The sequence below is a fragment of the Flavobacterium humidisoli genome (assembly GCF_023272795.1).
Lineage (GTDB): Bacteria > Bacteroidota > Bacteroidia > Flavobacteriales > Flavobacteriaceae > Flavobacterium > Flavobacterium humidisoli.
On the sequence record NZ_CP096829.1, the window covers coordinates 2,364,007 to 2,421,677 of the forward strand.

Sequence of the window (57,671 nt, forward strand, 5' to 3'; positions counted from 1 at the left end):
CGCTCACAATTAATAAATCCATGACAATAGTTACAAACCATTTAAAATTATAGTTAAGTCCTTTGCTCATTAAAGCTAAAGCTGTTGGTATAAGTAAAACGGCTAATTTAGATACAAATCCTAAAGCTAATTTTTTAAAACTAAAGGGATTGTTTAATACTATGGTTTTGATTATGCCCAAAAAAGTATCCATCACCATTAAGTAAAAAAGTATTTTAACAATTTCTACATCCATTTCTAAGTACATAAAAATTCCATAAAGGAATAATTTTAGTTCATTTGAATATTCTGAGATTTTAGGCATCATAGTTTTTGTTTTTTGGTCTTTTATTAAAGAATTTTAAGTAGGATCAAAATCAATGCTTTTATTGATAATGCATTGTTTTTCTCGTTTTTTCATAAGTTGTTGATTGTGGTTTTTCTAACGATGCCAAATTGATTTGTAGAGCAGGGCATTATTAAATTGTTATTTGTTAATCTAAATTTTCTCAGATATTTAGAGACCTGCTCTATTTTAAATTGGGATATATAGAACAAAGAAGGGAAAATCCTAAAGAACAAATCGATGCAAGTAAAAGTTGGGTCCATTTTGTATAATTTTTTTTGTAGAAATAATCATTTGGGGTTTTGAGCCCCAAATGATTTACATTTTGTTATTAAGATTATGGATTTGTTGGCGGATCTAACGGTTTATTGTTGTGAGCGACAATTCCTGAAATAACATAATTATCTACAGTTTCTACATCTAAAAGTGCAACTTCTAAAGGTTCTTCTCTGTATGTAATTGATTTGATACTTTTTGTTTTTCCTACTTTATCAATTAATAGCATGTTTTGCACTATGTTTTTAGTGCATACCCATTTCAAGTTCTCGCCATCTTCAGTAACTAATAAAGGATGTTGTCCTGTAACTTTAAAAGTATTGTCTTCAGTTTCAATTTCGTAATACGCTGGTTGTACACTAGTTCTTTTGTTTACTACAGTCACTTCTGCTTTCGAAGCTTCACTTAAAAGCCCATTCCATAACATGTAATCTCCATACGATTCATCTATTTCATTTGGGAAAGCTAATCCATGAAGTTTATCGCCAACGACAACATTTTTCAGTTTCTTAGACTGGCCTGAAGCCATTGTTACCAAAGATTCAACATCAAAACATGAAGTAGTTTCTGTAGTTTCTGAAGTATAATCCGACATATCAGATCGATTGCCGGCTAGATCTTTGGCGATGATATAATATGTATACATTGTATTGTATATTAGACCAGTATCACTATAATAGTTATTGGTAACCGAAGTAGGAAGTTTGGTAAAGGTTCCATAATTAATTCTTCTCCATACCTCATAATAAATAGTAGACCCTCCATTGTTAAAAGAACTATCCCATTGAACCATTATTGCATTTGTATCCTGCAAATAGCATCTTACATTTTGTGGTGTAGTTGGTGCAACTATTACTGATGTAGTGATAGTTACTGTGTTGCTTTCTGGTGATGTATTTCCTGCATCATCTTTTGCTACAACATAAAAGGTATATTGTGTCCCAGGATTTAATCCATAAATAGTTCGAGTAAAGACATTACCTACTGAAATTGGAGAAATAGCATCTCCGTATATAACATAATCAGTAACGCCATATTCATCACTTGATGCTGTCCAGTTTAAAGTTATCTCCGTAACACCAACTGTTGACGCACTCAAAATTGGTGCTGTTGGTGGAGTTTGATCGCTAGGACGTCCTGTATATTGAATAAAATAAACTACTGTGTATGGGTTAAGAATAGGGAAAGACAGACCTCCACCTGCAGGTCCAGATGCAACAGATTCATATCCTAAATGTCCATCATCACCAACAGCTTCAAAATTGATTAAAGTACCCGCTCCTTCTTTTACCCTAGTTTCTGTATGAGTATGCGCAGGAATCTCATTAATTCCTAGTTTTTTACTCATTCTTCCTCCAGAGCTTGTCAATGTCTCAAAAGGAAAAACTGCAGAACCATAGATGTCTCTATAATAACTAATACCATTACCACCATCTCCATCTAGTGCATCACTTTTTTCTTCGGGAGTTAAAATCTGTTGACCTACAGGCATTTTACCTCTCAAAGGAACATATTCTTCCCAACCTTCTGGAAAAGGTTTAGGTTTATCCCAAATAGCAATCATTCCGATTGGTACAGCAGTTGATTTTTGATTTTCAAGTTTAGTAATTCTATCGAGCAATGAACTTAATAAGTTATTGCTTTTAATGACTTGATCGGTTTTATCGATTAGTAATAAAGAATTTTCAGTACTATCGGGACCCTTATAATCTTCTGTGACTGCCTTTAAATTATCTAAATATACTTTTCCGCCAATAGAAGTATTCTCCCAATCAGAAGCATAATTTAAATTAATAGTAGTGGCCACAGATGTGTTATCGTCTACTAAAGCTCTTCCTAAATAATCACCAGAATAAAATCGTCCTCTTCCATCGTTTGAACCAAATCTAAAATCTCTAGCTCTCACATTTGCTTGCGAGTTTTGTTTGGTATCTAATTTTACTAATTGATGAGGTCCTAAATCCAAATCCCCCGTCATAGCTTTTGAACCATTCAATGGAAGATAAGATTCATAGATTTCATTGATGTTTTCTTGCATTGCATCAATATTGTTTTTGATAATATTGATATTTCCTTCTACATTGTAAATGTTGTCTCTAATTGATTGAAAAATTTCTTGAATTGTTTTAAGATCCAAAACAGTTTCAAAAGTTCTCAAATCATAATAATAGATTGTTAGTTCGTCATTATTTTGTGCAGACTCGGCATTAGTGCTATATTCTTCTGGACTAACGTATGCAGCTTCATAATCAAAATATGCTGTTTTAGATGCGCTAGTTCCATAAATTAAGTTGGTTCCTGTTCTAGTTGTTTTTAAAAAATCAGTAGGAGTTCCATCTAAAATTGGGTATAAAATTCCCTGCAGTATTCTTGATCCTTCAGGATCTTTTTGATCATTTTCGTACTGATGGATAATCGCCCAGCCATTAGCCTCACTTGTCGGAGTAGCTAGAATATAATTTGTACCTGGCTCAATACTTAAATGTCTTTTTAAGGCATCATACAACTCTGATCTAAAGGCTGTTTGAAGTCTTTCTAAAGTCTCTTGCTCAAGTGGAAATCCTCCTGAATGATTAAAATTTATTTGTTTCATTTTTATTAATTTAAGTGTCTCTTGTTTTATTAAATTAGATCTGGCGAATAGGCATAGCTTTCATAGCTTTTACCAGCGAGTTTATAGAAGTTTAGAAGATTATGATACTCAATGTTTGCAATTTTGATTGCTGTTGAAGTTAGTTGAGCATCATCTGAATTGGATTGAATAATGATATCTCCATTTTTTATTAAACTTTCAGGTATAAAAACTCTGAAATTGGCATAGGCTATCGTTGTATAATCTTTTCGATGCGCTAGGTAAACAGGTCTATTATCTCTGTTATTATATTCATTTCGTTTGTAAACTTTTAATTGAGGAATCAGTAACTCGCCTTTTACTAAAGAGCCATCAGGTAAAGTGAAATCAGGTTCATAGTATTCTTTATGGAGATATACATATTGCAAAGTAGGTTTTACAGATTCGTCGATATAGATTAGCTCGTTTAATCGCTTTTGTTCTGTACTCAAATTAGGATCGTAATATTTAGAAGGATTGAAGGCATCATTCAAAACTTTTTCTAGATAAATTACTTGTCCCGTGTGCTGCATTTTATAAAGTGTTTCTTCGTAAATTGAACGAATAGGGGTAAGTAAAACATGGAGCCATTGTGCGTGTGTACGCTTTCTAAGAATAGGAGGGATGAGCCACAATAATAGCTTTTCCCATTTCAAAATGGTGTATTTATTCATTGTATATAAATTAGACTATTGTTTATCTCGATAAAATGTATAAGGGATATAGTTTACCTCAATCTCAAGAGTATCCATATCAAAATAGCCTGCTTTTGGAATGAAATACTCGATTCTTGTAACATCAGGAAGTGATGGGTCTGGCTGGTCACTTGGATTTGTTGCTGGACCAGTTTGAACTTTTGTCAAAATCGGAATTTTAACTCCTTGTGCTTTTTGAACCGCATCAACCAGATAGGTTTTAACAAACGCACCATTAAACTCAATGTTTTTTAAGTGGTCTTTAATGGCATCTAATACAGGAAATGCATCATTATTTGATATTAACGAACCGTTTAAAGGATCAAGCTGATAAGTAGCAAATGGAGAAACAATATTCTGGTTTGTACTGTCATTTGAAATTCGAGATTGATAATATTCAATATCCTTTGGATTGATGTAAATGCTTAAAGGGTCGATGTAAACATTTAAACTTAGTTTTAAAATATCACCTTGGTCAGAACTTATATAAACCTGATTTCCTGCATCTTTTATCTTAGCAATGTATTCCTTAAATGCAAAAAGTTCATTTGGCACATCAATTCTCGAAATTTTTTTATCTTTTACAGTGGCCACTTTAATAAAAACAACTCCAACTTTATTATGAAAATAATCAGAGAATATTTCTTCTATTTTTGATCCAGGTTTAAGAACTGTTTCAAGATCAATTTCGCTTACAGCACAATGTTTTATAATTTTAGATTCTTCAATTTCTGATTCTGTTAGACCTGTCGTGTCAAATTGATAAGAACCATTTTCCCAAATCAGAGAAATTTCATTACTAGAATCTGGATCTAGGGGAATGCCATAATGAAAATTTAAAGCCTGTTCTCTGTACCAGTTTAACGTATGAGGCCTTGAGACCAAAGCATTTTTTTCTACTATTTTTTCATGAATCCAAATGGCAGTAGCCATTATATTGATCCAAAGTCTCCAAATAGCAGTTTTCGATTCTGTTAATTTGGCCAAAGATGAATAGTTTTCTTTTTCATACAGAATTTCTTTCTGTATTTCAGCAATTGTACGTGCCATATTTTAATTTTTAGATATAGTTTAGCCTGTAAGACATGTTTAGTATGCTTATAGTTAATTGTTTATGTGTTTGTTTATATGGTACTACCGAGTTGTAGTTTTCTTTTCAGAGATTTCTAAAAAGCAGATAAAATTGTAGATTTCAGTCGGTTTGATCATTTACGGACCATGCTTCCGATAGTATTTTAGAAGGTTAATTTATTAATAAATAATAAAATCATCTTCAATTATCATATAATCAATTCCGGAGAAATTATCTAGTAGAAATTGTTCTTCTTCAGTAAGTTCGGTTGCGGGTTTTAAGTTTCGAGAATTGTAATATTCTACAATATCTTTTTTAAAAGCTTCTCTACCGACTTTTAAATCCTCATATACCGAAATATCTTCAGTAAGATTAAACTGATCATTGTCTTCTAAAAGATCAAATACTGTTTCTATGCTTCCATACTCTTGCAAAGAGATGTCTAAAATGTTCTGATTTTGCTGTGGTCTAATAGTTTCCATCGATTTTAATGTTTTGTAAATCGTTGACATCTAATGTTTTTACATAAAAGTTATCATACGATAATTGTTTATCTATTTCGTTTTCTAGTCTTAGTCTAGATGTCGCATCTGGACTGTTAATGTATTTTTCAATTCCTACTCCAAGTATCGGAAACTCTTTATAACTTCCTTTTTGACTTAACAGTAAATGCTCGATGTTTTGCTGATCTGCTACATTAATGGCAAAATCACCATTACCTAAAGCATCTGTTACAATTAACAAGTCGTCATCCATGATAAAATCTTTCATATGTTGTAATTTTGTTATTATTTAAATTGTTATTTTCTTTTGAATTTGCGCGCCATACCCAAAAGATTTCCTTTTATTTGATACTGTAAAAATACGCTATGCTTACTCTTTAAACAAGATTTTAAAGCTTAGGAATCAGTAGTTTCAGTAAGTTAAAATGGTTGTTAATTTGTTTTAAATCAATCGGTTGATTGTGTTTTTGTTTTAAGGATTAATTCGGTTCATCTCATTGGAATAATGAGCTCGATAATCACATTAAAAATGATTTTGAGAATGTTATTTTTAATTGTATTCAATTTTATTTTTGATATTCCAGCAGTTTGAAGTCTTTGTAAAGACATCAAATCCAATTGACTTTTTAAGAGCCATTCTAACTCCTCTTCGGTCAAATCTCCAGAAGAAAAAAGAAAGAGCCAACGTTCCAATTTTGTCTTAGATTTTTCTAAAAATGTATTTAAATATTTCTCCAATTGAGGTTTAATCTCTTTGTAATTTTCGGTTATGAGGGTTTTTAATTTGCTTTCTAACTCTTTTAATAATTTGTCGTTGTCCATAATTTTTTAGCTGTTATTGGTTAATTAAGTCTAAAAGAGCATCTTTAGATTCTTTGTCTTTTTTAATTTCATATTGGATTAATAAATCAAAAGCCTCTAAAACTTGTTTTTTTGATTCTTCAAGAAAAACAGGAGATAGTGTTTCTTTGGTTTCCCAACGTTTAAAGAATGTTGCTAAAAAATTTTTTTCTTTATCAGTCACCATCTTCCACATTGCTAAAGTGATTTCGTTATTGAGCTTGCTTTTTTCATATTCCACCAGTTTGTCAATATTTAAAAACAATGCGTCAACTTCTTTTTTATGAGAAACATAAGGTGTGGTTGCCTCATTCATTAAATTAGAAGCTTCAACTTTTATCTCAATAGTTTTTTGGTAAGAGTATTGATCGTAAAGAGCCGTTTTTGTTGAAGAACATGAAGTAAATAGAAATGAAAGAAGTGCTACAAATAATGTAAGGTTTAATTTTAAATGATTCATAGGTTTATTTGTATAAGATTACATAATTCTTTCTGTCTCGTTTGAGTTTGCTAAGCACTTTCCAATCGCTATATCCCTTTTTATCAAAATGAGGAAGATCTTTAAAGGTTTTCCAATCTCCGCCCCAATTCCAGCCATTTTTTTTGAAGATTTCTACACATTCTTGCCAGTCAGAAATTTGATCGTTGTCCCAATCTTTTGCCGTGTCCCATGAAACCGTTTTATTGTCTATAATCAAACAGATATCTACGGCAAAACCATAATTATGAATAGATTGTCCGCCTTTGGCATTGGTTACTTTTTTCCCGGGCTTGGTTCTGCCAAAAGCATACAGATCTTCCTGTTCTTGAAACGTTCTAAGACCTTGCGTAATGCGGACTTTTGCTCTTCCGCTCAAAGCGATATCGCATTGTTCAATAATTTTAGTAACTTCTTCTCTGACTGAGGGATGAAGCAAATCAATGTGTTTTTTTGTTGTTTGATCCATATTGTATGTATTAATGATTAAAGAATAGAAGGCTCTTTCTCGGTTATTAAAAAACACCAAGGAAATTGATAATGAGATAAGGTAAATTTGTGTTTTGAAATTATTTTGGAAACCGAAATTAGTTCCAAAACAAAATCGTGAAGTTCTTTTTTTGAGCTTGTAATTTTAGCTAAAACGGATGCTTTTAAGAACAATGTAAAGGTACGTTCAAATGATGATTTTGAAAAACAATAAGGCTTTGTAAGTCAGTAGTTTCAGTTGAAAATGAATGGTGTTTTTTACTTTGTTTTTTTATTTTTAAAATGCTATAAATGCAAAAAAAAAACACCCATTTCTATGAAAGAAAAACGAGTGTTTTAGTGCACTAATAACAATTGTCAAATTATAAATCAATTATTGTATTCATTCTAGAAAATTGTCAAAGTACAAAAACATTTTACTTAAAAATATTAAATTGATCATCAATAAAACCAGCGAAAAAATCAGATAGACTCTATTTTTAAAAGTTCTAAGAAATAAATAAGATAACCATCCAAAAATAAGGCTAGTGATAGCATAAAGCAATTTTAGAAATCCGACAACATCTGCATCAATTACGATGTCGTCTCCATCATGGACAGTATAAGGATCAATAAAATAACTGAATAGAAAGAGAAAAAGTCCAACAAAAAATAATATTCGTATTAAGATTTTCATAGTATTGGTTAATAATTGTAATTAAAGTAAAATGCAAGTTATTTTTTAAGTTGTTAAGTAAAACAGACTATGCCAAATATAAAATAATATTGAATAAGATTTTTAATAGTTTTAGACTTTTGAATTTTAGTAAAAAAGACGGTGATTTGGAATAATTAATTCGGATTTCGTTAATGTATTATTAGTTCAAAGCATTATTAATTTCTTTTTTATGTTTGTAAATTGATCTTCCGTATGAAGTATTCTTCTTAATATTTTCTTTTGACAATTCTAATCCTCTATTATATCTGCTTGCAATAATTTCTATATCTGCTTGTGTTAATTTATCTATTGGAGTGTTTTTAAAATCTACATCCTTTAGTCTTTTTATGTGCATAGCAGCAATATAGATTCCAATTACAGGATCTAATAAAGACTCTTGTATGGCATCTCTATCTGTTTTATTTATGTTTTCGTAACCTAACTCTTTACCAGCTCTGCCTAATTGAATGGCCATATCTCCAAAAGATGTTTTGTCTGGATGATTTGTTGTTGTTAGATTTCTATCTATGATATCAGGTCCGCTCCAATCCAACTCTCTAAGAGATCGAACTCCTTTTTTTAGCCAATCAGGTTTTCCTCCAAATTCTGTAAACGCAATACCTGCTAACAAAAAAGGTGGTATTCCATTCATTTTAGCAGCATGTTTTATTACTGCACTGTAATACTTAACAAATTCTGCCTTTCTTTTAAATAAATAATCATTGTTTCCCGATTTTTTCCATTCTATTATATCGCTGTTTGTCCAGGCAACGGTGTCACGGTCGTATCTCCACAATTTAGAAAGATTATTAGTTTGAGCATGTAAAGCTGTAATTGATTCTTTTGTGTCAGAATCACTAGTATATAAATTTAGTTGACTCAAATCTTTGGGATTTATTTGAGAATTTTCAACATACTTCAGCATTTCTGTGCTATTTTTGTCATCTTCAATCTGCTGACGCCAAATGCCCAGCATAATTTGTCTAAACCGAGCCATTTCTGAAGCACTGGTGTCTTTTAATTCTATATTATGGTTTTTAACAATCATGATGCTTGATGTTTTTAAAAGAAAAGTTTTGTTTTTTTAAAGTATTTCTACCTTAACAGGTTTTGGCTGAATATGATCTGAGAAAGCGGTTGTGATATTAAGGCGTAAATCATCTTCTTGTTCGATTTTGCCATCGCCTCCCAAATAGCAATTTTTGAATAAGACTTCTAAAGCCTTGAATTCATCCATTTTAGAAGCTTGCAAAACAGCAGCGCGAATGCTCATATCTGGTTTTTTGAAATAAGCAAAAAGAGTAGTGTTGTCATCATCTTTAATGGTAAGCTTTATTACTTTTTCATGCTTATATTTCCATTGGTTTAATTGTGCCTGTGTAATATTTCCGTTTAGAACTTCGGTAGTTTCTGGTGTTGCTGTTGTCATGTTGAAAATCTTTTTTGTTTAAAAAAAAAAGAGACTGCTCGAGCTTTATTTCAGAACGAAAATACTCAGAGCAGCCTTCTGAAGTAAATAAGCTGTTTAAAACGGACTCCTAAAGAGCGGTTAAAATAGTTTGCTTGCAAAAATCATGTTTCTCACAACTTCTTTTTTGCGTAATGCATGATAAAATTGGTTTTCTCTTCGGAGTCGGTTTTTAAACAGTTTATAGTTTAGGTAAGTTGGTTTTTGAATAGATTAGTTCCACTCGATATGTGAACAGATCAGATCGAAAGAAACAGCAATTTTAGTATCTCCTTGACTGATTCCTCTACTGTTTGAATTGAATTCACAGTTTCGTACGGTATGTGTGATAACTTCATTGCTGTCATCTAAATAACTTACAATGATGCTGAAAGGATTAATATCTTGCAGTCTTTGCCCTTTTGGTAAAGCAGCCAAAATCGCTTCTACTTCGTAGTTATATAAAGTAAGAGAAGCTTTAGCCTCATATTTTCCTCTTCCTCTGTGTACTGGCATGTCTCCAGCTCCATAATGATTTTCTTTAGATACTGAATCACTGTAATTTACAGCTGTAATACCAGTTACGATATTTCCTGCAATGCTTACTTCAATTGATGACCAGCTGTGTTGTTGTCCGTTAATTAATGGCAATTTATTCATAGTGTAGCTTTGTTTGTTTTTTTAATAATCCCGATAACGTTCAGGAGCTATCATCTATTTGTGTTTGCTTTTCTAATAAAAAGTTAGGATGATAGCATTTTGTGAATTTTTATTGTCTGTGAATTTTAAATTACGCTTTGTCGATTCCAAAAGGATTTTTGAACCCTAAATCAACCGTAATTTTGCGAGCAGTTCCAATTGGAGTAATTTCTGCTTTAATTTTTAATTCAGAAGTTGCTAAAATGTTTTGTTTTGGGTCTACATAAACATCAAAAACAGAAACCTCTTGGTTGGCAATCATTCCTTCTAAAGCTGATCTGCATAATCCTTCAAAACTTTTTGATACAGATTGTGGTAATTTACCATCAATATCAACTAAAACAGGAGAAGCCAATTTTGGCAATAGAGCAGTACGCAATAAACGAGTTGCTTTGTTGATGGTACGGTTATTTTCGATATAAGCAAAGTCTGACGTTCCTGTAGTGCAAGTAGAACTATCATTAAAATAAACACCAGCTAAACCAGTATGAGTTCTTGCAAAAATGTATCTATTTTCATTCAGTTCTCTTAATTTGCTAAGGGTTTTAATTTCTTCTCCACCAACAAATCCAGCTTTTGAAAAACCTTCACCTGTTAAGTTAAACTTTTCAACCCAAGCAATATTTTCTGATACTTTTGCTTTTGAAACGGCACCTAATGCGAGTCCAACCGCTGCTGAATTAGGGTATTTTGCAGCTTTTTCAACATCCATTGCTACAACAACAGATACATTTGCTGATTTTCCAGCTAAAGATTGCACATCTGTGCTATCAAAACCTTTTCCTTCAAGAATTACTTCAAATGGCATATAATCAGCAAAGGCAAGTTCTGCTTGAGTTTGCGCTACAGCTACTGCATCCAGAGTATCCTCAAAAGTAGTTGCTCCAGAATAGATAATTGCCATTTGACGAATATTTCCATTTGCTTTTTGCTGCATATCAAAAGCTTTTCCTGCAATATCTTCATAAGAATTGGCAGCTGTTTTCATGATATACAAATCTCCAGAAGGATTTAATCTGAAAAATTGCTGAATTTGATAATAAACAGATTGACCATTTAGATCATTATCTTCTGTAATGCCAAAGTCCTTGGCATCTTCTAATGAAGCCAGACGTTCAACCTTGTCCGCTTCAAATTCTCCCGTAGTTTCTCCATCAAAAAGTAATCCCGAAACCATGTCTTGTTCTGGAGTTCTTCTTCCTAATCCGCCAGATAGTTTGTTAATTACTACATCGTTTAATGTACTCATAATATAAAATGTTTAAATGTTTAAAAATTTGTTTTTGGTTTTTGCTTGAAAAAAGGCAAAATAGGGGCTGTAGCAAGTAGTTAAACTTGTTATAGTCAATGGTTTATTTTTTTAAAATGATATTTGTAATCAGGAATCCAAAAAGGGAGAATTACTATTTTTGGACGATTTACAAAACTGGTTTTTTATTGAACTTTGCTCTTGGCCAAGAGATAAATTTGCTTTTGATATCGAGTACAAATTTAAAGTTTAATATTATTTTTTACAATTTTTATGATTGGTAAAACCAGTAGTTTCAGTAGGTTAAGCTTTAGCTTCTGTTGCTAGTCCTTCGTTTATAATGGTATAAATAGTGCGCTCTGTTAAGAACAAAGTGTCAGAAAGTTCGGCAACAACAACTTTCATTTGTTTAGCTTGATTGTTGTTAAGATAATTAATAACGTAATCTCTTCTTTTGTCTAGTAATGTTCTGCTTCTTTTCATGTGTGGTATTTATAGGTAGGAGTTAATTTTGCTTAGGTTTGTTTTTGGCTTGTAATTTTTTAATTTTTTATGAGATCTGGGCAATACTCATATTTTGAAGGTTACGAATTTGAGTTTAAATCGATATCTCCTCGAACTTGATTAGGGTTTATTTCGATTATTCCAGATGTTAAATCGTATCCTAATTCTTCTAGATCTTCATTGCTTAATCCGTTATTAAAAAGAATATATTTCTTTTTCAATGTATTTTCAACCAATGTTGTTTTATAAGTGATCTCCCAGATAAAGTAATCGTTTATATTCCAGTAAGTATGTTCATTGGTATATTGCTTTTCTTTTACCTTAAAGATCGAATTGCTATCTATAAGTGTATTATTATTGCTTCTGGACAATACAGCTTTATCAACTCTTTGCGCAATATCGAATGCATTTGCATAACTTGTTGAAGAAATCATGTCAACAGGCAGAACGATGTATAAACAAAAAGCAACATCTGCTTTGTAATTTTTCTCTGAAGAGGTCTCCCAAGAAATATTATTGTATTTAAACATCACAATTGGTTCTTGTATTGAAGATTTAAAAATGGCATCACTGTAAAGATGAACATCTGGCGCATTAGAAGAAAACTCTGTTTCAATTGCGCTCTTTTTTTCGGTATAGAATTCTTTTAAAATCATATGTTGGATTATTTTTAAGCAAATATAAAACATATGTTTTGTTTTTGCAAACATATTACATATAAATATGCAGTAATTTCAGTAATATGATTTAACTGTTTAATTATTAATATGCACGGTAATTTATATTTTTGTTAAAATTTAAATACTGATAATCAGTATTTTATGAAATTTTTATTTAAAATAGCGATTATTAGCCATATATTGTGTAGTTTTGCAACATATACTTGAAGTTTTGCTTTAAGTAAAACATATTACATAATAAAACAAACGATTTGCAACATGGAAATACATGATAAAATAAAACGTATTATAGATGAAATGAAGTTAAATAATAACTCATTTGCAAAATTGATAGGAGTTACTAGCACAACTATAGATAGTATTACGATTGGAAGATTACAAGCTGATGGAGAAAGAAAAAGAACCAAACCTGGTTTTGATCTGCTCCAAAGTATTATTACACATTGTCATGTAATCCCTGAATATTTTTTTGGAGATAGCGAAGATATTTTTGCGAGTAAATCTAGTAATGCGGTTAGTTTGCATGTGCCAAAAATTATAACAGTAAATGAAGAGGGCGATGAAAATATCAATTTTGTGGGAGTAAAGGCTCGAGCAGGATATTTAGACGGATATTCCGATCCTGAATATATGGAAAGTCTTCCTTCTTTTAGCATGCCGATGCTTAAAAACGGCACTTACAGATGTTTTGAAATTAAAGGAAATTCGATGTCTACCACAATACATGATGGAGATTATCTTTTTGGAAAGTATGTGGATAATTTTGATGATATACTAGACGGAAGAATTTATGTAATTGTGAGTAAAAATGATGGAGTAGTAGTAAAAAGGGTTTTGAATAGAATTAGAGAAAGCGGAAAATTGATATTAAAATCAGATAATCGAGACGGAAATTATCCAATGTATTCTATTTATGCCGAAGATATTCTGGAAGTTTGGTATGCGAGTATGTACGCTTCGAGACAAATGCCTGATCCAATTAATATTTATGAAAAGCTGCATGCGCTAGAAAGTAAATATTTTGAATTGGAGGAAACTCTCAAAAAGAAACTGAATTAATATCATTTTTTTTTTAAGTTTTAAAATCAAAAAATGCCTCTTGTAATTTTTAACAAGAGGCATTTTAATTTTAGATTACATGGATTTAAGAAATATATCCTGTTCCTGTTCCTGTTTGTGCCGATGCTGAACCTGTTGTGGCTACTGTTGTAGTTACAAGCCCAGATCTAACGAAGATATCAATGGCTTCGGCTAATTTTGACGCAATATTATCTATAGAGGTACTGCCATCATCTGTTTTTGCTTTTTCCTTAATTAATAGATCTTTTATAGCTAGCTCTAAAGCTGATTTATTTAAAGGCATAATTTATTATTTTAAGATTTCGTTTAAATTTTGTTTTGTCTCTAAAAATTTAGCTGCATTTATAGGTATTCCTGATGGACCGACCGGTGTAGTAACTGTTATTTTAGCAATTTCTTCAAGGAAATTCTCTAATTCGGTCCATAAATTTTTTCCTCCAGCACTCATTTTAAATTTATCATCCATTTCAAAAGTTAATTTGTCTTTTACCAATGAAACTTTTGTATCTGCAATTGTGGCTTCAAAACCATCTTTGATGATTACTTTTACTTCTTTGTCTTTTAAATTGAAAATAGTACTTCCTTCGTTAATGCTGATTTTTTGCTCATCGATGCTAAAACTATTTTTAGAAATTTCCTTTCCATTTTCATCATAAAAAGTAGTGCTGATGTTAGCAGATTCTTTGCTGTTAAAATCTAATTGAGCAATATTTTTATAGGAAGGCGCTGAAGCAGCAGAAGAATCATTACTGTTTTTTTCTTTAAATAGCATTTTAAATTTATCTACATCAGTATCAATTTCCAGATAACGATTTTGTTCATTTTTAAAGCGGATAAAAGTACGTTCGACTTCAGATAATTGCGAAATAAATGCTCTTGTTTCAACTCCATCAATAACTGTAGCCAAAACCCAACTGTCTTTTTTAGGAACAGAAATAATTCCTTCTTCCAAATCTTGAATTGAAGCTTTTAATCGTACATTTTTAATAATTGCACCATCAGCGCGCATTATATTTACGGTATAAGCATCTTCGGGATCATGGAGCGAAGTTTTTTCAGTATTGATTTCGATGACTTTTGCAGCAAAGGTTTCAATGATTCGATTTTTACTGGCGACATCTTTTATTAGGTTTGTTATATTCCCCATTTGTTTTCTTTTTAGATTTCTACTCTTCTTCCAATATAAATTCTTTGTCTGTAGCCATTTTCACCATAACTGCGTTCTACTTTCTCTACCTGAAAAGTGCCATTTTTTTCCTTATCCTTTGCATTTTCAAGTATTACTTTGTCTGTTGGTCTTACAAATGGTTCTCCAAAAGTGAGAAAAGAACCTTCAAATCCGCTTGGCTTACATTCCATGGCTCTTAAAGCACCATATTGATACAATTCTGAAGCAGTTTTTGTCACTGCATTTTTGAAAGCTTCGGGATTATTTGGTAAATCTTCACTATCATCATGTAAAACATGCGTTTTGATTAATTGACCATTTGGATCTCCTAATTCCACATACACGGGAGTATTGGAGTTCTTAAAATACTTTTCAATTCGAATACGTGTATTTTTTGTTGACTCTTTAACAACAATTAGTTTGTCTTCTATAATGTTATAGCGAAATCTAAAATGAACCTGTCCTAAAAAACGGTCAGAAACAGATTTGCTTAATTTATTAAGCTGAGAACCTAAAAGACTTAAACCTTGATTGATTAGTTTTTTGACTAATGTTCCTGCGAGCGGACTTTTAATAAAATTTCTATCTATAAAACTGCTTAGTTCACTTACAGTGTGTTGCTGCGGGTTATTGGTAATGGTTAATACCGGACCAGCTTCTTCGGTTTTAAAATACGTATAGATTCCTTTGTCTTTTAGCATCTCAAAAACTTGTGCCAAACTGTGACTTCGATTGATCATTATGTTTCCTAATTCTTCGTCGAGAGCATTTATTTTAAAAGGAAATTTCAATTCTTTCATTCTTTTTTCAAAAAAAGTTTTAGGATTAAAACTGTCAACATTTGTGGTCGGATTTGTAGCGACGGCATTAAGGGTGTCTTTTGAATTTTGAACATTGTCATCTTTTACCGCTTTTACTTTTTTGAAGGCATACATGGCATCTTCACACGAAATAGTTGCAGTTACATCAGATTGGACTCCTGTGATATAACCTCTAAAAGCCGGTTTGTAATCTCCATCATATCCTAAAAATATCTCGATGTAATTTTCTATTTTAAAGAAATCATGAATAGTTTTTTCTTCTCCATTTGCATTTTGAAATAAGCTTTGATCAAATCCTTTCGTATCAGTATATACTTTTTTGGGCATCACAATAGTTGCTGTATCAGTCAACGATTTATATGAACTGTTTATTTCTACATTTTTTACATAAGTAAATTCATAAAATTTAGGACTTGGTATAAGGCTTACTGTTTCGTATACCTTAATTTTAGCATTTAGTTTAAGCATTGTCTCTAATTATTAGTTCTACAGTTTCATCTGATGTGGCGCTGGCCGTAAACTTTTGGATGTTTTTTGTTCCAGAAATTGAGGGTATAGAATATGAATCGATAACGAGTTCATAAATTCCAAATCGATTTAGAATGGCATGGGTAACTCTTAAAGAATAAGGCGCATTTAAGAATTGTTTCAATAAAAAAAGCTTTTCTTTTGGATATTCATCTCCTGCTTCATTCGCAATTAATCCTTCTATGGAAATGCTAAAATCGCCATTTGTAATATGTTCTTTGATTGTTGAATCTCTTCCTTCGATTCCTTCTTTTTTGATAATTTTTGAACGATTTAGATTTACAGTAACCGCATCTATTCGTAAACTGGGCAAATTAAGATCATTTTTTAGAAGAGGTTCAAAAACTAAAGGAGCAAAAACTCTAAGATTAAATTCGCCCCCAGTTTTATCTATAATAAAATCTTTTGATTCAGATTCGTTATAGTTTAGGCCACTATATTGAATGTCTTTGTTTTCTAAAATTTCATTTACATTAAAATTGAATTTCATAATAATTTATTTTTTTGTTTTAATTTGAAAATGTTTGTGCGAAAGCTGTCATGAATGTGTTTTCCATTCTTTTCTCATTGTGTTTTTGCAGCCAGAGAGCTTCTTCCAGAAGTTTATAAAACTCATCTGTTGGTAATTGGTAAGGATCTACCTGAAACGCATATCTGATTAGAGCTGCCGATTTTTTGAATTCATCTTTCTGCGGAGTTACGTCTATGGTAAACTCGCTATCTTTTTTAATCATTTCTACAATCGAATTTCCAGCAGAAAGCATAAATTCATCTTCGTAAATTTCGTTTTCTAAGGCACATTCTTTAAACAAAAACAAGATCGCCTCATGGGGATTATCTTTGTAAATATTTTGATAATTTAGAAATGTATTAAAAGAAGGTTTTTTACAATAAACCGTAACCATTTGATCATCAGAAGTAAGTTTGAGCAAGGAGCCGTATTTTTCTTTTAGGTTTTGAATTGTCATTTCGTCAAGCATTTTTTTATGTTTTCGATAAGAATTAAATATTGGTGTCTCTGAATTCTTTTTTGACTGCTTCTTCCAGGCTTTCGTTTTTTGGAGAAACGTTTAATGGAGTGATTGTAAACTGTTCGATAAAAATGTTTCCTTCAGAAGTCTGAGCCAAAGGATTTTTAAAATTGCTCATGTCTGGTGCAGGAGGTGTTTCTCCTAAATCTTTTGATGTAAAATCCATGATTGGTTCTCGTTTTAATAGTTAAATAAGAATAGATGAGTTAAGTGTATAGCTGAGGTGTCTGCTTTCTAAAATGTTTTGAATGCAGAATTTTTTTTATGCTGTTTAAGTAAACTAATAGCCGGAATTAGAGTATGTAAAAATAGGGCTTAAAGAGGTGAAAAGCGAAAATTATGGAGCTCGTTTTCAGTAGTTTCAGTAAAAAATAAGATTACTTATGAATGTTTAGATATTCATTTCAATAACTAAATGTTTTATTTTTTAGGAACATAAAAAACAGAATTAAAGATTCTTAATCTTTTTGATTCTGGTTTTGGATTATATCAAATATTAGAGCAGATACATTTTTAATGTTTGGTTTTTATTCTCACTAAGGTTTCCCATTCTCCCAACCAGTTACTTTCTAAATCAGTTTCTTTATAAGTGCCATTATTGCTATATTCTATTAATCTGTAAGATGATTCGAAGGCATCAAATTGATTGGTTAAGCTACCTCCTAAATATAATCTTGGCCTTAAAGTGGCAGGTGATTCTCCAGTAGTAACATTCATTGTGAGTTGAAATAATAAAGATGGATTTTCAGATAATATGCTATTTACAGTATTTGAATTCATTATCATAAATTCAGCTAATTTCAAACCGCTTTTTCTACGAGTAACGGAATTATATGGAGAAGGTAATGCACCTTGAAAGATTGGATCTAAGTAACCATAATCTGGATTAAGATATCGGACTGTATTTTCAATTATACCATTTCGATTCTCAATATTGTTATAAAATAAGTTAGTGCCATTATAACTGTTTATATCTGATAAGGTTATATTTTCTATAATTGCTTCTGTAAGTGGTTCGAAACTGCTTATTAAATTCGTATCCCCACCATAATAGGTTGCTTCTGCTAGGAAATTTCCTTCGCAATAGCCAATTACACTGTCGCCAATTTCTAATTTATCTGTTGTATTGGGGTCAACTTTAAAAATTAGAAATTCTCCCGATGGAATAATCTTTTGGCTATTTTTTAATTGGTCAATATCCTCAATATCTCCTGCCGGAATTTTTTCATATTTATGTCGAAAGGAATCCCATGTATCCGAAAATTGGGTTTGTGTTGGTTTTAAACCCGTTCGAAACCAGTTTTTTATAGTTTTTAATGCTTGTATAGCCATGTTTTTGTTTTTTAGTTTATTGTATTGATGAAGTGTAATGGGCTTAAAAATGCACCAAAGTTCAAGAAAGATTTAAGATTTTTGATAGGGCCTTGATACATCGGAGTAAAGAGAAGTTGTTTTTTGAATGCTTTTTAAATAGAAATGTTAAAACTAGAATTCTTAAAGAACTACATAAGCCAAACTATTATTATAGAATTCTTTTGTACTGCCACTTATTACAGTCAATGATGTTTCATTTGTGCCTGAATTCCAAATAGTTCCTTGTATTGTTATTGTGCCAGATCCAGCATTTATAATCTGAAACCTTATTTTATTATTCCCAAATACAGGAGGTAAATTCCAAGTTACAGGGGCATTTCCTGTATAGGTATAATACATAGTGAGAGCGTTATTATTTAGAGTTATCGTATCACTTGAATTAATGATGGCATTATCGTTTATTGCATTTATTTTGTACTCTAAATACTCTTTGGTAGCAATAGCTTTTCCTGTGCTTTCAGATTTAATGTCTGAAAGTAAGGTACTTGGTAAATAGCCTAGTCCTCTGGAATCAGTATAAAAGTCTGGATTAGAAATTACATTGCCAGATTGGTCAACTATTAAAGAGTTTCTATAAGTTGGACGGCTAAATCTTGTGTAAACTTTATTTGTTCTACTGGCTACATAAACGGCTCCATCACCCCCAACGGCAAGACATTGTGGCCCTGCAGCAGTAGCACCTAGTACTGTTGAAATTCCATTAGGAGAAGTTTTTGTAACCCCATTACTGCCAATTGTATAAACATTACTTTGATTATCTACTTTAAGATCCCAACCTCCTGTAACAGTGTTTGATAATATGGTAGTAGTCCCATCAGGAGCAATTTTATAAAGATTGGTAGTTCCTGAAAGACCATAAGCGTATATATATCCGGTATTTTGGTCAGTTGCCAAACAAATTGCGCCGTTTAAAGAACCTGTCCTGAGCTCCGACATAGTACCATTTGGAGATATTTTTCTAATCATACCATTATCATGAAGTATATACATCATGCCAGAAGCTTTGTGCCTAGTAAAAGCATATACTGAAGGGGCTATAGGTTGGGGTTCAGATGCTAATAATTTAATAATACCTTCTGGAGTTATGGTGTAAATTTCTCTTAGTGAAGTTAGAATACCTAAGACATACATAGTATCATGCTCATCAATCTCAATTCCAACATAAGTTCTGTTGGGTAGTGTTGCCCATGTAGTGGTAACTGTGCCATTTTTATCTATTTTGGTTATAGTTGATGCGGATCTATTTACAGTAAAAAGATTTCCTTTACTGTCCATAACAATTCCAGATGGATATGCTCCTGTATCAGCAATAATAGTTGTCACACCGTCGATGGTAGTTTTCCTTACATTACTATCGATTCTATCTGTTAGATAAGTATTGCCAAAATTATCAACAAGCATATCCCATGGATATGAACCAGTTGTTCCAAACATTATTGGTGTACTTTCTATTGTTTTAGCTGAAATATTAGGTAATTTTAAACCTGAATAATCAGCAACTGTACTACTAATTTTTGTTGAAGGTCTCAAAATTGTAACTTCATCTGGAGTATCAAGTATGCCACTGTCTACAATTTCGCTTCCAGAGTTGTTAAATTTGGAGATGTAGTTTGGAGTTCCTGAAATAGATCCACTGCTTAGTGATTCAAGGTCTGATGTGGTAGCTAATGTATAAGTGCCTGATTCCTTATCAGGGAATTTATAATGTAAGCCTCTTCCAATTGTATAACTGCTATCATTTAAGGTTACTTTTGTGTAGCATCCTTCTCCTCCTGATCCGATTGATCTGCTGATAAAATCAGCATTGTAAGTGGTATTTGCAAACTCGTTTGACGCTCCTGATTTGCTATCTGAAGCAAACAAACCAGTCCCGTTCAGATTTATATAAGTGGGTGATGCAAAATAATTAAACATAGCAATGTTAGAGTACCCTATATTGCCGTTATCCAATACACTTTGTAAATTTTGATTACCTCCTGTAATTTCGTCTGTCGTCGCTAACGTATAATTACCATTAGGCTTATCAATTGGTAAACTATAAGTAGTTTGAGTTGTGGTGTTATAAGGAACTTTAAAAATATTATACCATCCATTAGTTCCATTATCATTATTTAATAAAGTGATGCCTTCATTTGTTGCAGATATATTGCTGTGAACATGCCCTGGCCCAGGTTCTGAATGACTTAAACTGGCAAATGTATTGCCTAAAACCATAGATGATCTAGTATTGTTGTCACCTGTAATTAATTCAATGGTTCTTGAATCAGGATCTCCATCCAATAATTTTACTTTACTATTTCCTCCTTCGAACTGAGCGATATTTCCTGTTTCTAGAGTTTGTTGCAAGTCCTGAGAACCTCCTCCAAACTCACTTCTAGGAACAGATTTTACTTCATTATCTGCACCATAAACCAAAACATTGTCGGTTGGTTCTCCTTCATTTACTGCATTTAGTTGTAAAGATTTATTAATTATTTGTGTTCCTTTTGATAATTGTTTTTCGTCAGGCTTTGATGCTATATTTTCTTTCATTTTTTTGCTTTTTTAATTAATAATGTACTTTATAGTATCTCCTCAAAGAAAACACTCAGGATTATTAGAAATCTATATCTTCAATAATTCTGAGTGCTTCATTAAGTGATTTAAAAGTTTTAAAATGCTTAAATTTTTTTACGATTTTTTCTTTATGAAACTATAAATCCCTCCGAATCTTCAAAGTCCCCAAGAGTATCTGTTAATTGTAAAATTGTGCCAGAAGGCAAATCAAGCCAATACACATATAATTTAGGATAATATCCTGTTGGCCACGCAGTAGAAAATTCCATTTCTCCAGGTCTTTTGTATTTAACAGCAATTCCATTATATGCACCGCAGGTATAGGATCTTAACAGTATTTCGTCTGCAAGCTCATAAGTGATAGAGTTAGAGTCAAATGATATAATTTTTCCAACTAGATTATTCGGTTTAGTAAAACTGGTCATCAAACTTTTATCTCCGCCGTAATAGGTTGCTTCGGCAAGGAAATTTCCTTCGCAGTAGCCAATTACGCTATCACCGATTTCTAATTCGTCTGCTGTATTGGGAGCAACTTTAAAAATTAAAAACTCCCCAAATGGAATAATTTTCTGCCCTGTTACCTGATCAATGTTTTCAATATCTTCCAAAGGAATCTTATCATTTTTATGTCGAAAAGAATCCCAAGTATCCCAAAATTGAGTTTGTGTTGGTTTTAAACCAGTCCTAAACCAGTTTTTGATTGTCTTTAATGTTTGAATTGCCATTTTTTTGATTTTAAAATTATTTAGTAATGAATAGATTAAATTCTTTTTTCGAATTCGAGCAAGAATCTAAGTATGGATGTCTTTTTTTGTTTTTAGAAATTATTCTCATCTTTTGAAAATAAAGGAGTAATGCTTGGTAATACAGCCGATAAAAACAAACCGATCAATTTAATTCGGTTAATTGTGATTAAAGACAGGCCAGCTTGTTGCAAAAGGTCAAATTTGGTATCAATAATTCCTGTTGTTATAATTAAAATACTCGCTAATACGGCAATAGTTTTCTGATTCATATTTTTAAGTTTTAGTTTTTTATGTTTTTAAAGAATGTGGTTTCGTTCTCATTGCCGAAGATTAAATTTTGCTTCAAAGTAGCATAAGTTCTTATCAGGTATTTTAGGCATTTTACTGATGCCAAATGCAAATCCGTAATCCATGATGACTATTGTTTTAAATTGATTAATAAATAAAGTTGTAGTTGTTTTTTGAAGAGAATAAGATTGGAGCTTGACAGATAAATATTGTTCAAAAACTATAACTCCATTTGATAATTTGAGGGTGTAAAAGTAAGCTGAAAGAATAGAAAATGAGTAAAAAAAAGAGGTCTGTTTTCAGTAGTTTCAGTAGAAAATAAACTTGCTGAAACTACTGAATACAAGTGGTTTGTGGTTTTGAAATCACAAATATCGATAGTATTTTTACACCAGAAAAAACACATAAGCGATGAGTAAAAATACAATTCACAATTTCAATCTTTCCATACAAAATAGTGCTGAAATTCAAAACTCAGAACACTTAACCGAAACTATTATCAAAGAGTTGGCTAAAGTTTCAAACGAAATGAATCAGCAAAAAGATATAGCTCAATTATGGCAGGAGCAACAAGATAAAAATGCCAGTTTAAACGTTTCTAATTTCTCAACCGAAGGCGGCGCTACTGAAACATTTGCTAAAACCAAAGAAGCAGCGCAATCAGTTAGCAATACTCCTTCGGTTTCAGGGAAAGCTATAGGAAATGAAACTAATAATGGATCGAAATTCATTGAAAAAGCTTCTTTAACAACTTTTAGCGCTCCAATCGCAGAAGGCTTTAGTGATACAACAAGAGGAACAATTTTAGGTTCTTCTGCATCAGTTATCACTACTTCTCCGATTTTGGGAGTAGAAAATGATTTAAATAGCGAATTTTCGTCGCAAGTTTATTCTAATGTTTCATTCCAAGAGGTGTTATCAGTTCCGCAAGCATTTCATACAAATAGTAATGAGCCAACAATTGAAGCTGTAAAAGCCGAAATCAAAAAGAAATTGGAGGAGGCAATAAAGGCAAATGATATAGAGATGATTAAATATTGGACTCGTATCGATAAAGCTTTGGAGGAAGAAGTAAAACTTACTGATTTTAAAAATGAATTGGCTTTTGCAGAAATGTATAAGGCGTTGAAGCAGTCACAACTATCATCCGTTGAAATTAAAAACTTTAATTGGGAACTCGTTCGTGAAAAAATGATTGCAGCGATTGATGCCAATTTATTGAAAGGAAAAATTTCTAAAGTGACGAAAATTCATTGGGATACAATCAAAAAACAGTTAGCTGATGATAAAATAAATATTGCCAATCTTTTTGAGCGATATGACGAATTGTTTTTATTGCTTAAAGAAGTTGAAGGACTTAATGCTCTGCCCAATACTATTACGATAACAACCAAAACGAAAATATATCCTAATTTAAGTAATCCTTATGCAGCTATTGGAAAGGAAGATGTGTACACATTCCTAAAAACAATCAATAATGTTGATGTTGCCGGAAGTAGTGTAAAACCTGGAGCAGTAAAAATTAAAAATAGCAATGAAACTTCATTTATTGTAGGCGAAAGTTTGGAGTTTTTCCTAGATGAAACCTTGTTAAAGCAAGAACAAAAAGAAAATATCAATTGGATTATTTACAAAGATGCTAAAAAAATAGGAGCAGAATTCGTAGATAAAGGTACATCATTTACTTATAATTTTGATACTCCAGGAAGTTATATTGTAGAAGCATATGGATTAAAACCTGGTGCAAATAAAAAAGCAACCGCTAGTAAATCAGCATTTGTAAAGCTTAATATAATTGCTCAGGAAATTGTAATTACGCCACCTGCAAACATTCAAAACAAATTGGCAAGAAATTCTGTAGGAGAGCAATTGTTCAAAGTATCTTTAAAAAATCCTGAAATAAAAACTCTAAATCCAGTAAAACTTTATTACCAAATAGCCTATAAAAATCGAGATAAAGTAACTACAATTTTAGAAGAAAAAGAACTTGATTCAACAGGAATCATTAAGCTGGCTATGCACAGTTTTGGAGAATACGCTATTAAAATTGCTAGCAAAGATCAATATGGTCTAATTGAAAACCAAATATTTAAAGTGATTAAAAACTTTGTTGAAAGTATCGATATCCTCTCGCTAGCTGACATCAACAACGATGTTTATTTATGGAATGAGACAAACCGAGACGCCATATTTGTTGCTCAAAGCTTTAAAATTGAACCTACTCAGCAAGAAAGAGAAAATGTAAAATGGTTGGTTTATGAAGAAAATGGTAAAACATATGTACCAGACGGATTAAAACTGCAAACAGAAAATGATGGGTCAGGAATACAATATTTATATAAAGGAGAAACGTTTATTTTACCAATTCCTAAAAAAGATGGTGTATTTATTGTTGAAGCTTACAGCAATATTATGGAAGGCTTAAAATCAAAATCAATCAAAAAAATATACGTCAAGTATCCAAAAGTAACAGAAACTTTTTGGGCTTACGGTGATGGAAATAAAAAGCAAACTTCTGGTTTTTCGGGAGAAATTAATCATATCAAAGCAAGGATCCCTGATTATTTGAATCAGCCAGTAAGAATTAAATTCTTTTTAAATGACAGTAAAGAGGTCAATTATTATAATGACACTAAAACAAACGGAAGCGGTGAAATAAATAAAAGCATAAAATTTGATGCCACCTTACAAAAGCATTTTGGAATTCAAAAAGGCAAAACGGCTAAAATTAGATTTGAGCTAGAAGGAATAAAAAATGGAAAACCATATTTGTTTAAGAAAGATAGCAATGTGTATGATGACGCAGTATTAAATGTTACTACCGTTGCTAAAGTAACAGATGCATATTTTGTTTATGATGGAAACCGTGTGTCGCCATTTACACAAGTTCCGTATGGAGCAAAAGTAACAGGAGTAGTTAAAACCTTAAACATGGTAGGGAAAGAAGCGGTATTAAAAGTTTATAAAGATTATCGTTATCCAAAACATAGTATAAAAATTATTGTTGATAGTGAAGGAACAGCAAAAATTGATTTTACCTTAAATAAAAAATGGCAAGAAATTAATTTCATGCCAGGATTAATGGATATGTTCTACATTGCAATGGTAGGGGTAGAATCTAAACTTTATTCTGAGAATGGATTGAATGCTATTGTAGTTAATAATGATACAAACGTTACAACAAGTAATTCTGTAATAACTGATACTGGATTAGGTATTATATGGGGAGCAAAAGTTAGTCCAGAATTCCGTAAAAAAGTTGTTCAGATTTGTAAGGAACTTTGGGGCGAGGAGAATAAATTAAAAATGGCAAATCAATTAATGATTTGTATGAATGTTGAAACTAAAGGTACATTTAGCGCAAGTGTAGGCTACCCGAAGGCAACAGGTTTGATACAATTTACAGGAGATGCTATAGATGAAATGAATAGAACACATAGGGGAAAAAAATATACAGGACCTGATTATAAAGATAAATTACTAACGAAATCAGATTTAAAAAATATGACTGAAATTAGACAGTTAAATTTTGTTAAGTTATATTTTCAGATGCATTTAGAGCGTTATAAAAGAACCATTGATAATGCTGAAGATATGTATATGGCAATTTTTGCTCCAATTGGTGTAGGAAAAGATGGGAGTGAAGTTCTCTATGATAAGGCGTTAAGTCCTAAAAATTATGGAGAAAATAAAAGTGCAGATGGAGAATATTGGGATGAGAAACAGTATCAAGTAGTAAAAGGAAAAAAAGATCAGAAAATAACAAAAAACGAATTGACGCCTAGAATTAAGCAATCGATTCACCTTGGTAAAATGTATGCAATAGAAATCGATGAAACTAGAAACTTGGACGTTGTTTTAGCAGAAAAAATAATAAAAGAAAAGAAAATTAAATTTAGTTCAATTCATCCATATTTGTCTACAAATGACAGAGCTAATGCAGATGATAATATCAAAGATGCTTCTGAAGGTAATAAAGTATATACAAGTGAATATGGACACGCAAGAGGTAAACAAGTTAAACTTTCTGTTGGGGTATTGTATGTTCTTCATGAATTAAGCAAAAAATATAAATTTAATGTCCAAGAGCTCGCAGGTGCTTCTCATTCTTCAGGTAGCCAACATTATAAAGGTACTGCGATAGATATTAATGAAATTGATGGGAAACATGTAGATTCTAAAAACTATGATGAAGAATTTTATGTAGAATTAACGAAAGCTGTTAAAGAAATGGGAGCTGTAAATGTTTTTCATCCTTATTATTCTGCTACTCGTGCAGATAGAGAAACCACAGAAGAAAGAAGGAAAAACCTCAGAAATGGAGAAAAATTAATTCCAAAATCGGATCACTGGAATCATATTCATATTCAATTTTAGTATATTCGTTAAAAAATTATAATTAATGAAAAAAATAATTTTACTAATGATCGTACTGTTTCTTTCTTGTAAAAAGAAAGAAACAGTAGCTGAAAACAAAATAAGTAATAAATTAGAAAAAGGGGAGTATCTTAGTTCTTACAGCAAAAAAGAAAGTTCAGTTCTACAACAAAAGACAGATACTTTAAATTTGTTTTATTTTGGTAATCAATTAAATAGGGTTGAGGTTAAAGTCTTTAATGAAAGTTTTGGAGGAGATACTCCATCGGGGTATTTAAGATACGGATATCATATTGATAAAAATAATTTTTTGGATGCCACTGTTACGATCACCGACACTTTAGAAGTCAATAATGCTTCTGATTATCCGAGAAAATATGAAGAATATTATAATTTTTATAGAAATACCTACACTTTCAGTTATTTATCTCCAGACGGAAAAAAGCTTGAAAATTATTTCAAGACCACTGAAGATCCATCTAGGGGATATTTTTCTAGTCTTTTATCACTTGATATTGTGTTAAGCAAAATAAATTTTCCTTCAGAAAAAGCGCCTAAACCTTTATATGAAATTAATAAAAATAAAGAAGATTTATACGCGGGTCAAGATTCTTTAAAGGTATATGAAATAAGTAACACAAATAAATTTAAAGTAATTTCTTCAAGTGTTCCCTTTAATTATTTAAGGGATATTAAAGTAAAAAAAGAGGGAAGCTCTATTAAATATTTTGCAAAAGTTTCTTTAAAAAAAGAAGGTTTAAAATATATAGACTTAAAAGAAATCGAAAGGATACAAGTTACAAATCCTTATTTGGATGAAGAAAGATATGTTACATCTTCAAATGGATTAGAATTGTATGACAACTCACAAGAAAGCGATTCTTTTGGAAAGAAAGAATTTCTAATTGTAAAGATACCTAAGGGAGAACGAGTTGAAATGAAAGGTGAGTCTGATGACTATTTTTATATAGATGGTAAAAAAGGCAGTTTGGTTAATGTAATTTATCAAGATAAAGAAGGGGAAACCAAGGAAGGTATTGCATTTAGTGGATACCTTTCGATAAATAAGCCTTAATGAAATAAAAAAATTATGAGTAGATTTTTAATCTTCAACCAGTATCTGCATTAAACGCATTTTAAAAGTAATTAAATTTCAAACTAAAAAAAGCCTGTAAAAATTAAGTTTACAGGTTTTTTTTGTGGAGACGAACTGAGATATAAACAAGTAGCCAAAGCTCTCAACACAATTTTTTATGAGGCAAAAAATAATGTTTTTATGTAAAGAAGTAATGCGTTATCATTCAATAAGCCTAAGATCATATCGTTCCTCAAAAAAAGTCTTCCCCCATTCCTGAACTTCTTCCGATTTCGTTTGCTCGAATCCTATCGTTTTATACATTTGAAGCGCTTTGTCTTGCAGATTTGTGGTAAGCAGAAAAACATTTTTAAATGTTTTCTTTTTGCAAAAATCTATAGCATCAGTCAATAATCTTTTACCAATTCCGAGACCTCTAAAAGCGGGATCTAGAAGGAACCATCTCAATTGCGCTTCTTCGTTAGGATGATGTACAATCGCAACACAGCCTATAATTTTATTATTGTATTCTGCCATCCAGATCCGGTCGTTTTCGGGAGAATATTTTTCTAAGAAATCGTAAAAAGTCTTGATGACATACTTTTCAAAATCGGTCGAAAAATTATATTCTTTGCCATAAATTGTGCCATGTAGATGAATAATATAGCCAACATCTCCAGGCGTGATTTCGTGGCGATATGTAATATCTTCTCGAGCTATTTTGTTTTCTGTCAGCAGGCTTCTAACCGTATTCATTGAATCAACCAAAATTTCTTTTTCTGAAGAATTCAGATTTTCAATTTTGCCTTCAATCTTGTTTTCAGATTTGGTGTTTAAAATACTTAATAATTCGTTACCAGAATGGGTCAGTTTAATATTGAAAGCGCGTTTGTCTTCTGCTGAAGCAACTCTTTCGATTAAATTTTCTTTTAAAAAACGTTTTAAAATTCGGCTTAAATATCCTTTGTCCAGATTTAAAATTTCAGTGATTTTCTGGGCCGTTATCGTTTTGCTTTCACTGATTTCATAAAGGATTCGTATTTCAGTCAAAGAATATTCGCTGTCTAAATAATGCTGACTTAAAATATCTAAATGCGCTGTATAAAATCTATTGAAACTTCTAATTTTTGAAGTCGTAGTAGTCATGATTAAAAAAAATGTATTGTTGAAGTACAAATATATAAAATTAGTTGCTTTTGTCAACTGTTTTTTATTTTTTTTGATTTTTGAAAAGAATTTTCAATAGAATAAAAATCATTTTAAGACCTCCCTATTAATTATTTGTTAAGCGCTTTTTCGCTTCAATTCTGCTTTTTATAAGAGAAAGACTGTTATCTCAGACAAAGTCTATGACTTTTTGTTCCAAATGCTGTAAAGCTTTATTTCGCAGCTAATTTTCGACTTCAAATGTTAATAATATGTTTCGTTTAAGAGCGGTTTTATTAATGTAAACGTAACCTAATCAACCTACCCCTAGTTTTAATTTTGGAGACATATAAGAAGAACCCAATACTTTGTATATGCCAATTTTTAAACAGCAGGATCATTATCAAAACGAAATCAGAAAAAGTGTTTTGGCTCACGCTTTTCATTTGATTAATCATAAAATAATGAATCATGTATAAGAAGTTTACAGACGAAGAACTTGTCGAATTATTAAAATCGGGCAAGGATAAAGCTTTTGATGAACTTTATTTTAGATATCGAGATCTATTAGTTCGATTCGTATATCTCCGAATGAAATCGATTGCCATTTCAGAAGAAATTGTGCAGGAAGTTTTACCTCTATTTGGGAAAGACGCAAAACAATTGTGATCCAGAAAAGTTTTGCGGCTTACATCTACACTTCGGTTCGCTACATGACTTTAGATTACATCAAATCGCATGAGGTTACCGATCAATACATTCAGGAAGTTTTAGATAAAAATACCGTTTCGCAAACTAGTTATAATGCTATTGAAGACTCTATTTATTATGACGAGTTAAAAAAAGCGGTTGATGAGGCGGCATCGTTACTTCCAAAAAAATCAAAAGAGGTTTTTATTCTTAGCCGTGTAAAACATTACACCAATAAAGAAATCGCCGAAGAATTGAATGTTTCGATCGAAACCGTGAAATACCATATTACGTATGCGCTGAAATTCATGCGCACTTATTTGGGCGAATTCAATTAAAGGTAAACTTCAGATTAAGAACTCAGCTTTTTTCTTAACAGAAGCGTAACCTTTTGCGCCTACCTAAAATTACAATTTCCAAGACATACTATTAAAGACATAAAGAAATTATAATGCCTGAAAATTCAAATAACGAAATCAAAAATTTTTTAGAAGGAAAGTATTCTCCGAAAGGACAAGAAATGTGGAATAAATGGTACGATCGTACAGATGATTTTTTTGATAATATGGAAATGGTTCAGTCAGACCGTTCCAAACTTAAAAAGGAATTAAGAAAAATAAAGAATGCTAATAACGTTATTTCTCTTCCATACAAAAACTGGGCTATTGCGGCTTCTTTGGTTTTCTTGATTGGATTATCGGTGTTTTTTTATCAAACATCAAATGCAGTTGAAAGCAAACAATTTGCAGTAAAATTAGGAGAGCATGCTAAAATAAAATTAAGTGATGGAACACAAATCTGGTTAAATGCAGGAAGCGTACTTAAATATCCAAAAGAGTTTAAAGGAGATACTAGAGAAGTGTATTTAAGTGGCGAAGCTTTCTTTGAGGTAGCCAAAGACAAAAAACATCCGTTTATCATTCATACCAATAAAATGGATACCAAAGTTCTCGGAACCAGTTTTAATGTTCAAGCGTATCCAGATCAAACTACACAAGAGGTTTCGGTTGCTACAGGAAGAGTAAATGTAAAATCGACTGTTACAGAAGAAAATGTGTATGTAACTCCAGGACAGAAAGTGGTTTTTAAATCTCAAGATAATAAGCTCCAGGCTTTTAAAGATGTTCCGGTAAATGCCATTTCGCTGTGGCGAAAAAATATTATGGTTTTTGAAGAAACGCCTTTGTCAGAAGTTGTGGCCACAATTAATCGCAATTACAATGTTTCAATTGAAGTCAAAAATAAAAACTTAAACGCTTTAAAGATTAGCGCTTATTTTAAAGAACTGCCTGCCGATCAGGTAATTGGATTGGTGTGCAATATCATCAATGCCCAATACAAAATGGACTCAGGGGTTTACAAAATCGAGTAATTCTTTAAACAATAAAAATAAAACTACGTAGCAAACTAATAAACAAAACAATTACACTAAATCTAAAAACTATGAATGAAAAACAAATGCGGTATGCCGCAAAATGTCAGAGCATAAGGACAATAGGAACAAAATTATTCCTGTTTATGACTTTGTTTTTTGCTGCACTAACAGTAAAAGCCGGGAATGTTGACATTAACAAAAGAGTGACTTTAAAAGTTGACAATGAAAGTATAAAAAATATATTTCAAAAAATTGAAAATCAGGTTGATGTGCATTTTATGTACGAAAGCAGCCAAGTAAATGCCAATCAGAAATTAAGTTTAAAACTGAACAATGTAACGCTAGAACAAGCGTTGGATAAAATTTGCGGTAATGTGCTTCGATATGAGATTGTTAGCAATAATGTGGTAATCAAGAAAAATCAGAAGGTTACTTCGGCAGATCAAAATAAAATTATTATTTCAGGAACTGTTTTAGCAGGAGACGATAATATGCCTTTGCCTGGTGTTGGAATTAAAGATAAAGGTTCGGATGCTGCAACAGCGACAGATTTTGACGGAACATTCAAATTGGAAGTAAACGCTTCTGAAGCAACGCTTATTTTTTCTTACGTCGGATATGTAACGCAAGAGGTAAAAGTTACTGGCACGCAAACCATTAATGTAAAATTGGCTGCCGATGTAAAACAGCTTCAAGAAGTTGTGGTAATGGGGTATGGAAGCGTGAAAAAAAATGAAGTTTTAGGAGCTGTTGGTTCTGTTTCTATGAAAGAAACTTCAAGCAGAACCTACAACAACGCCGCCGAATTGTTGCAAGGAACAGTTGCCGGAGTTACCGTAATCAATGATGGTGGAGATCCTACTGCTTCGCCAACAATCAATATTCGTGGTATTGGATCTTTGAATGCTGAAACACCTCTAATTGTTTTGGACGGAATTATTTACAGCGGATCTTTAAATACCATAAATCCAAATGATATTGCATCGATAAATGTTTTAAAAGATGCGGCTTCTGCAGCAATTTACGGTGCAAGAGCTTCGGGTGGGGTAATTTTAATTACTTCTAAAAAAGGAGTTTCAGATAAAATTAATGTAAATGTAAACTATCAGGGAGGTTTTCAGAATGTAGCCAAAAAATTAGAGGTTTTAAACGCTGCAGAATATGCTGATGCTATGAATCTCGCAAGAGATAATGCAGGTTTGCCTAGAATTCCTGCTTTCGACCCTGCATTTGAACCAACTGCAAGAACAACAAAAACAAACTGGATGGATGAAATTTTCCGTACAGGAGAAATTCAAGATCTGTCTCTTTCGGTAAACGGAAAAACAGAAAAGTCTAATTTCTTTCTTTCTGGAAGTTATAGAAAAAACGAAGGTATTTTGTTAAATACTTATGGCGAGCGTTATACAGTAAGAGCAAATTCTTCTTTCAAATTGGCTGATAATTTTACAATTGGAGAAAATATTTCGTACTCCTTAACTGATGGTCAGACTGCTAATACGTCAAGTTCGTATACAGGAGCAATTCAAGCAGCAATTTTGTATCCGCCAAACGCAACGATTTACAGAGAAGACGGTTCAGGTCAATTTGGTGGTGTTCCAGAAAAATATATTGGTTCTTACGGAGACGTTATCAATCCGGTAGCGTATTTGAAAAGATTAGACAATAAAAATCCAATTTCTACCATTTTGATCAATCCGTATGCAGAATGGGAAATTGTTCCAGGGTTAAAAGTAAAATCTAACTGGGGTTACACCAGAATTCAGGATAATGCAACAGATTTTACGGTAAAAGTTACTGAGCCAGGAAAAATATTCGATTTCAACAGATTGACTCTGAAAAATATAACCACGACAGATTTATTGAGCGAACAGACTATTTCTTATGAGAAATCATTTGGAAAACACAATTTGAAAGCTCTGGCTGGATATACGTATCAAGAGACTAAAAGAGATTTTTATACGGTTGAAGGAACTGGTTTTGATAACGAAGATCCATCACAGCGTTATTTATTGAATGCAAAATTGATTCAGCAGACGGCAGCAGGAAGATCAGATGAAATTATTTCTTCTTATGTGGGAAGAATCAATTACGATTTCAATCAGAAATATTTAATCTCGGGAATTGTTCGCCGCGACGGAACTTCAAAACTATTAGAAAATAACCGCTGGAAAGTTTATCCTTCTGTTTCTGCGGGTTGGTTAATTTCTGAAGAAAATTTCATGAAAGGTATTGAGCCAATCATCAGTAATTTAAAACTACGCGCAAGCTGGGGACAAATTGGAAACTTAGGAAACCTTGGGCCATATCAATTTAGTGTGCCTTTGGTTCAATCTCAAGCTTTAATTGGAGCTGTACCATCAATCAATTACGGTTATGCTGAAAGCGAATTATCAAATCCGAATTTGAAATGGGAAAGCTCTGAGCAGACTAATATTGGTTTAGATTTTACCATGCTAAATAATAGTTTAGTAGGATCTGTTGATGCTTATGTGAAAAAAAATAAAGACATGTTGGTTCGTGACCAATTGCCAGGTGTTTCTGGAACGCCACAAGGAAGAATAGTTAACTCGGGAGATGTTGAAAACAAAGGAATCGAGGTGAGTTTAACCTATCAAAAAACTCGTGGAGAATTTAAATTTGATGTAACAGCAAATGCTGGATTCTTAAGCAATAGAATTGTTTCTATTAAAGACGATTTGACTTCGTTAGAACCTTTAAATTTAAGTAGAGTTCGTAGTTTGCCATTGGCGAATATTTACCAAGTCGGAAGCCCAGTTGGAGCTTTCTATGGGTATGCGACGGATGGATTATTCCAAAGCAATGATGAGGTGAAAGCTTTCGTAAATAAAGATGGCGTAATGTATCAACCAAATGCAGTTGCTGGGGATATTAAATTTAAAGATGAAAATGGAGATGGTGTAATCAACAATAGCGATAGAGTAGTTTTAGGAAGTCCTTTTCCAAAAACAACGTATAGTTTAAATGCCAATTTCAGATATAAAGGATTCGATATGAATGTCTTTTTCAGCGGAGCTGCAGGAAATAGTGTTTTCAATGCGGTAAAACATACCGGTTTAAATGCTTCTTTCCCAGGTTACAACTTATTGGCAGAATCAAAAGAGGCTTGGTCACCAACAAATACCAATACCAATGTTCCGGTTCTATCTTCAACAGACAACAACAATAACTTCGGACGTATTTCTGATTTATACATTGAAGATGCTTCTTTCTTAAGACTGAAAAACGTTTCGATTGGTTATACGATTAAAGAAAGCTGGCTGAACGGAAAAGCAAAATTGAGATTCTTTATTTCTGGACAAAACTTATTTACAATCACGAAATATTCTGGAATGGATCCTGAAGTTGGGCTTAAAAACTTCGGAATGGATTTAGGACGTTATCCGCTTTCTCGTATTTACATGACAGGTGTTAACGCAACTTTTTAAAAAATAAAAAACAATTAAAATGAAAAAAATAAGTCTTTTATTATTGAGTTTCGTGCTTTTGGTAAGCACTTCGGCTTGCGAAAGCGAACTTGATGTTGTGCCTCAAGGAGCTCCTTCAAGCGGAAATTTCTGGAAAACGCCTGCAGATGCAAAAGCGGGAGTAAATGCAATTTATGCTTTATATTCTGATGATAATATGTACGGTCGTGGTTTCTTCTGGTTAAATAATGCCAGCGATGATATTGGAACAAAACCTAGACAAAATGCAGAAAGAATTAAAAACTTTATTGTAGACGGATCTGAATCGGATACTAAGGATATTTGGAGAATTCACTACGAAATTATGAAACGTTGTAACGACGTGATTCGTAATGTTCCAAAGATTGCATTAGACGAAAGTACAAGAAATGGAATGTTGGGAGAAGCTTATTTTAACCATGCTGTAATGCATTTAGAATTAGCATACCATTATGGAGACGATCGTGCAGGAATTCCGATTCAAGATAGAGAAGATCCAACAAATGTTTTTGTGCCTCGTGCTAAAAATGTGGCCGAAAATTACGCTTATATTGAAGCAGATTTAATCAAAGCGGCAGATTTGTTGCCTTATTTTGATCAGCTTACACCAGACAATTACGGACGCGCTCACAAAACTGCGGCTTGGGCTTATTTGGTTCGCACTTATTTGTATGCAAAAGATTGGGACAACGCCATCAAATATGCAAACATGATCGTGGCTAGTGGAAAACACAAATTATTAGACAATTTTGAGGATGTATTTAAAATCAGTAACAACTGGTCTTCAGAATATATTTGGTCGGTAACTTCAAGTGCAGAAAACACTTCTTTGGGATCTATTTTTCCTGGCGTTTGTTTGGAAGATAAAGGTTGGGGAGTTTACAACGGATGGGGAAATTTTTATCCAACAAAAGAATTATTCGATACTTATGCCGCGAACGATAAAAGACGAAGCGCTACGATTTTACAAAAAGGAGACAAATTTGTTTATTTCGGAGAAACAGTAACTTTTAATGAAGGAAATCACGTAGTAAGTTCAAGTAATAGAACTGGTTATCAGTTTAAAAAATATATGGAGCCGTTTAGTTATCCAAAAACAACTTCGGGCGGAGTGGATATTCGTTATGTAAATGCAAACGGAGATAAGCCTTCAACAGCTTTAAATGTTCCTCTTTTACGTTATGCAGATGTCATTTTGATGTTAGCGGAAGCGAAATTAATGAAAGGGCAAAACGCAGACACAGAAATCAATATGATTCGTCACCGTGCAGGTCTTACAGATCTTTCTGGTGCAACAATGGTCGATTTAAAAAGAGAAAGAAGATGCGAGTTAGCGGGAGAATGGACAGATCGTCATTTCGATTTAGTGCGTTGGGGAGATGCAAAAGAAACGTATGCAAAACCATTGCATCATTATGATGGAAGCGTAATTTATCCTGCTCGTAATTTTAATCCAGCGATTCATCACGTTTGGCCAATTCCGCCAGATGAAATCGCAGTAAGTAAAGGAGCTTTGACTCAAAACCAAGGCTGGTAATAAGTTAATTTCATTGTGTTTTTTAGTTTTTTATACTGCAGTCTTAGTCAGGAGACTGCAGTTGTAAAAAAAAAAATGTCATTCCGAGGAACGAGGAATCACACTCGGGATTCGACAAAAATTGGAGAAATTCTATACGTAATTTCTAGTTTGATTCCTCGTTCCTCGGAATGACAAATAGAACTTAATAAATTACAGAACCCCATTTTTAATAAAGTTGCCTACAGCTTTAAAAGAATAAAAATCATTTTCGATGAAAAAAATAATCACACTTTTTTGCCTTCAATTTTGCCTATTCGCGCAAGCGCAAGAATATAGTGCGTCCAACATTCATTCGCATAACGATTACGAAAGTAAGCTGCCATTTTATGGAGCTTATTCTAACGAAACTGGTGTTATAGAAGCCGATGTTTTTTTAGTGAATAACGAATTATTTGTGGCACACACTTCTAAAGAAATCACTCCTCACAATACACTTAAAAGCATGTATTTGGAACCGCTTTCTAACAAATTAAAAACGTTGGAAGGAAAAGCTTATCCGAGCAACAAACCTTTGATTTTAATGATTGATATTAAATCAGATGCCGATTCGACTCTTAAAGCAATTACACAACAGCTAAAGACTTTTCCTGATATCATTTCGAATAAAAATATAAAAGTGGTTATTTCTGGCAACAGGCCTTTGCCATCGCTTTGGGCAGCTTATCCAGATTTTATTTATTTTGATGGAAGATTGAATGAAAATTACACTTCAGATCAATTGGCGAGAGTTGAAATGATTAGCGAAGATTTGCATGAAATCACAGTTTGGAACGGAAAAGGAGTTCTAACACAGGCAGATTCTGAAAAAATTCAGGCAATTATAAAAAAAGTCCACGATCAAAAGAAAAAAATAAGATTCTGGGCGACGCAAGACAACGTGAACACGTATATGACTTTGATGAATTTAAAAGTTGATTTTATCGGAACGGATAAAGTAACCGAACTGACTCAATTTATTAATAGTATCCAAACGACATTTTATCAGAATACAGAATTTCATCAAGCTTATATTCCTAAAAATGTTTTCAAGAATAAGCGTCCAAAAAATGTTATTCTTTTAATAGGAGACGGAATGGGATTAACGCAAATCTATTCGGGTTATACAGCAAACAAAGGGCAATTGAGTTTGTTCAACATTCCAACTCAAGGATTTTCGATCACAAAAGCTTCCGATAGTTATATCACAGATTCTGCGGCAGGAGCAACGGCAATGGCAACGGGACATAAAACCAATAACCGTTTTATAAGTGTCGATGAACAAGGAAAACCGCTTCAGACCATTGCAGAGCAATTAGCAAAGAAAAACTATAAAACAGCCATTATTTCTGCTGGAAATATTACAGATGCAACTCCAGCTGCGTTTTATGCGCATCAGCCAGAAAGAAGTTTCAGCGAACCAATTGCAAATGATTTTCTTTCAAGCCCATCTGATATTTTAATTGGTGGAGGACAGAAAGAATTTATTTCTAGAAAAGATGGCAAAGATTTGTCTAAAACTCTAATCGCAAAAGGATACACTTTCTCAGATAAATTCTCGAGTTTAGATACTATTAAAAACAGCAAATTTGTTGTTTTAGAAGACGCAGCGGTAGTTTCTATAAAAAATGGAAGAGGAGATTTTTTAACGAAATCTTTAGCGAAAGCGACAAACACTTTTTCAAAAACAAAAAATCCTTTTTTTATTATGGCTGAAGGTGCTCAAATTGATTATGGCGGACACCAGAATAATGTAGAATATGTTGTGAGAGAAATGCTTGATTTTGACAAATTGGTTGGTCAGGCAATGGAATTTGTAGATAAAAACCCTGAGACGCTTTTAATCGTAACTGCAGATCATGAAACTGGAGGATTATCATTAATCGATGGAAGCATTGAAAAAGGCTACGTTCACGGAAGTTTCAGTACGAACGATCATACAGCAATTCCAGTTCCTGTTTTTGCCTACGGTCCAGGTTCTGAAAAATTTATGGGAGTTTATCAGAATACGGCAATTTACGACAAGATTATCGAATTGATTGGAAAATAATTTCTTAAATAAATTCAAATTAAAGGAGCTTCTAAAAGGGAGCTCCTTTTTTGTTTTATTTAAAATATATCGTTTCGCTGGAGCTTTTTGATCGGTGTCTTGAATTTCATCTATAAATATTTCGCTCTTCCAGAGCTTGAAAATGTCTTTGTAAAGTCCCAGCGGGACGGAATATTTATAGAAACTGAATTACGGTTTAAGAAAGAGCCCCAGAGGGATGAAATATATTGTGCCGCTAGAGCTTTTTTAATTTGTGTTTTAAATTTCATCTATAACTATTTCCCTGTTACAGAGCTTGAAAATGTTTCTGAAAAAATCCCAGCGGGGTAAAAAATATCGTTTATCTGCTTTTCACTTTTCACATTCTGCATTTCACATTTTATTTATTTTCCTTTTAATAAATTAATGCTAACGGTTGCGGTATCGGCGTCAGGAAATCGCTTAAAAATAGATTGATCTGGAAATAATCCGGCTTCTGCGGCAATTGCATTAAAAACATCAATTTCAACAATATATTGGTCCGAAAAACCATGAGTTGCGTCATAAGCTGTTGCTGGAGTTCGACCTAAATTACTGGCTGTAAGTTTCGGATTTATAGTATGAAGTTCAATTAGTAGCAGACCAAATTTACGTACATAAGGAGACCATTTTTGTAAATGTTCCAAAAGATTATCTTCGACTAGATTGTTGCTAATTCTTTTTCCTCTGTAAGCAAATGCACCTGTTGAGGTACTGACTCTATTTTCATTAATATGCTTCGGATCTTGCCAAATTCTATTATGATCCAGAAAAGTCCTCACATTTAGAAGATCTTTCAAATCAATATTGTAATTTTCTTTCAGATCATCTGCTAGTAAGTCAGGACGTCCGATATCGCCCCAAATTACTTTTGCCCAAATGTCTGCATTTATAAGATTGGCTCTTGTTACTTTCAGCGCCGTCTGATTGTAATCGGCACCGACTAAAAATAACGGATATTCATCGAGCATTTTTCCGCGTAAAGTTTGCCTGTCGATTACTTCAAAAATATGCTGTAGAAAAGCGCCATTTCCGCATCCCATATCTAGAATTCCTTTTGGCTGTTCTTCGATAGGAAGATTAAAAAGTTTAATGAGGATTTCATCAACTACTTTAAAATAAGTATCGTGCGCGCCGCCGCTTCCCCAAACATTCATTTCTCGATCTACATGAATTTCGTTTTTGCCTTCTGCAGTTCTTAAAGCGTCTGGATTGCCAAAAATTAATTCTTCAATTTTGGCAAATGTTGGGAGGTAAGAAACCGTAACACCGTATGCGCTGGCTCTTTTAGCAAAAAATAAACCGGCTTCGGTAAATTGGTAATTTCCTTTTTTTTCTAGAAACCAGCCCAAATGCACAAAAAAGTCTAATATCTTTTTAAAATTTTCGGGTGATTTATGAAACTCTTCGGGTCTAAAAGAAGTTTCCATAAAATATTTGTGAAACATTCCGTTCATCGCCAATCGGACAATAGTAGGACCGATGAGATAACCTTCAATATGTTTTAAAATTTGCTCTTGAATGCTCTTGGTGAGAGGATCGCTGGAAAACTCAATTCCGTATCTTTTTTTATATTTTTCAAAAATAGTATTGAGCTTTTCAAATGGCGTATCTTCAAACAAACGGGGATGAAAATGTATAGATAACTGAAGTAATTCGACAACATCTTCGTAGAGGTAAAACAGCGAAAAAGCAGTTTCAGTTTTCTCATTTACAGAAATTGTGATTACCTGCGTTTTATTATCAATTTCATATTCTAAAAATCCTTGAGAAGCCAAAACCCTCAAGGCCACATTCAGATATCCTTCGTTGGCATTAAAAGCATCAGTAAGTTCAGATATTGATGTCTGTTTTTTATTTAATATAAATTCTAATACAGACTTATTTTTAAGTGCTATTGCTACAGGAGCAGTAACCAAGCCGTCAAGATGCCTGAAGATGGAACTTAAGAGTTGTGATTTATCGGTCATAATGCAAAAATGAAGGTTAGTTAAAAATAGTGATTTTTTTCTTATTTATTTCATGCTGTTTTCCGATGATTAGGTTTTTCTGAAAAAGACATTTTTAAGCAAGTTTTGTATTTTTTGATTTTTTTTTTTTTTCGAAAAAACAGCACTGAAAAATGGTCGTGAATTAGCAGAAATTCAACTAAATCCTTATAAAATTTGCAAAATCAATATTAAAAGTCAAAATGACAATAACTGACCAAAATCCTTTATTTGCTGAATATTTCGTTTTATTTTGTTGATAAAAAAGAGATTTATTGAAAAAAAATTTTACTAAAACGTTTTTGTAAGTTTTGCTTACATATATTTGTGATGTACTAAAATATTCAACAATAAATTTTTTACTAGATGAAAAAGATTACAATTAGAGATATTGCTAAACAGGCAGAAGTTTCTATTTCTACTGTGTCTTTTGTTATCAATGGAAAAGGCGAAAAAATGGCTATTAGTCCGTCCGTGATTAAAAAAGTTCAGGATGTAGCACAAAAACTGCAGTATAAACCAAGCATGATTGCTAGCAGTTTACGAACTGGGAAAACAAGATCAATCGGACTTATTGTAGAAGATATATCCAATCAGTTTTTTGCTGATTTGGCAAGAGTGATCGAAGACGAAGCAAAAAATATTAATTATAGAGTTTTTTATTGCAGCACAGGAGACGATAACAATCGTTCGGAAGAATTGGTGCAGAGTCTTTTACAGGCAAATGTTGAAGGCTTCATTATTACACCGACTCGAAATCTGGAAAAAACAATCGGCCAACTTTTAAAATTGCAGAAACCAGTTGTGCTAATCGACAGATATTTTGCCAATCAAAAAGTAAGTCATGTGGTAATGGACAATTACGAAGGATCTTACTCAGCCACTAAATTTTTGATTGATAAAGGAAGAAAGAATATTGCTGTTGTAAATAACGAGTCTGGAATGATTCAGATGAAATTGCGAGAAAAAGGATATGTAGAGGCGTTAAAAGAAGAAGGAATTTATAACGAAAATTATACGCTTCATTTAGATTATCATGCAACCGAACAAAGCAGAGTAGAAGCCATTATAAATTTCTTTGAAAAAAATAAGGATATAGATGCCGTTCTTTTTTTAGCAAATTACCTCGGACTTGCGGGATTACAAGCTTTTAGGTATTTAAAATATAAAATTCCAGAGGATATTTCGGTTATCAGTTTTGATGATCATGACAGTTTCAAACTGCATACGCCCACCATATCTGTAATTGCTCAGCCAATAGAAGATATAGCGGTCAAGTCCATACAATTGCTAATGAGTCAAATGACAAACTTTGAAGACTATAAAATTGAAAAAATTCTCAAAAAAGGCTCTTTAATAATAAGAGAATCAGTTTAAAAATTTTTTAACCATTTCACTAAAACGATTTAGTAAAAACCAAAAACAGCAAGACTTGCAAAGGTTTCTTGTTGTCATAATTGAAAGTAGAGTACCAATTTTATTAATTATTTAAAACAAACACGTAACAACAAAACACAAACGAAATCAAAACCAATAACCAAACAAAAAAGCTTATGAGACGAATATTAGCAGTGTTAGGAGTGATATTGCTTAGCAGTTTAAGTGCTGCCGCGCAAAATCGATTAATAACCGGCATAGTTACAGATGCAGAAAACAAGGGAGTTGTTGCTGCATCAATCGAAGTTCAAGGAAAACCATTTAGTGCTGTTACAGATGCTGAAGGGCGATTTAAAATGAATGTTCCAGAAGGTAAAGTAATCCTTAATGTTTCTTCTATAGGGTTTCAGTCAAAACAAGTTGTATTACAGGAGAAAGAAACAAGAGTTGCTGTTACACTTGCTGAAAATACTCAGGAATTAAAGGATGTTGTGGTAACTTCATTTGGAGTTAAAAAACAAAAGAAAAGTTTAGGTTACGCTGTTGGAGAACTAAAAGGCGATGATCTGACAAAAAATAAAGAAATCAATTTAGGAAATGCTTTGCAAGGTAAAATTGCCGGTGTAAACGTTTCGGCTCCAGTTACAGGGCCATCAGGTTCAAGCCGAGTTGTTATTCGTGGTGCGACTTCTGCATCAGGACTGAACCAGCCGTTGTATGTGGTAGACGGAATTCCGATTGACAATACACAGCAAGGAAATGCAGGAATGTGGGGTGGAGCTGATAAAGGAGATGGTATGTCTTCTTTTAATCCTGACGATATTGCTTCGCTATCTGTGCTTAAAGGTAGTGCCGCTTCTGCTCTTTACGGGTACAGAGGATCAAATGGTGTTATCTTAATTACAACTAAAAAAGGTAAAAACGGAACAGGAATAGGAGTAGATTTTAGCACCAATTCTTCTTTTAACACACCTGCAAGTCTTTTAAAATGGCAAGATCAATATGGTGCTGGTGCTCCAAATGCGAGTGGTGTGCCGACTAGATTTACCAATTTACAAGAACTTAGAGATTCGTACTATTTTGCGTGGGGAGATAAATATGACGGAACCCCTTCTTTATCTCTTGATGGAAAAACAAGACCGTACCAAGCTTATGGAAAAGATAATGTGGAGAATTTCTACAGAACGGGATATTCTTTCAGTAATACTTTAGCGATCTCTGGTGGAAATGAATCAACAAACTTTAGGTTATCTTTTGGAAATACAAAAGATGAATCTATTTTGCCAGAAACTACTTTTGGTAGAAACAACGTGGCTTTGAGTTTAAATTCGGCTCCAAATAAAAGAATCAGTATAGAAAGTAATGCGCAGTATATTTCTGAGAAAAGCCATAACCGTCCATACTTAAATGATTCACCAAGAAACCCATCTTTCCCAACAACATTCATGACTCCGGGAACAGATATTAGATGGTTAAGCAATCCTTATGATGCGAACGGTGGAGAAGAAGACTTTTTAGGAGCAAACGTATACCATACAAATCCTTATTTTGCTACCAAATCTCCTTTAAACGACGATCTTAGAAAACGTTTTATAGGTTCTGCAAAAGTAAATTATAACATTACAGATAAAATTTATGCTAAAGCTGTTATTGGTATTGATGATATTAATTATGAATATACTGAAATTGAACCTACTGGAATAAATTATAGCCCAGGTGGATCGATCGAAAACAGAATTGAAACGCGTTCTGAAGTAAATGCTTCTGGTTTTTTAGGCTACAAAGGAGATATTGCTAAAGACCTTTCATTGGATGCTTTTATTGGGGCAAACCGCCAGCATAATAGATACAGCGGTATTAAAATGAAAGGAAATAACTTCATTGTTCCGTTTAAATATTTCTACGGAAATACACAGCCAGATAAAACTGAAAAATTATTTTCTGAAAGTGAAGTAAACTCTCTTTTCTATTCAGCAGATTTGGGATACAAAGACTATTTGTTTCTTAGTTTAACAGGCCGCGAAGATTGGTTCTCCACTTTAGATCCGTCAAATAACAGCACTTTTTATCCTTCGGTAAGTTCAAGTTTTATTTACTCAGAAGTTATCGGTCTTCCTGAATGGATTTCTTATGGTAAAATTAGAGCGGGTTGGGGTAACGTTGGAGGAGCATTGCCAGAAGCTTATGCTTTAGCATTGACTTATACAACTCCAGACGGACAGACAGATTCTTTAGGACAGCCAATTTTGGGGGTAAATGGAGAAACAATTCCAAACAGAACTTTAAAACCATACAATGTAAGTACAATTGAGTTTGGTTTTGAGAACACGTTTTTCAACAACAGGGTAAGTACAGATTTGACTTTCTACAGCAAAAAAACAACGAATGATATTACAGATGCCGATGTTTCTCAAGCTTCAGGATATAGAACTACAAAAATCAATGTTGGAGAAATCTTAAACAAAGGGGTGGAGTTTGCTATTAATGTAAAAGCAGTTAAGACCGAAAATTTCTCTTGGAACGTAGGTTATAATTTTGCTTACAACGATAGCGAAGTTTTAAATCTTTCTGATAAAATTACAACAAAAACATTAGAAGGAAACAGAGACGGAAGAGCTAATGTAGTTTTAGAAAAGGGACAGCCTTTTGGAGTTATTAAAGCGTACGATTATTTAAGAGATACAAATGGCAACATTGTATTAGATACAAATGGAAAATTCTTAAGAGGAAATTTAATCATTGCGGGACAAGGTGTTGCGCCAACATCTATGGGACTTTCAAATGATTTTTCATATAAAAATTTCACTCTTTCTGTTTTTGTTGATGCTAAATTTGGAGGAGAAATCTATTCAGCTACAAATCAGTTAGGAACACGTTATGGATTATCTGAAATTACACTTCCTGGTCGTGAAACTGGAGTTGCAGTAAGCGGAACAGATGTTAACGGAAATCCTGTAAACACTACAGTTTCGGCATACGATTACTGGAGAAGCTATAGTGATGTAACATCAAATTTTGTTTACGATGCTGATTTTGTTAAGCTTAGAGCAATTTCATTTGCTTATAATTTCCCAAAAGAATATTTAAAAAGAACACCATTCCAGTCTGTTAGTTTAGCATTTTCTGCTCATAATTTATGGACTATTTATGACAAAGTTCCAAACATCGATCCTGAGTCAAATTACTCAAACAGTAATGCGCAAGGTATGGAAAGAGCTTCTATGCCTTTGACAAGAAACTATGGTTTTGCACTTAATGTCAAATTCTAATTCTAAAAAAGATGAAAAATAGATATATCAAAATATTTTGTATCGCAATAGTTGGTGTTTTGACATTAGCTTCATGCGATAAAGGATTCGAAGAAATGAATAAGAATCCAAACGCTTTAACAGATCCGGCTGTAAAATCAATGTTTACACTTGCAGAGATTTATGTAGACGGACAAGATTTCTCTAACACAAGAGGAAACAATTTATACGCAGCACAAATTGTACAGCAATTTTCTTCACTTGGAGGGCCAGGTTCAAAATACACGTATTCTTCGGAGTATTCGGCTGCCCTTTTTGGTGAAACTTACGGAAAAGGATTAAATCAGATTTTCCAATTGTTATCTGTAGTGGAGAACACGCCAGAGAATTCAAATATGATTCAGGCCTGCAGAATTATGAAAGTATTTTTGTTTCAAAAACTAACAGATACTTACGGTGAAGTTCCTTATTTTGAAGCAGGAAAAGGATACAATGGAAACGTTTTTTCTCCGAAATATGATACACAAGAAGCTATTTACAACGATCTTTTAAAAGAATTAGACGAGGCTGGAACGGCATTAGATGCTGGAAAACCTTTTGTTGGAAATGCCGATTTGTATTACCAAAGTGATGTTGCAAGATGGAAGAAATTGGCAAACTCTTTAATGTTAAGAGTAGCAATGCGTTTGTCTAAAGTAAATCCCGCAAAAGCAAAAGAATTTGTAGAAAAAGCGTATGCTAAAGGTGTTTTTACATCAAATGATGACAGTTTGGTTTTAAAACATGATGCAGGTCCTGCGGGAGTTAAAACAAACCCTATTACTTCTTCATGGGTTAGAAATGATTTGAATGGAGGAGAATCGAACATTAAATTCAGTAAAACTTTCATCGATTTATTGAAAAATACAAACGATCCTCGTTTAAGAATTTATGCAAAACTAGAAGCTACAGGAGATAATAATCCTGCAAGTCAGCAAGGTTTGGCAAATGATGCTAAAGAATTTCCGGGAGGAGATAAAAAGCTTTTCTCAGATCCAAATACTTCTACAGTATTGCGTTTAGATGCTCCAACATTAATTATGTCTTATGCTGAGGTTCAGTTTTTATTGGCAGAAGCAGCAGTAAAAGGCTGGAACGTTGGCGGATCGGCTCAAACGTATTATGAAAACGGAGTAAGAGCGGCTATGAATATCTTAATCATTTTTGGAGATAAGGTACCGGCAGTTTCACCAGCAGAATACAATACTTACATTACAACATATCCTTTTAAAGCTTCAGGAACAGAAGCAGAAAAAATCGAGCAGATTATTACTCAAAAATGGATTGTATTATTATTCAACGGTTTTGAAGCATTCTCAGAATACAGAAGAACGGGTTATCCAGTTTTAGTTCCTGTGAATGATCCAACGGGAGATACAAAAGGAACAATCCCGAGAAGATTAATTTATGATCAGTCAGAACTTATCACAAACGAGGCTAATTATAAAGAAGCAATTCAACGTCAAGGTTTAGATTTAATGACCACAAGAATCTGGTGGGATAAATAATTTTTAAAGTGGTTGGTTAGTTAAGATAAGTCGGGTAATGAGCATACCCGGCTTATTTTTAAAATCATATAATGGATTGATTTAAAAAATAAGCAATTTGAAAAGTTACTTTAAAGATTCAAATACCTTTTTTTCGCAGCAAACGGAGAGTGATTCTGCTGAAAAAGATGGATTTACTTTCTGCATTTTAAATATTTCAAAAAGCCGATATTTAAAAATTTGTTCCATTTTTTGAATTTAAAACGACTCATATCAAAACCAAAATAAAGCAAAAGGCAGTGGTAAAGAAGATATTTCTAGTTGTATTTTAGAGTTACTAACAAAAAATAAATTCTAAAGAGAAGGAATAAACTTGGTCATTTCTTTCCTTCTCTAAACTGCCAAATTAGTTACCTTTTTACTAATTTTAGAAGGTATTAATATAGAATTCCATAAAATGAATTATCAAAAAAAACTTCATTGTGTCATGTGCCTATTTTGGATAGGTTTTACATCAATTGCCTTTGCACAGCAGATTGATTTAAAAAACAATTGGAAATACCGTGAAGAGAAAACGCAAAAATGGTATTCGGCGACTGTTCCGGGAGAAATTCATACAGATTTGCTAAACAGTAAATTGATACCAGATCCGTTTTACCGAGATAATGAAGAAAAACTGCAATGGATAGAACGCAAAAACTGGGAATATAAAACCACTTTTCAGGTTACAGCAAATATGCTGAAAAAGAAAAACACAGATTTAGTTTTTGACGGATTAGATACTTATGCATCTGTTTATGTAAACAATCAGCTGGTTTTAAAAGCGGATAATATGTTTCGTCAATGGCGTGTTGAGGTCAAAAAAGTTTTGAAATCAGGAAATAATGATTTGAGAATCGTATTTCAATCGGCACAAAATGTGGTTGATTCGTTGGCTAAAAAAGATTATCCATTTGTAATTCCAGACAATCCACGTGCTTATGTACGTAAAGCACAATACCATTTTGGCTGGGATTGGGGACCAAAATTTACAACTTGCGGAATCTGGAAAATGCCAAGATTGGAATCTTATGATGAAAAAAATCCTGAGAAACCTTATGTTTTAAATCGAAAGATTGAATTAATACAAGAGCCAGATAGTTTGGGGAGATCTTTCTATTTTAAAATTGATGGAAAGCCAGTTTATATGAAAGGAGCCAATTATATTCCATCTGATGCTTTTCTTTCTAGAGTAAATAAAAAAGAATATGAAAAAATAGTTTTATCTGCCAAAGAAGCCAATATGAACATGCTTCGCGTTTGGGGCGGAGGCATTTATGAAGACGATTATTTCTACGATTTATGTGATAAATACGGAATAAATGTCTGGCAGGATTTTATGTTCGCTGGTACAATGGTTCCTGGAGATGATGCTTTTTTTGATAATGTAAAAAAAGAAGTTCAGTATCAGGTAAAGCGATTGCGCCATCATCCAAGCATCGTTTTATGGTGTGGAAACAACGAATCTGATGAAGCCTTTAAAAATTGGGGCTGGATGAAAAGTTTTAAAATTTCAAAACAAGATTCCATCCGTTTATGGAAAGACTATACACGTTTATTTCATGACAGTATTCCGAAATGGGTAAAAGAAGTCGATGGTAAACGTCCGTATTTAAGTTCGTCGCCTTTACATCATTGGTCAAAAGCAAAAAGTGTAACCGAAGGAGACAGCCACTATTGGGGAATTTGGTGGGGATTAGAGGATATTGAAGCCGTTCAGAAAAAAACAGGACGTTTTGTGAGCGAATACGGAATGCTGTCTTTACCGAATTATGCTTCAATTGAAAGTTTTACTTCTCCAGAAGACCGTCATTTATATTCAGATATACTAAAAGTACATTTAAAAGCGGGCAAAGGTTTTGAAAAATTAGATTCCTATCTCGGTAAATATTTTATCGATGCTTCTAAAATAAAAAAGATGAACTTGGAAGATTATGCCTATTTGAGTCAGTGTCTGCATTATTATTCAATCAAAAATATTGTTGGAATTCATCGTTCGAAAGCGCCTTACAATATGGGAACTTTAGTTTGGCAGTTAAATGATTGTTGGCCTGTAGCAAGCTGGAGTATTACTGATTATAATAACCGACAGCCAAAAGCAGCCTGGTATGCTATTAAGGAAGCGTACAGAGATGACATAAAACCAGAAACTGATTTTACACATCCGAAAGATCTGCAACTGGAAGATCCAAAAATCAGCTGGGAAATAAAAGGAAATAACATAATCATAAAAGCTCAGAAAATGGCAAAATACGTTTGCATCTCGATGAAAGGGTATAACGGAAAATGGAGCGATAATTATTTTGATTTAAAAGCAAGAGAAGAAAAAATAATTTCGTTTGAAGGGAAAATAGCAAAACCGGAGATTAAAATTTATTCTTTGTTTGAGGTTTTGGAAAGATATAAATAGAGGTTCAAAGGCTCAGAGATATAAAAGGACGTTTCGTAGAGACGCACTGCATTGCGTCTAATACAAAGAATTAAAAGATAAAATATGAAAATACTATTAAGCGGTTTCTTGGCATTAAATTTATTTTTTGCTAATCCGGCAATTTCACAGCAAAAAAAAGGAAAACAAACCGATATAAATTATACACAATATGTAGATCCGCTTATTGGTTCGGCGGGTCATGGTCACGTATTTGTAGGTGCAAATGTTCCTTTTGGAGCGGTGCAGTTAGGTCCAGTAAATATTTTTGAAGGATGGGATTGGTGCAGCGGTTATAACTACGCCAGCAATACCATTTTGGGTTTCACACACACGCATTTAAGCGGAACTGGAATTGGAGATTTAAATGATATTTTGGTGCTTCCTATCAGCGGAAAAGTTGGTTTGACAAAAGGGACAAAAGAAGATATGGTAAACGGTTACGGCTCTTATTTCTCTCATAAAAACGAAGTGACTAAACCAGGATATTACAGCGTTTTATTGGATAAATATAAAGTCAAGGCCGAATTAACAGCCAGCGAAAGAGTTGGTTTTCATAAATATACTTTCGAAAACACACACGATTCACATATTTTAATTGATCTTGCTGACGGAATTGGCTGGGACAGACCCGAAAAAACTTTCATTAAAAAAATAAGCGAAACCAAAATTGAAGGATATCGCTATTCTACAGGCTGGGCTTCAGATCAGCGTATTTATTTTGCAATGGAATTTTCTGAGCCAATCACCAATATGATGGTTTATGACAGTACAGCTGTGATGAAAGGAACAGATGGAGAAGGCTTAAAAATAAAAGCGGTTTTAGATTTTAAAACTTTAAAAAACAAACAGATTCTGGTAAAAGTCGGAATTTCTCCAGTAAGTGCCGAAAATGCATCTGCCAATATAAAAGCGGAAATTCCTGATTGGGATTTTGAAGCTGTCGTAAAATTGGCAGATTCAAAATGGAACAAGGAACTTAATAAAGTTCAGATTAAAGCTGATGAAAAAACAATGAAGGTTTTTTACACTTCATTATACCATACCATGTTTGCCCCTTCTATTTTTAACGATGCCAACGGAGATTATAGAGGAACAGACAAAAAAGTGTATGAAAAAGCCAATTTTACCAACTACACGACTTTTTCGCTTTGGGATACTTACCGTGGACTGCATCCATTATACACCATTACACAACCTGAAAAGATCAATGATATTGTAAAGTCGTTTTTAGCGATTTATCAGCAGCAGGGCAGATTGCCAGTCTGGCATTTAATGGGCAACGAAACCAATACAATGAATGGAAATCATTCTATTGCCGTTATCGTCGATGCTTATTTAAAAGGATATCGAGATTATGATGTCAATTTAGCGTACGACGCCATTAAAAAAACGGCAATGCAAACGCGTGACGGAATGGATTATGTTCAGAGATTAGAATATATTCCAGCGGATAAAATGCTGGAATCTGTTGGAAATGCTTTAGAATATGCTATCGATGATTATTGTATTGCTTTGATGGCAAAAGCTTTAAACAAAGCAGACGATTATAATTATTTTACCAAAAGAGCCAATTTATACAAACTGTATTTTGATAAAGAAACCACTTTTATGCGCGGTAAATTGACCAATGGAAATTGGAGGACACCGTTTAATCCGCTTTCTTCAGCACATCGAAAAGACGATTACGTTGAAGGAAATGCGTGGCAGTACACTTGGTTGGTTCCGCAAGATCCGTACGGTTTAATTGATTTATTTGGCAGTGAAGATAAATTTATTGCAAAACTAGATTCACTTTTTTTAATAACTGATAAAGTAGAAGGAGAAGATGTTTCGCCAGATATCAGCGGTTTAATAGGTCAATATGCTCATGGAAACGAACCAAATCATCATATTCCCTATTTGTACGCTTATGCCGGACAGCCTTGGAAAACAGCGAAATTAATTCGAGAAATCGATGATAAATTCTACTCAACAAAACCAGACGGATTATGCGGGAACGAAGATTTAGGGCAAATGTCGGCTTGGTATATTTTATCTTCTATGGGATTCTATTCGGTTAATCCTGCAAACGGAATTTATGTTCTAGGAAGTCCGTTAGTAAACAGTGCTGAAATTCATCATAAAAAAGGCATTTCATTTACGATAAATGCGGTTAATAACAGCGCATCAAATATTTATATTCAAAAAGCAGAATATAACGGAAAACCATATACAAAATCATATATCACACAAGAGATGATCGTAAAAGGAGGAGAATTGAAATTATACATGGGAAGTAAACCGTCATCAACTTTTGGGATTAAAAAAGAAGATAGGCCTCAATAATTTAAGATTTCTGATTTAAGATTTTTCGGCAACCCTCCTGCGAGATTTTTAAAACCTTGTAGGTATTTAGACAAAGATTAAAAGCTTAAAGCTTATGGCTTAAAGCATAAAGCAAAAAAAAAATGAAAATAAAGAGTTTAATTTTTTTAGGAATATTACAATCCTGTCTTTTTTTAAACGCGCAGGTAAAAGCTTTAGATCCTGTAGAATATGTAAACCCGTTAATGGGAACACAATCATTACATAATCTTTCCAACGGAAATACGTATCCCGCCATCTGCAGACCGTGGGGAATGAATTTCTGGACCCCTCAAACGGGCAAAATGGGCGATGGATGGGCTTATACGTATACGGCAGAAAAAATTAGAGGATTTAAACAAACGCATCAGCCTTCACCTTGGATGAACGATTACGGTCAGTTTTCTATTATGCCAGTAACTGGTAAATTGGCTTTCGCCGAAGATGAAAGAGCAAGCTGGTTTAGCCATAAAGCGGAGGTTTCAAAACCGTATTATTACAGCGTTTATTTGGCCGATCATGACGTTACGACCGAAATTACAACAACTGAAAGAGCAGCGCATTTTCAGATTACATTTCCCGAAAATGAAAAATCTTCTATTGTAATTGATGCTTTTGATAAGGGTTCTTATATCAAAATAATTCCATCAGAGAATAAAATAATAGGTTATACAACACGAAACAGCGGTGGAGTTCCACAAAATTTCAAGAACTATTTTGTATTAGAATTTGATAAAAAGTTTGAAAGCAATTCGACTTGGTTGGATAAAGATTTAACCACTGATAAATTAGAAGCTCAAGGAAATCATGTAGGAGCAGTTATCGGTTTTCAAACTAAAAAAGGAGAAAAAGTAAATGTTAGGGTGGCATCCTCTTTTATAAGTCAAGAGCAAGCTGAATTGAACTTGAAGAACGAATTAGGCACATCGACTTTTGAAGAAACAGTTTCACAATCTAAAGCAGAATGGAATAAAGTTCTAGGGAAAATTGCGGTAGAAGACACCAATACAGATCAGTTAAAAACTTTTTATTCTTGTTTATACCGTACAGTTTGTTTTCCTCAAAAGCAATATGAAATTGATAAAGACGGAAAAATTGTGCACTACAGTCCATACAACGGAAAATTGCTGCAAGGCTATATGTATGCGGGAACGGGATTTTGGGACACTTTCCGTGCTTTATATCCTCTGTTAAATCTCGTTTATCCTTCTATAAACAAAGAAATGCAGGAAGGATTAATAAACGATTATAAAGAAGGTGGATTTCTGCCAGAATGGTCAAGTCCAGGTTTTAGAAATGTAATGGTAGGAAATAATTCTGCTTCTGTAGTTTCAGATGCTTATATGAAAGGATTACGCGGCTATGATATCAATACTTTATACGAAGCTTTGCTGCACGGAGCCAATAATGAAGGGCCAATGGATGCTGTGGGTAGAAAGGGAGTTCAGTACTACAATACTCTAGGATATGTTCCTTATGATGTTAAAATTAATGAAAACGCAGCAAGAACGCTTGAATATGCTTATGATGATTTTACGATTTGGAAGTTGGCAAAAGCATTAAATCGCCCGAAAAAAGAAATCAGCCTTTTTGAAAAACGAATGCTGAATTATAAAAAACTCTACAATTCGGAAATTGGATTAATGAGCGGACGAAATAAAGACGGAAGTTTCCCTCCTAATTTTAATCCGTTCAAGTGGGGAGATGCCTTTACTGAAGGAAACAGCTGGCATTACAGTTGGAGTGTTTTTCATGATATTCAGGGCTTGATTGATTTAATGGGAGGAGAGAAAAATTTCACAGCGAAATTAGATGCGGTATTTACAATGCCTCCCGTTTTTGATGACAGTTATTATGGAGCCGTTATTCATGAAATTCGCGAAATGCAGATTATGAATATGGGACAATATGCTCACGGAAACCAGCCAATTCAGCACATGATTTATTTGTACAATTATGCAGGAGAACCTTGGAAAACACAATATTGGTCAAGAGAAGTCATGAACCGTTTGTACAAGCCTACTCCAGATGGTTATTGCGGAGATGAAGATAACGGACAAACTTCTGCTTGGTATATTTTCTCAGCCATGGGATTCTATCCAGTTTGTCCGGGAACAGAAGAATATGTTTTGGGAGCGCCTCTGTTTAAGAAAACAACTTTGCAGTTAGAAAACGGAAAACAGCTTATTATCAATGCTCCTAATAATTCAGAAGCTAACAAATATGTAAACGAATTAAAATGGGATAATGCTCTTCATTCTAAAAATTACATCAATCATTTTGATGTGTTGAAAGGCGGAGAATTAAATTTTGATATGACCAATTCTCCTAATTTTAAAAGAGGTGCAACAAAAGAAGCATTCCCATATTCTTATTCAACTTCAAAATAAAAATATATGCAGTCACGTAGAAAATTTATAAGAAATGCAGGCATTTTTTCAGCAGGATTACTGGCACTTCAGACAGAAGCTTTCGGATTTAATTCAGATACTTTTCAGTTTCCACTAAAAGATTTTGTTTCAAAAAGGCCTCCTGTTGCCGAAAGAAAATTTACGAGTAAAGCAATTGAAGCCGCTATCGTACGCATTAAAAAACAAATTGCCAATCCTGAACTGGCGTGGATATTTGAAAACTGCTTTCCAAATACCCTAGACACCACAGTCGATTTTGAAATTATCGATGGAAAGCCAGATACCTACGTAATTACAGGAGATATTGATGCTATGTGGTTAAGAGACAGTACAGCGCAGATCTGGCCGTATATTCCGTTTGTAAAAGAAGATCCAAAACTGGCAGAATTGGTAAAAGGAGTAATTAATCGTCAAGCGAAATGCATTCTTTTGGATCCGTACGCAAATGCCTTTTATAAAGATTTTACAAAAGAAAGCGAGTGGAAAAATGATCTTACCAAAATGCAGCCTGGAATTCATGAAAGAAAATGGGAAATTGATAGTTTGTGTTATCCCGTTCGATTAGCACATGGATATTGGAAAGCAACAGGAGACATCAGTTTGTTTGATTCAAAATGGAAAGAAGCGATGCTTTTGGTTCTGCAGACTTTTAAAGAACAGCAGCGAATGGATGGCAAAGGCGGACCTTATAGTTTTCAGCGTCAGACGGCTTGGGCAACAGACGGCGTTCCGCTAGGAGGTTATGGTTATCCTGTAAAACCTTGCGGATTAATAGTTTCGACTTTCAGGCCAAGCGACGATTCTACTTTATTCGGTTATCTGATTCCGAGTAATATGTTTGCAATCGAAATCTTAGGATATCTGATTGAAATTTTCTCTCTTCCAGCCTTAAAGGATAATGATTTGGTTGAGAAAGCCACAAAATTAAGAGATGAGGTTCAGAAAGGTCTTAATGAACACGGAATTATCAATCATCCAAAATTCGGAAAAATCATAGCTTTTGAAGTAAACGGATACGGCAGTTTCCACATGATGGACGACGCCAATGTGCCATCTTTATTGTCATTACCATATTTAGGCGCTATTGCTCCAAATGATCCTTTATATCTGAATACAAGAAAAGTGGTGCTGTCTGAGAATAATCCGTTTTTTTATAAAGGAAAAGCAGGAGAAGGTATTGGTGGTCCGCATACAGGAGTAGATACGATTTGGCCTATGAGCATTGTTTTGAGAGCCATTACAAGTGTAGACGATAAAGAAATAAAGGCTTGTATCAGCAATTTAATTAAAACAAACGCCGATACAGGATTTATGCACGAATCATTTCATAAAGACGATGTAAACAAATTTACCCGTAAATGGTTTGCTTGGGCGAATACATTATTTGGCGAAATGATTGTACATACCAGTATTCATTATCCTCAAATTTTAAAAGACAAAAATATCTAGTACTAAAGCTAAATAATTAAAAATGAATACATCATACGCCATTGGGCTGGATATAGGAGGAACGCACATTACAGCTGCGGTTATTGATAAAGCAGAAATGAAAGTTCTTGACTTTTCGCTTTGTAAAGAATCTTTTGATTCAAATATGCCAGCAGATCAGGTTATGAGTATCTGGAAAAAAGTAATCAGCACCGCAATAGAAAATTCTAAGATTAAAGATATTGCAGGAATTGCAATTTGCATGCCTGGACCATTTGATTATAAAAATGGTATTTGCTGGATTAAAGATCAATCTAAATATGAACATTTTTACGGATTAAACATTCGAGAATTGCTTTTGGAAACTCTAGATTTTCCTGCAGATTTTCCAATTCTTTTTGAAAATGACGCTGTTTGTTTTGGAAAAGGAGAAGTTTTTAAACAACAGGAAAATCTTTCTAAAAAAGTAATGGCTGTAACATTAGGAACAGGATTAGGAGCTTGTTTTATTGACAAAGGAACATCAATAAGTTCAGGTAATTCTGTTCCCGCTGATGGCGAAATATACAATCTATCTTATAAAGATGGAGTTGCAGAAGATTATGTTTCGGTTAGAGGTCTTTTATCCCATTACAAATCATTAAGTGGTAGCGATCTTAATAATGGTTTAGAACTTTACAATTTAGCGAAAAATGGAGATCAGAAGGCAATTGAGGTATTTAAAAGAATGGGAGAGGACTTAGCAACAGTCGCAATTCCATGGATTGCCAACTTTACAGCAGATCATATTATTATTGGTGGAAAAATTGCCAATGCAAGCGATTTGTTTTTGTCTTCATTTAACAAAACAATTCAGAAATCTGGTTCCGAAATTCAAGTTTCCATTTCAAATGACAATGAAGTTGCAGCCTTATTAGGAGCAGTCAGTTTTCTTTGTGATTAAAATAAAAACGGATGAGGTAAATAAAACTTATCCGTTTTTGTTTTACAGTTGTTTTAAAGCTTCTTAGTTTGCCTTTGTAAAAGTTTTATCAGTTCTGTGGAAACAGCATATTTTCTATTAAAAGCAATAAAAAAATCCTTTAAATCGTAAGATTTAAAGGATTTAACTTTTAGAGTTTCTTTTGAAACTTCTGCTGGCGGAGAAAGAGGTACCGCTAACCATATTTAGATCCCAGCAATTGCTGGTGTTTTTAGCATTTTTTTTAACTTGGTACACCCATAGGTACAGTACAAATTTAACTCTCAAGTTGTTCTTCAAAGATAAACGATTTGTACCAGATACTAATTAAAATAGGGAATTAAATATATTTTTTTATCCTTAAACATGGAATAAGATAATGTTAGAAAAATTACCTTCCTAATTCTTTAGGATCTTTTTTAAGAGTGAATATATCTTAATTTTTTGTAGCAGGACTGCTTAAATACTGGGTATTTCAGCTTTTCATTTCTATTGATCAACTAACAGATCAACTTTAAAAACCTGCCTGTCCGCAATGGAAAAAAAGTACTAAAAAATTTATATTTTTTTACCCCCTAATTGTAGAAGGCGCAAATAAAATATTGCAAGTTCGCTGGAGGCTGAAACTGCAAGTTTTGCATATATGGAATCAAGACTTTTAAACTCAGGGGAATGACCATGCCCGGTTCCGTATGAATTCCGTAGTTCAGTTATCCCATGGGCAATGTTTGAGAAACCTGCTAAAATTTTCGCCACCGATGCTTTTCCTAGTTCTGCATTTTCTACTTCAAATGGAAGTAAATTTATATTCTTGTTGGCTTCCTTAACCAATTTGGAGACATCCCAGGTCTTATCAAATTCTATATTTTTTTCTGTCAATATATGTTTGCAGCATGTTTCAATAAGCTCTTTTGAAATTCCTACAGCTAAATGAGGATTGCTTTCAACAGACTTATTCATAAGCCTGATTTGTTTATTTACGTACTCCTGGGTAAGAAATTCGGTAATAATTTCGGCTTTCTCATCTGCCTGTTTTTTATTTTCTTCCCGGAGATAAGGCCGCCATGTTAAATCTCTTACGTGAATTCCTTCAGACTCGCCAGACTCCCTAATTGCCGATTCGATGGCTTTTGTTTCTAATGAATACTCATCTAGTCTACGGTATGTCTTTAAAGGAACATCTATAATAACTTCATACAGATAGCTTTCCATATCGCTGTCCATCGAGAATAGGGTGTCGATGTAGATTTGATTAATTTCGCATTGACTTAAAAATGCAGCGGCAGTATCTTCTTCCAGTTCTGTTAGCCAGCTGTAGATGTGCTCTTTAAATTTATCCATGTAATTTTATTAAATTTCCTTCGACCCTTTCTAAAATAAAACTCTCTTCTTATCTTTTTAAAATAGTCTTTAATAGATTTTCTCTTGTAGTACCAAGCTTCTTCTGTTTTTCTGCAGCCGTAATATTCTCAAGTTTATAACTTAATAACTCAGCTGGATTGTTGCCTGAAATTCTGCCGAGTGAAAAATTAAGTTTGTATTCTGAGAATTTTAGAGGCGAATTTTTGCCCCCAAAAATTAGTACTATGTCTATTTCGGATTGATTCTTCTCTTGTATCTCCTCTAAGTCAAAAACAAGCTTTTGGCTTAGTTTATCAGGTGATCCAAAGTGCAGTATCTTAATATGACCATTATTTATAAACTCATGTCCCTGCATTTGATAGTTCGGAGAAAGTGAAGGTTTTAAGCTTCCTTCAAAACGCGCCTGTGGACATAAAACCCTGTAGGAAACGTCATATTCATTCTGCAACTCTGAAAAATTAATAATAATTATAGAAATGTCTAGATAAGACCTTTTGTGATCATAACTGCCAAATTTTTCAAGATTTATATAGCCTTCAATGTTGGGATATGTAATTTTTTTAAACAAAGCTTCGATTAGGTAATGCGGAGCTGGTTTTGTCTGGCCGTCCAGTCTTGCCCAATATGTATTTTTGAACTGGTGGGGA

General features: G+C 33.2%; 47 protein-coding genes (2 of these 47 only partly in view). 17 read left to right on the forward strand and 30 right to left on the reverse strand.

Annotation, left to right across the window (positions count from 1 at the left end):
* The 16 genes from M0M44_RS10515 to M0M44_RS10590 all read right to left on the reverse strand — a co-directional run.
* Positions 1-307 carry the 5' portion of a phage holin family protein gene (locus M0M44_RS10515; protein ID WP_248729698.1) on the reverse strand. The gene continues 164 nt to the left of window position 1, outside the view, so the window shows 307 of its 471 coding nt (coding positions 1-307); the start codon lies at positions 305-307; the stop codon falls past the left edge of the window.
* 355 nt (positions 308-662) lie between these two features.
* Positions 663-3,194: a fibronectin type III domain-containing protein gene (locus M0M44_RS10520; protein ID WP_248729699.1), complete on the reverse strand. Its 2,532-nt coding sequence runs from the start codon at positions 3,192-3,194 to the stop codon at positions 663-665.
* A gap of 29 nt (positions 3,195-3,223) precedes the next feature.
* On the reverse strand, positions 3,224-3,886 hold the full coding sequence (locus M0M44_RS10525) for a hypothetical protein (protein ID WP_248729700.1): 663 nt from the start codon (positions 3,884-3,886) through the stop codon (positions 3,224-3,226).
* Positions 3,887-3,901: 15 nt separating this feature from the next.
* Positions 3,902-4,957 carry a hypothetical protein gene (locus M0M44_RS10530; RefSeq protein WP_248729701.1) on the reverse strand — a complete coding sequence of 352 codons (1,056 nt, stop codon included), beginning with the start codon at positions 4,955-4,957 and terminating at the stop codon, positions 3,902-3,904.
* Between the two features lie 201 nt (positions 4,958-5,158).
* Entirely contained in the window at positions 5,159-5,461 is a 303-nt protein-coding gene (locus M0M44_RS10535; protein ID WP_248729702.1) for a hypothetical protein, read from the reverse strand.
* A complete protein-coding gene (locus tag M0M44_RS10540; RefSeq protein WP_248729703.1) occupies positions 5,448-5,750 on the reverse strand; it encodes a hypothetical protein in 303 nt (100 codons plus the stop codon). Before M0M44_RS10540 ends, M0M44_RS10535 begins: the two co-directional genes overlap by 14 nt.
* A gap of 221 nt (positions 5,751-5,971) precedes the next feature.
* Positions 5,972-6,304: a hypothetical protein gene (locus M0M44_RS10545; RefSeq protein ID WP_248729704.1), complete on the reverse strand. Its 333-nt coding sequence runs from the start codon at positions 6,302-6,304 to the stop codon at positions 5,972-5,974.
* A 13-nt stretch (positions 6,305-6,317) separates the two neighbouring features.
* Positions 6,318-6,782, reverse strand: a complete 465-nt coding sequence (locus M0M44_RS10550) for a hypothetical protein (protein WP_248729705.1) — start codon at positions 6,780-6,782, stop codon at positions 6,318-6,320.
* Positions 6,783-6,786: 4 nt separating this feature from the next.
* Positions 6,787-7,269: a M15 family metallopeptidase gene (locus M0M44_RS10555; protein WP_248729706.1), complete on the reverse strand. Its 483-nt coding sequence runs from the start codon at positions 7,267-7,269 to the stop codon at positions 6,787-6,789.
* Between the two features lie 402 nt (positions 7,270-7,671).
* Entirely contained in the window at positions 7,672-7,965 is a 294-nt protein-coding gene (locus M0M44_RS10560; RefSeq protein WP_248729707.1) for a hypothetical protein, read from the reverse strand.
* Positions 7,966-8,146: 181 nt separating this feature from the next.
* Positions 8,147-9,034 (reverse strand): hypothetical protein, encoded by an 888-nt coding sequence (locus M0M44_RS10565; protein WP_248729708.1) that lies wholly within the window; start codon positions 9,032-9,034, stop codon positions 8,147-8,149.
* A gap of 36 nt (positions 9,035-9,070) precedes the next feature.
* Complete coding sequence (locus tag M0M44_RS10570) at positions 9,071-9,415, reverse strand: hypothetical protein (protein ID WP_248729709.1); 345 nt, start codon at positions 9,413-9,415, stop codon at positions 9,071-9,073.
* A 252-nt stretch (positions 9,416-9,667) separates the two neighbouring features.
* A complete protein-coding gene (locus M0M44_RS10575) occupies positions 9,668-10,093 on the reverse strand; it encodes a hypothetical protein (protein ID WP_248729710.1) in 426 nt (141 codons plus the stop codon).
* 130 nt (positions 10,094-10,223) lie between these two features.
* Positions 10,224-11,381, reverse strand: a complete 1,158-nt coding sequence (locus M0M44_RS10580) for a DUF2586 domain-containing protein (protein WP_248729711.1) — start codon at positions 11,379-11,381, stop codon at positions 10,224-10,226.
* 303 nt (positions 11,382-11,684) lie between these two features.
* Positions 11,685-11,864, reverse strand: coding sequence for a hypothetical protein (locus M0M44_RS10585; RefSeq protein WP_201999900.1), 180 nt, complete (start codon positions 11,862-11,864; stop codon positions 11,685-11,687).
* A 101-nt stretch (positions 11,865-11,965) separates the two neighbouring features.
* Complete coding sequence (locus M0M44_RS10590; protein ID WP_248729712.1) at positions 11,966-12,541, reverse strand: hypothetical protein; 576 nt, start codon at positions 12,539-12,541, stop codon at positions 11,966-11,968.
* A gap of 282 nt (positions 12,542-12,823) precedes the next feature.
* Between M0M44_RS10590 and M0M44_RS10595 the strand changes: the two genes are divergently transcribed.
* Positions 12,824-13,624 carry an XRE family transcriptional regulator gene (locus tag M0M44_RS10595; RefSeq protein ID WP_248729713.1) on the forward strand — a complete coding sequence of 267 codons (801 nt, stop codon included), beginning with the start codon at positions 12,824-12,826 and terminating at the stop codon, positions 13,622-13,624.
* A gap of 85 nt (positions 13,625-13,709) precedes the next feature.
* On the opposite strand, the gene M0M44_RS10600 is transcribed toward M0M44_RS10595, so the two are convergent.
* The 10 genes from M0M44_RS10600 to M0M44_RS10645 all read right to left on the reverse strand — a co-directional run bounded on the left by M0M44_RS10600 (position 13,710) and on the right by M0M44_RS10645 (position 22,138).
* Entirely contained in the window at positions 13,710-13,928 is a 219-nt protein-coding gene (locus M0M44_RS10600; protein WP_248729714.1) for a hypothetical protein, read from the reverse strand.
* A 6-nt stretch (positions 13,929-13,934) separates the two neighbouring features.
* Complete coding sequence (locus M0M44_RS10605; RefSeq protein ID WP_248729715.1) at positions 13,935-14,792, reverse strand: hypothetical protein; 858 nt, start codon at positions 14,790-14,792, stop codon at positions 13,935-13,937.
* An 11-nt stretch (positions 14,793-14,803) separates the two neighbouring features.
* Positions 14,804-16,102 (reverse strand): hypothetical protein, encoded by a 1,299-nt coding sequence (locus tag M0M44_RS10610; RefSeq protein ID WP_248729716.1) that lies wholly within the window; start codon positions 16,100-16,102, stop codon positions 14,804-14,806.
* On the reverse strand, positions 16,095-16,652 hold the full coding sequence (locus M0M44_RS10615; RefSeq protein ID WP_248729717.1) for a DUF6046 domain-containing protein: 558 nt from the start codon (positions 16,650-16,652) through the stop codon (positions 16,095-16,097). The genes M0M44_RS10610 and M0M44_RS10615 overlap by 8 nt, the downstream gene beginning before the upstream one ends.
* A 19-nt stretch (positions 16,653-16,671) precedes the next feature.
* Positions 16,672-17,142 (reverse strand): hypothetical protein, encoded by a 471-nt coding sequence (locus tag M0M44_RS10620; protein ID WP_248729718.1) that lies wholly within the window; start codon positions 17,140-17,142, stop codon positions 16,672-16,674.
* Between the two features lie 22 nt (positions 17,143-17,164).
* Positions 17,165-17,359, reverse strand: a complete 195-nt coding sequence (locus M0M44_RS10625) for a hypothetical protein (RefSeq protein WP_248729719.1) — start codon at positions 17,357-17,359, stop codon at positions 17,165-17,167.
* Between the two features lie 347 nt (positions 17,360-17,706).
* Positions 17,707-18,525, reverse strand: a complete 819-nt coding sequence (locus M0M44_RS10630) for a hypothetical protein (RefSeq protein WP_248729720.1) — start codon at positions 18,523-18,525, stop codon at positions 17,707-17,709.
* A gap of 162 nt (positions 18,526-18,687) precedes the next feature.
* The gene (locus tag M0M44_RS10635; RefSeq protein WP_248729721.1) at positions 18,688-21,099 is read right to left on the reverse strand and encodes an NHL repeat-containing protein; all 2,412 of its coding nucleotides are present in this window, start codon (positions 21,097-21,099) and stop codon (positions 18,688-18,690) included.
* A gap of 152 nt (positions 21,100-21,251) precedes the next feature.
* Positions 21,252-21,848, reverse strand: coding sequence for a hypothetical protein (locus M0M44_RS10640; protein WP_248729722.1), 597 nt, complete (start codon positions 21,846-21,848; stop codon positions 21,252-21,254).
* Between the two features lie 92 nt (positions 21,849-21,940).
* A complete protein-coding gene (locus M0M44_RS10645) occupies positions 21,941-22,138 on the reverse strand; it encodes a hypothetical protein (protein ID WP_248729723.1) in 198 nt (65 codons plus the stop codon).
* Positions 22,139-22,568: 430 nt separating this feature from the next.
* Between M0M44_RS10645 and M0M44_RS10650 the strand changes: the two genes are divergently transcribed.
* Positions 22,569-26,534: a hypothetical protein gene (locus M0M44_RS10650; RefSeq protein WP_248729724.1), complete on the forward strand. Its 3,966-nt coding sequence runs from the start codon at positions 22,569-22,571 to the stop codon at positions 26,532-26,534.
* Positions 26,535-26,559: 25 nt separating this feature from the next.
* On the forward strand, positions 26,560-27,609 hold the full coding sequence (locus M0M44_RS10655; RefSeq protein WP_248729725.1) for a hypothetical protein: 1,050 nt from the start codon (positions 26,560-26,562) through the stop codon (positions 27,607-27,609).
* A 222-nt stretch (positions 27,610-27,831) separates the two neighbouring features.
* On the opposite strand, the gene M0M44_RS10660 is transcribed toward M0M44_RS10655, so the two are convergent.
* Positions 27,832-28,755, reverse strand: a complete 924-nt coding sequence (locus M0M44_RS10660) for a bifunctional helix-turn-helix transcriptional regulator/GNAT family N-acetyltransferase (protein ID WP_248729726.1) — start codon at positions 28,753-28,755, stop codon at positions 27,832-27,834.
* Positions 28,756-29,226: 471 nt separating this feature from the next.
* Between M0M44_RS10660 and M0M44_RS10665 the strand changes: the two genes are divergently transcribed.
* The 6 genes from M0M44_RS10665 (at position 29,227) to M0M44_RS10690 (ending at position 37,892) form a co-directional block, all read left to right on the forward strand.
* Entirely contained in the window at positions 29,227-29,424 is a 198-nt protein-coding gene (locus tag M0M44_RS10665; RefSeq protein ID WP_248729727.1) for an RNA polymerase sigma factor, read from the forward strand.
* Positions 29,421-29,783: a sigma-70 family RNA polymerase sigma factor gene (locus tag M0M44_RS10670; RefSeq protein WP_248729728.1), complete on the forward strand. Its 363-nt coding sequence runs from the start codon at positions 29,421-29,423 to the stop codon at positions 29,781-29,783. Before M0M44_RS10665 ends, M0M44_RS10670 begins: the two co-directional genes overlap by 4 nt.
* A gap of 113 nt (positions 29,784-29,896) precedes the next feature.
* Complete coding sequence (locus M0M44_RS10675; RefSeq protein ID WP_248729729.1) at positions 29,897-30,817, forward strand: FecR family protein; 921 nt, start codon at positions 29,897-29,899, stop codon at positions 30,815-30,817.
* 71 nt (positions 30,818-30,888) lie between these two features.
* A complete protein-coding gene (locus M0M44_RS10680) occupies positions 30,889-34,269 on the forward strand; it encodes a TonB-dependent receptor (protein WP_248729730.1) in 3,381 nt (1,126 codons plus the stop codon).
* Positions 34,270-34,288: 19 nt separating this feature from the next.
* Positions 34,289-35,824 (forward strand): RagB/SusD family nutrient uptake outer membrane protein, encoded by a 1,536-nt coding sequence (locus M0M44_RS10685; RefSeq protein WP_248729731.1) that lies wholly within the window; start codon positions 34,289-34,291, stop codon positions 35,822-35,824.
* Positions 35,825-36,077: 253 nt separating this feature from the next.
* Positions 36,078-37,892, forward strand: a complete 1,815-nt coding sequence (locus tag M0M44_RS10690) for an alkaline phosphatase (RefSeq protein ID WP_248729732.1) — start codon at positions 36,078-36,080, stop codon at positions 37,890-37,892.
* A gap of 383 nt (positions 37,893-38,275) precedes the next feature.
* Here M0M44_RS10690 and M0M44_RS10695 read toward each other — a convergent pair whose 3' ends face one another.
* Positions 38,276-39,880: a class I SAM-dependent methyltransferase gene (locus tag M0M44_RS10695; protein ID WP_248729733.1), complete on the reverse strand. Its 1,605-nt coding sequence runs from the start codon at positions 39,878-39,880 to the stop codon at positions 38,276-38,278.
* A 384-nt stretch (positions 39,881-40,264) separates the two neighbouring features.
* On the opposite strand from M0M44_RS10695, the gene M0M44_RS10700 reads away from it, so the two are divergent.
* From M0M44_RS10700 to M0M44_RS10735, 8 genes are all read left to right on the forward strand, one after another.
* Positions 40,265-41,275, forward strand: coding sequence for a LacI family DNA-binding transcriptional regulator (locus tag M0M44_RS10700; protein WP_248729734.1), 1,011 nt, complete (start codon positions 40,265-40,267; stop codon positions 41,273-41,275).
* Positions 41,276-41,451: 176 nt separating this feature from the next.
* Positions 41,452-44,544 (forward strand): SusC/RagA family TonB-linked outer membrane protein, encoded by a 3,093-nt coding sequence (locus M0M44_RS10705; protein ID WP_248729735.1) that lies wholly within the window; start codon positions 41,452-41,454, stop codon positions 44,542-44,544.
* An 11-nt stretch (positions 44,545-44,555) separates the two neighbouring features.
* Complete coding sequence (locus M0M44_RS10710) at positions 44,556-46,070, forward strand: SusD/RagB family nutrient-binding outer membrane lipoprotein (RefSeq protein ID WP_248729736.1); 1,515 nt, start codon at positions 44,556-44,558, stop codon at positions 46,068-46,070.
* A 436-nt stretch (positions 46,071-46,506) separates the two neighbouring features.
* Positions 46,507-48,498 carry a beta-mannosidase gene (locus M0M44_RS10715; protein ID WP_248729737.1) on the forward strand — a complete coding sequence of 664 codons (1,992 nt, stop codon included), beginning with the start codon at positions 46,507-46,509 and terminating at the stop codon, positions 48,496-48,498.
* Positions 48,499-48,582: 84 nt separating this feature from the next.
* Complete coding sequence (locus M0M44_RS10720; RefSeq protein ID WP_248729738.1) at positions 48,583-50,844, forward strand: GH92 family glycosyl hydrolase; 2,262 nt, start codon at positions 48,583-48,585, stop codon at positions 50,842-50,844.
* Positions 50,845-50,966: 122 nt separating this feature from the next.
* Positions 50,967-53,252, forward strand: coding sequence for a GH92 family glycosyl hydrolase (locus M0M44_RS10725; protein WP_248729739.1), 2,286 nt, complete (start codon positions 50,967-50,969; stop codon positions 53,250-53,252).
* 6 nt (positions 53,253-53,258) lie between these two features.
* Positions 53,259-54,722: a glycoside hydrolase family 125 protein gene (locus M0M44_RS10730; protein ID WP_248729740.1), complete on the forward strand. Its 1,464-nt coding sequence runs from the start codon at positions 53,259-53,261 to the stop codon at positions 54,720-54,722.
* 22 nt (positions 54,723-54,744) lie between these two features.
* The gene (locus M0M44_RS10735) at positions 54,745-55,644 is read left to right on the forward strand and encodes an ROK family protein (protein WP_248729741.1); all 900 of its coding nucleotides are present in this window, start codon (positions 54,745-54,747) and stop codon (positions 55,642-55,644) included.
* Positions 55,645-56,220: 576 nt separating this feature from the next.
* Here the strand turns inward: M0M44_RS10735 and M0M44_RS10740 are convergent.
* Together M0M44_RS10740 and M0M44_RS10745 are read right to left on the reverse strand one after the other, a co-directional pair.
* Positions 56,221-57,003 (reverse strand): abortive infection family protein, encoded by a 783-nt coding sequence (locus M0M44_RS10740; RefSeq protein ID WP_248729742.1) that lies wholly within the window; start codon positions 57,001-57,003, stop codon positions 56,221-56,223.
* A 49-nt stretch (positions 57,004-57,052) separates the two neighbouring features.
* A protein-coding gene (locus M0M44_RS10745; protein WP_248729743.1) for an ATP-binding protein crosses the window boundary here: on the reverse strand, positions 57,053-57,671 show its 3' portion. 416 nt of this gene lie beyond the right edge of the window; only the last 619 of its 1,035 coding nucleotides appear in the window; the start codon falls outside the window, past its right edge; it ends in the stop codon at positions 57,053-57,055.

Bases quoted from the DNA above. Each gene is read 5' to 3' on its own strand.
- M0M44_RS10520 (WP_248729699.1), bottom strand. From the start codon at position 3,194: ATGAAACAAATAAATTTTAATCATTCAGGAGGATTTCCACTTGAGCAA.
- M0M44_RS10525 (WP_248729700.1), bottom strand. From the start codon at position 3,886: ATGAATAAATACACCATTTTGAAATGGGAAAAGCTATTATTGTGGCTC.
- M0M44_RS10530 (WP_248729701.1), bottom strand. From the start codon at position 4,957: ATGGCACGTACAATTGCTGAAATACAGAAAGAAATTCTGTATGAAAAA.
- M0M44_RS10535 (WP_248729702.1), bottom strand. From the start codon at position 5,461: ATGGAAACTATTAGACCACAGCAAAATCAGAACATTTTAGACATCTCT.
- M0M44_RS10540 (WP_248729703.1), bottom strand. From the start codon at position 5,750: ATGAAAGATTTTATCATGGATGACGACTTGTTAATTGTAACAGATGCT.
- M0M44_RS10545 (WP_248729704.1), bottom strand. From the start codon at position 6,304: ATGGACAACGACAAATTATTAAAAGAGTTAGAAAGCAAATTAAAAACC.
- M0M44_RS10550 (WP_248729705.1), bottom strand. From the start codon at position 6,782: ATGAATCATTTAAAATTAAACCTTACATTATTTGTAGCACTTCTTTCA.
- M0M44_RS10555 (WP_248729706.1), bottom strand. From the start codon at position 7,269: ATGGATCAAACAACAAAAAAACACATTGATTTGCTTCATCCCTCAGTC.
- M0M44_RS10560 (WP_248729707.1), bottom strand. From the start codon at position 7,965: ATGAAAATCTTAATACGAATATTATTTTTTGTTGGACTTTTTCTCTTT.
- M0M44_RS10565 (WP_248729708.1), bottom strand. From the start codon at position 9,034: ATGATTGTTAAAAACCATAATATAGAATTAAAAGACACCAGTGCTTCA.
- M0M44_RS10570 (WP_248729709.1), bottom strand. From the start codon at position 9,415: ATGACAACAGCAACACCAGAAACTACCGAAGTTCTAAACGGAAATATT.
- M0M44_RS10575 (WP_248729710.1), bottom strand. From the start codon at position 10,093: ATGAATAAATTGCCATTAATTAACGGACAACAACACAGCTGGTCATCA.
- M0M44_RS10580 (WP_248729711.1), bottom strand. From the start codon at position 11,381: ATGAGTACATTAAACGATGTAGTAATTAACAAACTATCTGGCGGATTA.
- M0M44_RS10585 (WP_201999900.1), bottom strand. From the start codon at position 11,864: ATGAAAAGAAGCAGAACATTACTAGACAAAAGAAGAGATTACGTTATT.
- M0M44_RS10590 (WP_248729712.1), bottom strand. From the start codon at position 12,541: ATGATTTTAAAAGAATTCTATACCGAAAAAAAGAGCGCAATTGAAACA.
- M0M44_RS10595 (WP_248729713.1), top strand. From the start codon at position 12,824: ATGGAAATACATGATAAAATAAAACGTATTATAGATGAAATGAAGTTA.
- M0M44_RS10600 (WP_248729714.1), bottom strand. From the start codon at position 13,928: ATGCCTTTAAATAAATCAGCTTTAGAGCTAGCTATAAAAGATCTATTA.
- M0M44_RS10605 (WP_248729715.1), bottom strand. From the start codon at position 14,792: ATGGGGAATATAACAAACCTAATAAAAGATGTCGCCAGTAAAAATCGA.
- M0M44_RS10610 (WP_248729716.1), bottom strand. From the start codon at position 16,102: ATGCTTAAACTAAATGCTAAAATTAAGGTATACGAAACAGTAAGCCTT.
- M0M44_RS10615 (WP_248729717.1), bottom strand. From the start codon at position 16,652: ATGAAATTCAATTTTAATGTAAATGAAATTTTAGAAAACAAAGACATT.
- M0M44_RS10620 (WP_248729718.1), bottom strand. From the start codon at position 17,142: ATGCTTGACGAAATGACAATTCAAAACCTAAAAGAAAAATACGGCTCC.
- M0M44_RS10625 (WP_248729719.1), bottom strand. From the start codon at position 17,359: ATGGATTTTACATCAAAAGATTTAGGAGAAACACCTCCTGCACCAGAC.
- M0M44_RS10630 (WP_248729720.1), bottom strand. From the start codon at position 18,525: ATGGCTATACAAGCATTAAAAACTATAAAAAACTGGTTTCGAACGGGT.
- M0M44_RS10635 (WP_248729721.1), bottom strand. From the start codon at position 21,099: ATGAAAGAAAATATAGCATCAAAGCCTGACGAAAAACAATTATCAAAA.
- M0M44_RS10640 (WP_248729722.1), bottom strand. From the start codon at position 21,848: ATGGCAATTCAAACATTAAAGACAATCAAAAACTGGTTTAGGACTGGT.
- M0M44_RS10645 (WP_248729723.1), bottom strand. From the start codon at position 22,138: ATGAATCAGAAAACTATTGCCGTATTAGCGAGTATTTTAATTATAACA.
- M0M44_RS10650 (WP_248729724.1), top strand. From the start codon at position 22,569: ATGAGTAAAAATACAATTCACAATTTCAATCTTTCCATACAAAATAGT.
- M0M44_RS10655 (WP_248729725.1), top strand. From the start codon at position 26,560: ATGAAAAAAATAATTTTACTAATGATCGTACTGTTTCTTTCTTGTAAA.
- M0M44_RS10660 (WP_248729726.1), bottom strand. From the start codon at position 28,755: ATGACTACTACGACTTCAAAAATTAGAAGTTTCAATAGATTTTATACA.
- M0M44_RS10665 (WP_248729727.1), top strand. From the start codon at position 29,227: ATGTATAAGAAGTTTACAGACGAAGAACTTGTCGAATTATTAAAATCG.
- M0M44_RS10675 (WP_248729729.1), top strand. From the start codon at position 29,897: ATGCCTGAAAATTCAAATAACGAAATCAAAAATTTTTTAGAAGGAAAG.
- M0M44_RS10680 (WP_248729730.1), top strand. From the start codon at position 30,889: ATGAATGAAAAACAAATGCGGTATGCCGCAAAATGTCAGAGCATAAGG.
- M0M44_RS10685 (WP_248729731.1), top strand. From the start codon at position 34,289: ATGAAAAAAATAAGTCTTTTATTATTGAGTTTCGTGCTTTTGGTAAGC.
- M0M44_RS10690 (WP_248729732.1), top strand. From the start codon at position 36,078: ATGAAAAAAATAATCACACTTTTTTGCCTTCAATTTTGCCTATTCGCG.
- M0M44_RS10695 (WP_248729733.1), bottom strand. From the start codon at position 39,880: ATGACCGATAAATCACAACTCTTAAGTTCCATCTTCAGGCATCTTGAC.
- M0M44_RS10700 (WP_248729734.1), top strand. From the start codon at position 40,265: ATGAAAAAGATTACAATTAGAGATATTGCTAAACAGGCAGAAGTTTCT.
- M0M44_RS10705 (WP_248729735.1), top strand. From the start codon at position 41,452: ATGAGACGAATATTAGCAGTGTTAGGAGTGATATTGCTTAGCAGTTTA.
- M0M44_RS10710 (WP_248729736.1), top strand. From the start codon at position 44,556: ATGAAAAATAGATATATCAAAATATTTTGTATCGCAATAGTTGGTGTT.
- M0M44_RS10715 (WP_248729737.1), top strand. From the start codon at position 46,507: ATGAATTATCAAAAAAAACTTCATTGTGTCATGTGCCTATTTTGGATA.
- M0M44_RS10720 (WP_248729738.1), top strand. From the start codon at position 48,583: ATGAAAATACTATTAAGCGGTTTCTTGGCATTAAATTTATTTTTTGCT.
- M0M44_RS10725 (WP_248729739.1), top strand. From the start codon at position 50,967: ATGAAAATAAAGAGTTTAATTTTTTTAGGAATATTACAATCCTGTCTT.
- M0M44_RS10730 (WP_248729740.1), top strand. From the start codon at position 53,259: ATGCAGTCACGTAGAAAATTTATAAGAAATGCAGGCATTTTTTCAGCA.
- M0M44_RS10735 (WP_248729741.1), top strand. From the start codon at position 54,745: ATGAATACATCATACGCCATTGGGCTGGATATAGGAGGAACGCACATT.
- M0M44_RS10740 (WP_248729742.1), bottom strand. From the start codon at position 57,003: ATGGATAAATTTAAAGAGCACATCTACAGCTGGCTAACAGAACTGGAA.